Annotated in this window: 50 protein-coding genes (2 of these 50 cut by a window edge); 19 read left to right on the forward strand and 31 right to left on the reverse strand. The window is 43.4% G+C overall.

All coding sequences use genetic code 11. The features are described from left to right. The 3 genes from nhaA to INT03_RS11420 form a co-directional block, all read left to right on the forward strand. Positions 1-866, forward strand: partial view of a Na+/H+ antiporter NhaA gene (gene nhaA / locus INT03_RS11410; protein WP_193009041.1) — the 3' portion only. It extends 337 nt beyond the left edge of the window; only the last 866 of its 1,203 coding nucleotides appear in the window; its start codon lies off the left edge, out of view; its stop codon occupies positions 864-866. A 149-nt stretch (positions 867-1,015) separates the two neighbouring features. Then, positions 1,016-1,600, forward strand: a complete 585-nt coding sequence (locus INT03_RS11415; protein WP_193009042.1) for a DUF2799 domain-containing protein — start codon at positions 1,016-1,018, stop codon at positions 1,598-1,600. Positions 1,601-1,662: 62 nt separating this feature from the next. After that, positions 1,663-3,027 carry an oxygenase MpaB family protein gene (locus INT03_RS11420; protein WP_193009043.1) on the forward strand — a complete coding sequence of 455 codons (1,365 nt, stop codon included), beginning with the start codon at positions 1,663-1,665 and terminating at the stop codon, positions 3,025-3,027. Positions 3,028-3,089: 62 nt separating this feature from the next. On the opposite strand, the gene INT03_RS11425 is transcribed toward INT03_RS11420, so the two are convergent. After that, on the reverse strand, positions 3,090-3,824 hold the full coding sequence (locus INT03_RS11425) for an NUDIX hydrolase (protein ID WP_193009044.1): 735 nt from the start codon (positions 3,822-3,824) through the stop codon (positions 3,090-3,092). 591 nt (positions 3,825-4,415) lie between these two features. On the opposite strand from INT03_RS11425, the gene INT03_RS11430 reads away from it, so the two are divergent. Both INT03_RS11430 and INT03_RS11435 read left to right on the forward strand, forming a co-directional pair. Beyond that, positions 4,416-4,979: an NUDIX hydrolase gene (locus INT03_RS11430; RefSeq protein ID WP_045453478.1), complete on the forward strand. Its 564-nt coding sequence runs from the start codon at positions 4,416-4,418 to the stop codon at positions 4,977-4,979. A gap of 161 nt (positions 4,980-5,140) precedes the next feature. Beyond that, positions 5,141-6,469, forward strand: a complete 1,329-nt coding sequence (locus tag INT03_RS11435; RefSeq protein ID WP_193009045.1) for a serine hydrolase domain-containing protein — start codon at positions 5,141-5,143, stop codon at positions 6,467-6,469. A gap of 131 nt (positions 6,470-6,600) precedes the next feature. Here the strand turns inward: INT03_RS11435 and INT03_RS11440 are convergent, their stop codons facing one another. After that, a complete protein-coding gene (locus INT03_RS11440) occupies positions 6,601-9,678 on the reverse strand; it encodes an insulinase family protein (protein WP_193009046.1) in 3,078 nt (1,025 codons plus the stop codon). A gap of 437 nt (positions 9,679-10,115) precedes the next feature. On the opposite strand from INT03_RS11440, the gene INT03_RS11445 reads away from it, so the two are divergent. Next, complete coding sequence (locus INT03_RS11445; RefSeq protein ID WP_045453475.1) at positions 10,116-10,577, forward strand: universal stress protein; 462 nt, start codon at positions 10,116-10,118, stop codon at positions 10,575-10,577. 357 nt (positions 10,578-10,934) lie between these two features. Here INT03_RS11445 and INT03_RS11450 read toward each other — a convergent pair whose 3' ends face one another. Next, positions 10,935-11,870, reverse strand: coding sequence for a LysR substrate-binding domain-containing protein (locus INT03_RS11450; protein ID WP_193009047.1), 936 nt, complete (start codon positions 11,868-11,870; stop codon positions 10,935-10,937). 209 nt (positions 11,871-12,079) lie between these two features. Between INT03_RS11450 and INT03_RS11455 the strand changes: the two genes are divergently transcribed. Beyond that, positions 12,080-13,162: a YeiH family protein gene (locus INT03_RS11455; RefSeq protein ID WP_193009048.1), complete on the forward strand. Its 1,083-nt coding sequence runs from the start codon at positions 12,080-12,082 to the stop codon at positions 13,160-13,162. A gap of 176 nt (positions 13,163-13,338) precedes the next feature. On the opposite strand, the gene INT03_RS11460 is transcribed toward INT03_RS11455, so the two are convergent. The 7 genes from INT03_RS11460 to INT03_RS11490 form a co-directional block, all read right to left on the reverse strand. Next, on the reverse strand, positions 13,339-13,548 hold the full coding sequence (locus INT03_RS11460; RefSeq protein WP_045453470.1) for a cold-shock protein: 210 nt from the start codon (positions 13,546-13,548) through the stop codon (positions 13,339-13,341). A 244-nt stretch (positions 13,549-13,792) separates the two neighbouring features. Then, positions 13,793-14,215 (reverse strand): YbaN family protein, encoded by a 423-nt coding sequence (locus INT03_RS11465; RefSeq protein ID WP_193009049.1) that lies wholly within the window; start codon positions 14,213-14,215, stop codon positions 13,793-13,795. Positions 14,216-14,510: 295 nt separating this feature from the next. Further along, entirely contained in the window at positions 14,511-15,806 is a 1,296-nt protein-coding gene (locus INT03_RS11470) for a VWA domain-containing protein (protein WP_193009050.1), read from the reverse strand. Between the two features lie 122 nt (positions 15,807-15,928). Next, a complete protein-coding gene (locus tag INT03_RS11475; RefSeq protein WP_193009051.1) occupies positions 15,929-16,324 on the reverse strand; it encodes a protein-export chaperone SecB in 396 nt (131 codons plus the stop codon). 4 nt (positions 16,325-16,328) lie between these two features. Continuing rightward, positions 16,329-16,637, reverse strand: a complete 309-nt coding sequence (locus INT03_RS11480; protein ID WP_193009052.1) for a hypothetical protein — start codon at positions 16,635-16,637, stop codon at positions 16,329-16,331. A gap of 24 nt (positions 16,638-16,661) precedes the next feature. Next, a complete protein-coding gene (locus tag INT03_RS11485) occupies positions 16,662-17,186 on the reverse strand; it encodes a hypothetical protein (protein WP_193009053.1) in 525 nt (174 codons plus the stop codon). Positions 17,187-17,594: 408 nt separating this feature from the next. Then, a complete protein-coding gene (locus INT03_RS11490; RefSeq protein WP_193009054.1) occupies positions 17,595-20,528 on the reverse strand; it encodes a valine--tRNA ligase in 2,934 nt (977 codons plus the stop codon). Between the two features lie 317 nt (positions 20,529-20,845). On the opposite strand from INT03_RS11490, the gene INT03_RS11495 reads away from it, so the two are divergent. Next, the gene (locus tag INT03_RS11495) at positions 20,846-21,967 is read left to right on the forward strand and encodes a formate/nitrite transporter family protein (protein WP_193009055.1); all 1,122 of its coding nucleotides are present in this window, start codon (positions 20,846-20,848) and stop codon (positions 21,965-21,967) included. A gap of 94 nt (positions 21,968-22,061) precedes the next feature. Here INT03_RS11495 and INT03_RS11500 read toward each other — a convergent pair whose 3' ends face one another. From INT03_RS11500 to INT03_RS11530, 7 genes are all read right to left on the reverse strand, one after another. Next, positions 22,062-22,985, reverse strand: a complete 924-nt coding sequence (locus INT03_RS11500; protein WP_055124799.1) for a bile acid:sodium symporter family protein — start codon at positions 22,983-22,985, stop codon at positions 22,062-22,064. A gap of 347 nt (positions 22,986-23,332) precedes the next feature. Next, complete coding sequence (locus INT03_RS11505) at positions 23,333-23,560, reverse strand: hypothetical protein (RefSeq protein WP_060491844.1); 228 nt, start codon at positions 23,558-23,560, stop codon at positions 23,333-23,335. A gap of 127 nt (positions 23,561-23,687) precedes the next feature. Beyond that, complete coding sequence (locus INT03_RS11510; protein WP_193009056.1) at positions 23,688-24,158, reverse strand: YbjQ family protein; 471 nt, start codon at positions 24,156-24,158, stop codon at positions 23,688-23,690. 60 nt (positions 24,159-24,218) lie between these two features. Next, complete coding sequence (locus tag INT03_RS11515) at positions 24,219-24,668, reverse strand: YbjQ family protein (protein WP_193009057.1); 450 nt, start codon at positions 24,666-24,668, stop codon at positions 24,219-24,221. A gap of 85 nt (positions 24,669-24,753) precedes the next feature. Next, on the reverse strand, positions 24,754-25,311 hold the full coding sequence (locus tag INT03_RS11520) for a YecA family protein (RefSeq protein WP_055124803.1): 558 nt from the start codon (positions 25,309-25,311) through the stop codon (positions 24,754-24,756). A gap of 283 nt (positions 25,312-25,594) precedes the next feature. After that, entirely contained in the window at positions 25,595-25,831 is a 237-nt protein-coding gene (locus tag INT03_RS11525; RefSeq protein WP_045443968.1) for a PA3496 family putative envelope integrity protein, read from the reverse strand. A gap of 184 nt (positions 25,832-26,015) precedes the next feature. Then, on the reverse strand, positions 26,016-27,482 hold the full coding sequence (locus tag INT03_RS11530) for a hypothetical protein (protein ID WP_193009058.1): 1,467 nt from the start codon (positions 27,480-27,482) through the stop codon (positions 26,016-26,018). A 495-nt stretch (positions 27,483-27,977) separates the two neighbouring features. On the opposite strand from INT03_RS11530, the gene serB reads away from it, so the two are divergent. The 6 genes from serB (at position 27,978) to hemJ (ending at position 33,826) form a co-directional block, all read left to right on the forward strand. Beyond that, entirely contained in the window at positions 27,978-29,168 is a 1,191-nt protein-coding gene (gene serB / locus INT03_RS11535) for a phosphoserine phosphatase SerB (protein ID WP_193009059.1), read from the forward strand. A gap of 192 nt (positions 29,169-29,360) precedes the next feature. Next, positions 29,361-30,356 (forward strand): DUF368 domain-containing protein, encoded by a 996-nt coding sequence (locus INT03_RS11540; RefSeq protein ID WP_193009060.1) that lies wholly within the window; start codon positions 29,361-29,363, stop codon positions 30,354-30,356. Positions 30,357-30,594: 238 nt separating this feature from the next. Then, positions 30,595-30,996 carry an AciT family ciprofloxacin tolerance protein gene (gene aciT, locus INT03_RS11545; protein ID WP_226950287.1) on the forward strand — a complete coding sequence of 134 codons (402 nt, stop codon included), beginning with the start codon at positions 30,595-30,597 and terminating at the stop codon, positions 30,994-30,996. A 402-nt stretch (positions 30,997-31,398) separates the two neighbouring features. Beyond that, positions 31,399-31,908, forward strand: a complete 510-nt coding sequence (locus INT03_RS11550) for an SCP2 sterol-binding domain-containing protein (RefSeq protein WP_055124808.1) — start codon at positions 31,399-31,401, stop codon at positions 31,906-31,908. 332 nt (positions 31,909-32,240) lie between these two features. After that, on the forward strand, positions 32,241-33,302 hold the full coding sequence (gene bioB / locus INT03_RS11555; RefSeq protein WP_264298300.1) for a biotin synthase BioB: 1,062 nt from the start codon (positions 32,241-32,243) through the stop codon (positions 33,300-33,302). A gap of 89 nt (positions 33,303-33,391) precedes the next feature. Next, positions 33,392-33,826, forward strand: a complete 435-nt coding sequence (gene hemJ, locus INT03_RS11560) for a protoporphyrinogen oxidase HemJ (RefSeq protein ID WP_045453451.1) — start codon at positions 33,392-33,394, stop codon at positions 33,824-33,826. 115 nt (positions 33,827-33,941) lie between these two features. On the opposite strand, the gene INT03_RS11565 is transcribed toward hemJ, so the two are convergent. The 5 genes from INT03_RS11565 to INT03_RS11585 all read right to left on the reverse strand — a co-directional run bounded on the left by INT03_RS11565 (position 33,942) and on the right by INT03_RS11585 (position 40,700). Next, a complete protein-coding gene (locus tag INT03_RS11565) occupies positions 33,942-34,718 on the reverse strand; it encodes a hypothetical protein (protein WP_193009061.1) in 777 nt (258 codons plus the stop codon). A gap of 346 nt (positions 34,719-35,064) precedes the next feature. After that, positions 35,065-35,556: a hypothetical protein gene (locus INT03_RS11570; protein WP_193009062.1), complete on the reverse strand. Its 492-nt coding sequence runs from the start codon at positions 35,554-35,556 to the stop codon at positions 35,065-35,067. A 77-nt stretch (positions 35,557-35,633) separates the two neighbouring features. After that, a complete protein-coding gene (gene rph, locus INT03_RS11575; protein ID WP_045443953.1) occupies positions 35,634-36,350 on the reverse strand; it encodes a ribonuclease PH in 717 nt (238 codons plus the stop codon). A 241-nt stretch (positions 36,351-36,591) separates the two neighbouring features. Beyond that, positions 36,592-38,364, reverse strand: a complete 1,773-nt coding sequence (locus INT03_RS11580) for an AMP-binding protein (RefSeq protein ID WP_193009063.1) — start codon at positions 38,362-38,364, stop codon at positions 36,592-36,594. A gap of 608 nt (positions 38,365-38,972) precedes the next feature. After that, a complete protein-coding gene (locus INT03_RS11585) occupies positions 38,973-40,700 on the reverse strand; it encodes an AMP-binding protein (protein WP_193009064.1) in 1,728 nt (575 codons plus the stop codon). Positions 40,701-41,271: 571 nt separating this feature from the next. On the opposite strand from INT03_RS11585, the gene parC reads away from it, so the two are divergent. From parC to INT03_RS11600, 3 genes are all read left to right on the forward strand, one after another. Next, positions 41,272-43,578 carry a DNA topoisomerase IV subunit A gene (gene parC / locus INT03_RS11590; RefSeq protein WP_193009065.1) on the forward strand — a complete coding sequence of 769 codons (2,307 nt, stop codon included), beginning with the start codon at positions 41,272-41,274 and terminating at the stop codon, positions 43,576-43,578. Beyond that, the gene (locus tag INT03_RS11595; protein WP_193009066.1) at positions 43,578-44,045 is read left to right on the forward strand and encodes an AC76 family protein; all 468 of its coding nucleotides are present in this window, start codon (positions 43,578-43,580) and stop codon (positions 44,043-44,045) included. The genes parC and INT03_RS11595 overlap by 1 nt, the downstream gene beginning before the upstream one ends. Before the next feature lie 148 nt (positions 44,046-44,193). Then, positions 44,194-44,703, forward strand: a complete 510-nt coding sequence (locus tag INT03_RS11600) for a DUF805 domain-containing protein (protein ID WP_193009067.1) — start codon at positions 44,194-44,196, stop codon at positions 44,701-44,703. 167 nt (positions 44,704-44,870) lie between these two features. On the opposite strand, the gene INT03_RS11605 is transcribed toward INT03_RS11600, so the two are convergent. The 4 genes from INT03_RS11605 to INT03_RS11620 form a co-directional block, all read right to left on the reverse strand. After that, a complete protein-coding gene (locus tag INT03_RS11605) occupies positions 44,871-45,704 on the reverse strand; it encodes a hypothetical protein (RefSeq protein WP_193009068.1) in 834 nt (277 codons plus the stop codon). A gap of 179 nt (positions 45,705-45,883) precedes the next feature. Next, on the reverse strand, positions 45,884-46,036 hold the full coding sequence (locus INT03_RS11610; protein WP_193009069.1) for a hypothetical protein: 153 nt from the start codon (positions 46,034-46,036) through the stop codon (positions 45,884-45,886). 35 nt (positions 46,037-46,071) lie between these two features. After that, a complete protein-coding gene (locus tag INT03_RS11615) occupies positions 46,072-46,362 on the reverse strand; it encodes a hypothetical protein (RefSeq protein WP_193009070.1) in 291 nt (96 codons plus the stop codon). A 377-nt stretch (positions 46,363-46,739) separates the two neighbouring features. Further along, positions 46,740-47,255, reverse strand: a complete 516-nt coding sequence (locus INT03_RS11620; RefSeq protein WP_193009071.1) for a hypothetical protein — start codon at positions 47,253-47,255, stop codon at positions 46,740-46,742. A gap of 300 nt (positions 47,256-47,555) precedes the next feature. Between INT03_RS11620 and INT03_RS11625 the strand changes: the two genes are divergently transcribed. After that, complete coding sequence (locus INT03_RS11625) at positions 47,556-48,386, forward strand: Cof-type HAD-IIB family hydrolase (protein WP_226950286.1); 831 nt, start codon at positions 47,556-47,558, stop codon at positions 48,384-48,386. A gap of 75 nt (positions 48,387-48,461) precedes the next feature. Here the strand turns inward: INT03_RS11625 and INT03_RS11630 are convergent, their stop codons facing one another. Beyond that, positions 48,462-48,725: a hypothetical protein gene (locus INT03_RS11630; RefSeq protein WP_193009072.1), complete on the reverse strand. Its 264-nt coding sequence runs from the start codon at positions 48,723-48,725 to the stop codon at positions 48,462-48,464. A 404-nt stretch (positions 48,726-49,129) separates the two neighbouring features. Between INT03_RS11630 and INT03_RS11635 the strand changes: the two genes are divergently transcribed. Further along, the gene (locus INT03_RS11635) at positions 49,130-50,251 is read left to right on the forward strand and encodes an ABC transporter substrate-binding protein (RefSeq protein WP_045443939.1); all 1,122 of its coding nucleotides are present in this window, start codon (positions 49,130-49,132) and stop codon (positions 50,249-50,251) included. Positions 50,252-50,490: 239 nt separating this feature from the next. Here the strand turns inward: INT03_RS11635 and INT03_RS11640 are convergent, their stop codons facing one another. The 4 genes from INT03_RS11640 to gltB all read right to left on the reverse strand — a co-directional run. After that, the gene (locus INT03_RS11640) at positions 50,491-51,735 is read right to left on the reverse strand and encodes an FUSC family protein (RefSeq protein ID WP_193009073.1); all 1,245 of its coding nucleotides are present in this window, start codon (positions 51,733-51,735) and stop codon (positions 50,491-50,493) included. Positions 51,736-51,971: 236 nt separating this feature from the next. Then, on the reverse strand, positions 51,972-53,207 hold the full coding sequence (locus tag INT03_RS11645; RefSeq protein ID WP_193009074.1) for an FUSC family protein: 1,236 nt from the start codon (positions 53,205-53,207) through the stop codon (positions 51,972-51,974). Positions 53,208-53,369: 162 nt separating this feature from the next. Further along, positions 53,370-54,791, reverse strand: coding sequence for a glutamate synthase subunit beta (locus INT03_RS11650; protein WP_087814764.1), 1,422 nt, complete (start codon positions 54,789-54,791; stop codon positions 53,370-53,372). A gap of 180 nt (positions 54,792-54,971) precedes the next feature. Then, positions 54,972-57,671, reverse strand: partial view of a glutamate synthase large subunit gene (gltB, locus tag INT03_RS11655; protein WP_193009075.1) — the 3' portion only. Its footprint extends 1,764 nt past the window's final position; 2,700 of the gene's 4,464 nt are visible here — the last part of the coding sequence; its start codon lies beyond the right edge, outside the window; its stop codon occupies positions 54,972-54,974.

Below are 57,671 nucleotides of genomic sequence, written 5' to 3' on the forward strand. Positions count from 1 at the left end.
ATCTGCTCTTTAACTATAACGAGCCTGAGTTTTGGAAAGGATGGGCGATTCCAGCCGCGACTGATATTGCTTTTGCCCTAGGTATTTTGAGCTTGTTAGGCAACCGCGTTCCCAACTCCTTAAAAGTATTTTTAGTATCGATTGCGATTTTTGATGATATTGGCGCAATTTTAATCATTGCTTTATTTTATACCAGTGATTTGTCATTAGAGTCATTAGCAGTGGCAGGTTTATGCCTACCCTTTCTATACCTGCTTAATCGTCGCAACGTCACCAGCATCACGCCTTATCTGCTGATCGGTGTAATCATGTGGATTGCGGTACTCAAATCTGGCATCCATGCCACCTTGGCTGGGGTGGTTTTAGCCCTATTTATTCCTATGTTTGACCGTACTGATCCTGAGCATTCACCACTAGAAGAGCTAGAGCACGATCTACACAATACCGTTGCCTTCGGTATCTTGCCGTTGTTCGCGTTTGCCAACTCAGGTATATCCCTCAAAGGTGCAGGCTTCGCTGAGCTGTTCCATTCGGTACCACTTGGTATTGCAGCCGGTCTATTCATCGGTAAGCAAGTTGGTGTAATGGTCATGTGCTGGTTGATATTTAAGCTTGGCATCTCAACCATGCCAAGAGGCATGAACTATAAGCAGATTTACGGTGCAGCCTTACTCTGTGGTGTTGGTTTCACCATGAGTCTGTTCATCGGCGGCTTGGCATTTGCTGGTGACACAGCCTTATTCGATGAACGCCTAGGTATTATTATGGGTTCAATCGTCTCTGGTATTGCCGGTTATCTCATGCTTAAAGTCAGCCTAAAAGACAATGCAAGCGGCACATCAGTCGATCTGACTCGCCCTCATTAATAGGACAACAAGCCACTTAAAGGCGATTTAGCTTATCGGTGGCTTATTATTTGATAGTTCACCTGTTTTGACATCCGAACATGGTTGATTAAAAGTATTTTTCATCAGCCATGTTTGGGCTTGAATCAATAGCCATAGAAGAGGTAATCATGCGACAGTTTGCACCGCGGCCTTCGTTAATGTTAGCTCTCCTTGGTAGCATTGTTTTACTATCAAGCTGTGCCACGCTCTCTAAGCAGGAGTGCCTCGTTGGTGACTGGCAGGCTATTGGCTATAATGATGGCGTGGTAGGTTACCAATCAGACCGTCTCGCATCACATGCCAAAGCCTGTGCCAAGGCCAGTGTTGCCCCCAACTATCTAGCATGGGAGCGAGGTCGCCAGCTGGGGCTTAAGCAATACTGCACGACCAGTAATGCTTACAATGTTGGTCGACGCGGACGTCAGCTAAACAATGTCTGTCCAATAACCTTGGCGAATACCCTGCAAACTGCCAATCAAAAAGGCTTAGACTATTACACCTTAGACAGTCAGCTAGACAAAGATAAACGCCTAATAGCAGCCTACCAAGAAGAATTTGATCAGCTAGAAAGTGGGGCGATGCTAGACTTTGCTAATGAAAAAGAAGCGCGCGCGCGATTGCTGTCATTAGCCGACGAGCTGCGTAAAGCCAAGCGCCGTATGAATACCACGCAAAGACAATTAGAAGCTCTAAACCAGTCAAATAGATATTAATATTATTGGCTTTGTGAAATGATCTAATAGGAAAGCATTTGGTAAAAAGGCATTTGATAAATATGGATTCAATCAACATAACTGATAAACAGACGGCCGATACTTTGAGTCACCAACAGCCCTCAATAAAACCTTATCAGCGTCACGGACGGACGACCGCGATTGATGACCATAGCGACCTGCAAGTCTTAAAGCGCATTAGACGTTATTTGCTACCAAAAGATTTTGTTATCTCGCAAGATTTATTAAATGAAATAGTAACGGGCTACGATATTGGCGATTCACTGGCAGATGCGTTAGCCGCTGATGGCCTTCGTTTTGCAAAGCCCCTACAGCAAGTTATTATCAGCGACAACAGCAATAACTTCGACGCTGACCTCGCAAATAACCCTGCATTTAACGCTTTGACTGAACAATTTAGCCGTCATCCTGATTGGTTCAACCCCAAGCTCGCCCAAATCGGCGCGGTTGCCTATCGGCGCTATCCACTGATGTTGATTTGGCTATTACGTAATGTCGCCCTGATGGCAGGCTACAGCATTCCTGCCCTCTCCCTGCCGCTCATTCAGACAGGTGCATTGATGCATGATGCGCTGCCGCGCCTGATGCGTACTTACGCTTATATCCTAGCTGTCTCTGAACATCCACTATTACATAATTCGAATACGAGTGCACGCAATAACCGTCAGCCTATCGAGCAAGTATTGGCGATTGGTTCTGAAGGTTGGCGGCAATCGATCAAAGTGCGGCAAATTCATACTTTAGTACGGCAAAACTTGCTCAAAGGTAAAGGCAATGCTGCTAAAGGCGTCATACCAAATGCCGACCAACACCATAATCCAGATGGCAGCTGGAATACCGCCTATTGGGGTCTTCCTATCAACCAAACCGATATGATTGCTACTCATTTGCAGTTTTCATTGTTGATTATGCGCGGCTTACGGCTGCTTGGTGCACGCATCAGCACTGAAGAAGCGGAAGGCATCCTGCATCTATGGAATCTTGCCAGCTATTGGATGGGCGTTGACTTAGATCGCCTGCCAAAAGATGAAACCGCCTGTTGGGAATGGCTCTATACTTATTTATCAATTCAGCAACTTGATTTTAAAATGGGGCAACCATTAGCCAAGGCTCTGCATGATTTGCCACGTCAGCTGATGGGCGAAGACAATCGGCGGGGGCGTTTCGTTGAGATGGTTAATGCTAGCGTGACCCGTACCTTGGTCGGCGATGATATCGGCGATGGGCTGGATTTGCCAAAATCAAAAATCCGCTTTGGTGTCTTATCATCGGTGCCGATTCTCTTTGCGCTCGATACGGCACGCCAACACAATCAAACGATAGCCGAAAAATTAGAAGCTTTCCGCGCCAAACGCCAAGATAATATGAACTGGTGGCTAAAGAAAAATGACGAATATTATAAGTAAGCAATTATAAATAAAGCATAGTAAATAAACGAATAATGATTAAACGTCAGTCGCCTTACGGATTAATTGCGGGTATTTTGGATACGATAATACCACTCAAGCTGGCGATCAAAGCCTGTTTCTAACAGACTGGCAATGACTCGTCCTGTCAGACCCCAAACCGTTTCACCATCCACTTGCCAGCTAGGCGTGAGAATGGTCGCGATCTTATCTTGCATTGCATATTCTACCGCATACTCGACAGTAGGCTGAGTCAGCAAGGTTTCAAAATCTGCCCAAAAAATGCGCGAGATTTCGCCAAGCTCAGGTACTAATAATAAATCAGGCGCAATCAGCGCCACAATAGGACGCACACTCATACCACTTTTAGAGGTTTGAATGGGCAATTGACCAATTAGCTGGACTTTATTAGGTGGTAGTGCGGTCTCTTCACAGGCTTCACGCAAAGCGGTGACGACATTATTACCGTCGCCTGCGTCATGTTTACCACCGACGCAAGAGACCTCGCCAGCATGGCTGTTCATGTGCGCAGCGCGGCGTGTTAGTAGCAGTTTTGGATGGCGTTCATGGGTAATGGCAACCAATACCGAGGCATCGGCAATGGGTGTTTGATACAAGCTATCTAGAATGCGAGTGCTACGAGAAGTGCTAGCCTCATACAACGCAGGGCTGGTGACGGCATTTAAGGTCTCATGCTGCACCCGTTCCGCCAGCGTTCTAATAGTGGGATAACGAATAAAGTCCGGCACAGCGACTGAAAATTCATCAAAACGTAGCGACGGCGGGGGAAGTAACATGATTATTGCCCTATATTTTTATTAGAATTAAGCATCGGATGGTGGAGCTTATCTCTCGCAATGTGTACAACGCTTGCGCCAGTGTTATTGCTACGCGTATCACATCTACATGTTGCTTTCCATTCATTCATCGTCATGCTTGGCGACGTAAAGTGGCATTTTTTAATACCCCCTACTCTGATAAATGCGCGCGCTTTGCAGGTTGCCCTGATTTACAACAACACCAGTCGCGGCAGCCATTACTCTCGTTATTGGTAAAGCTATCATTCAATAGTTAGCGTGAGTCTAGCCTAGCGCAATCTTATCGTGACTGCATATACTTTATGTGACTGTCCTGCTTTGCCTGCTGATACATTCATTGATAGCAACCGTAGCCGTAAGCAGTTGCGCAAACCTGTGTGCTTGTTATTATCACTGCCAGTGTGATGAGAATTTGTGTTATCTTAGGATTAACAGCTATGATCACCTAACATCTGATAAGCTAAAGTCATACTATTTTATAAAATAAGAATCATAATTTTTCAAAGAACGACAATCCTTTTTCTCATTTCTATTTATCATGTAGATTTATCATTAAATAAGGCAGTTAATATGCGCTATTGTTTACAATGCGGTCATGAAGCGGAACGCAAAATACCAGCCACGGATAATATCCCACGCTTGGTATGCCCCAATTGCCACTATATTCACTATGAAAATCCAAAAGTGATTTGTGGCTCACTCGTTGTGCATAAGCATCGGGTACTGCTATGTCGCCGCGCGATCGAGCCACAGTATGGCTTATGGACACTGCCAGCTGGCTTTATGGAAAATGGCGAAACCATGGCAGAAGGGGCCGCTCGTGAAAGCTTTGAAGAAGCAGAAGCGGTCGTCATCAATCCGCATTTATATTGCTTATATGATATTCCTGATATCGGGCAAATTTATAGTATCTATATCACTGAGCTAAAAGACGGCGCTTATGGCATCGGCTCTGAAAGTCTCGATTGTGCGTTATTTACCGAAGAAGACATTCCATGGGACAAACTTGCCTTTGAAGCGGTACGTCGCACCCTAAAAAGCTACTTTGCTGACCGCAAGCAATACGATAACCATGAAAATTTCCCTATTCATCAGGATATCATCGGTAAAGACCAAGCGATCAAGCGCTACTAGCTCTAAGCATATAAAAAATAACCTTATAAAAAATCGACTGCTTTACAAAAGTGGTTGGTAAAAACCATTGATAAGTCTTATGCTAAGTTTTGAATATAGCCACTTATCAATGGTTTTTTATTGTCTGAAGTTAATCGTTTAAGCCGACTTGCGAGAATATTATGCTGACTTTATTGCAACGCTCTTTACCGCTACTACCACTGACCATCGCCATGACTCTAACCAGTATAAGTATCACCAGCCATGCGGAAGATGCACGGTTAACCGCCAAACAATCCGACCCACAAACGCTTGGCTGGATGCAAGGTTTTCCGCCGCCTGCCGATAAACTGATTACTCAACCTTCCTCTAATTTTTTTAGTTTTCCCAAGCTGCGCTGGACGGTCTGTCATATCCGTGAGTTGATGCCCACCACTGACGTCAGTCGCGGTATCGGTGCGCCTTCCAAGCTCAGCTATGCGTTAGATAAAAACATCGATGCCATCACCTTTATGCCTACTAACAGTAAGCGCCCGATAACTTGGAAGCAATCACTGGATGCCAATTATACTGACGGCATTATGGTCATGCATCATGGGAAGGTGGTATACGAGCGCCAAAATGGCTGCCTCAATGAGCTGGGCAATCATGCGGCGATGTCGATGACCAAATCAATGACTGGGCTGTTAGCAGAAATCCTCGTGACCGAAGGTAAGCTTGACGATAAAGCTTTGGTGGCGTCTATCATTCCAGAGCTCAAAAACAGTGGCTTTGGTGATGCAACCGTACGCCAAGTCATGGACATGACCACAGCGCTCGATTATAGCGAAGACTATGCTGATCCTAATGCCGATATCTGGAAGTATTCAGAAGCGGCAAGCCCATTACCAAAACCGAAAGACTATAAAGGACCCAATGGTTACTTTGAGTACCTGCAAACAGTTAAGAAGAACGGCGAACATGGGGAAGCATTCAACTACCGCACCATTAATAGCGACGCGCTAGGTTGGATTATTTCGCGTACGACTGGTAAAGCGGTGAATGAATTACTCTCGGAACGCATCTGGCAAAAAATCGGTGCTGAACAAAGCGCCTATATGACGGTCGATGCTAAAGGTACGCCGTTTGCTGGCGGCGGTCTTAGTGCAGGTTTGCATGATATGGCACGCATTGGTAGCTTGATGCTCAATAAAGGCGAAATTAATGGTGAGCGCTTATTCCCAGCTGCGGTCGTTGATAATATCGAAGCGGGTGGCGATAAAGAGGCTTTTGCGAAAGCCGATTATAAGCAGCTGACTAACGGCAGCTACACAAGCATGTGGTGGTTATTTAATAACCCCACGCCCATCTATGCAGCACGCGGCGTCCACGGTCAAACTGTCTATGTGGATCCAGCAGCTGATATGGTCATCGTTCGTTTTGCGTCATACCCAGACGCCAGTAATGGTAAAATTGACTCTACCTCGCTACCAGCTTATAAAGCGCTGGCAAATTACTTAATCAAAAAGTAAGCCTTTAAAAAACCAGTCTCTAAGAAATAGCGCTTTAAAAGACTCACCCAAAATAAAAACCGCCGCTTTCAATATAAATACTGAAAGCGGCGGTTTTTTTATAATAATTAAATCAGCAGACTTGAAGAAGATTAGCTTTTAATTTTACAAACGTTAAAGCCTAACTCTTTTACCGCTGCTTCTTTATCATAAGGTGCGAGTACTGCCCGCACGTGTTTTTGACCTTGTAGATATTGCTTAGCAACGCGCTGCAAGTCTGCCACGGTCACAGCCAATATTGAGGCACGCATTTTACGCTGCCACTCTACACCGCGATGATGCAAATCTGCAAAGCAGGCTTTAACCGCCTCCCCTGCTGGAGAGCCTGGCTTATCCATACCTGAGATAATACCTAAGATGGCTTCTTCTAACTGCTCGTCCGTTTGCGGCTCATTCAATAGCCACTCGATACTGGCATCGAAGTGCGCAAAAGTTTCAGCACACTGCGGGTCACGGTAGCTAAAGAACTTAAAGGCACAGGCATTGGCATCGTAGCCCGCACCGCCGCCATAAGCACCGCCGCGCTCACGAATAGCGCTATGCAGATAACCATTGCGTAGATAAGGCGCTAATACCATCAAGGCTGCCGTATCAGGATGATCAGCCGCTGGCACGGTATAAGCACTGGCATTATGATAGACGTTGGTTGGCACTAACCACGCCAAGTCTTCAACATCGAGCACCACATCACTTTCTAGCGCTTCGACCGCGTCTTTATCACCATTTAACGCCGTATCAAGTTGCAATTCGGCAAACTCGCTTGGAATATTGGCGTCGATACTTGCATCAGCATTTTTTAACTGCGCTGCAATTTTTGGCGCTTGACTGTCTTTCCAGCTATCAACGATTAAATTGCTTAAGCGTTCAGTTTGCTCCGCTTCACAGATGATGACGGCATGCTTAGGTAAACTGATTAAACGTTGATGTAAGTCCATCAAGCTGGTTGCAAGTTTATCCCACTGTGCATCATCGCTACTGGCATGGGTCAAGAAGTCTTTTAGCGCGTTCAATGCTGGCAGACCACTGCGTACATATTCTAACTGCGCTTGACGACTCATACCACGGCTGGCGGTTTGCATGGCATAAGAATGCCCTGAACCAGCAAGGTTTGATTGCCAACCTGCTTGACGCTGCTGCAAGATTTCTTTGATACGATCATGCTCACTAAAGATACTGTGTTCCATGACTTCTTTGAGCAACTCAATCGCTTCAGGTTTACGATTCAGCGCGCGCGTTGCCACCACAAAGTAGCTGCTAATCGCTTGGCTGTCATCGACATTGGTACGCTGGCTGATTCTAGCAGTCACCCCTGATGAATGCGCCGCTTGTTTGGCCTGCATTTCGTGAGCGCTGAGCGAATCTGTACCTAGCTCTGACAATAAGCTTAAATAAATAGGCAATAGCGGATGATTAATGACTTCATTAACGGGTAGCTCGCTTGTATCCTCATTACCAATCGCATCAGTCAACGGTACAATTATTTGATAATAATATAAGCCGTTAGTGCCCGCTTCATATTCAAATAACGTACTTTCTTTGCCGCTCAAATTAATCTGCTTTTGCGTGCCTTGTTTAAAGCTGATATCGGTCGGTACGTCTTCTAAACCCACTTTTGGCAATAGGCTTAAATCATCAGGCGCTGCTTGGCGCGCTGCCAAATCAAGCGCTTGTTGTTTTAAGATAGCTTTATCATCAGCGGTCAAATCCATCTCGATGGTATCAAGACGAGTCTGCTCAGCTGCCGCCAAACGGGCGGATTTTTCACTATCAGGCGTCATGGTCACACGCACACGATGCTGATTATCAAGCAAATGAGTCTTGATTAAATTCGGTAACCATTGCGCATCTTTTACTTGCTCACGTAGCCACTGCAAATGCTCATCAACTTCCCAGACATCGATAGGATTACCATCATGAATGGCAGTGCTAAAGCCTTCTAGCATGAGATTTAGACCATAGGGCATGCTATCGCCGCCGATATGGCGCTGATCGATCTCGATTTGATGCAGAATCGTCTCAATCGTTTCATCATCAATCGGTTTGCTCGCCACTTGTGTAAGCAAATCAATAATGCCCTGTTCTACCGCTTCGGCGTGTTCAGGGTTTGAACCGCGCAGACCGGTATAAAAGACCATTTCATAATGACTGTCATCCAGCCCTAGTAGCGGACTTGGTGCTTTACCAAGTGGATGGCTATCCAAATAAGCACGTAACGGTGAGCCAGCATGTTCAACCAACACGCCTTCTAATAAACGCAATGCTAAACGCTGCTTCGGATCAGTAATCGATGGTAATAACCATGCAATCACATGATGCGTTTGGTCAGGCCCTGCTTCGTCAGCCGTATAAGTATCAACCGCACTAATCGGTGCAGACAGGCGTTTTTCAGGACGTGAGACGTGTTTTTTACCTGCTTCAAACTGAATCAAGGCATCTTCATGGATTTTGGCTTGGGTTTCAGCGACTGGAATATTACCAAAGCTCATAATCACGCTGTTTGATGGATGATAATGACTCTGATGAAATTCAACCAGCTCAGTATGGGTCAAGTCAGGAATATCGGCAGGATCGCCGCCCGAATTATAGTGATACGTCGTCGTTGGGAATAAATGATGGGCGACCGTATGATACAACTGGTCAATCTCACCACTCATTGCGCCTTTCATTTCATTAAAAACGATGCCTTTAAATTGCGGCTTGTCATTTTCGTCTAACTCTACACGAATGCCTTCTTGGGCAAAATCCAGCGGATGAATATTTGGAAAAAACGAGGCATCCAAATAAACGGCAAGCAAGTTAAAATAGTCGTTTTTATTTTGCGTCGCATACGGATAAGCTGTCCAATCAGCTGCTGTCATCGCATTCATAAAGGTATTAAGCGAACGCTTAATCATTGAGAAAAACGGGTCACGGACGGGGAACTTTTCAGAGCCACATAAAGCCACGTGCTCTAAAATATGCGCCTCACCTTTTGAATCCATTGGCTGAGTACGAAAACCAACCAAAAAGGCATTTTCGTCACTCGGATGTGCCAAGTGGTAATGCATCGCGCCTGTTTTGACGTGTTGGCTTATTAATACGTCCATCGACAATGCATCGATATGGCGGTGCTCAATCAGCTCAAAGGCAGGATGCAAAGTTAGATCAGTAGTAGATAACGTGTCGGTCATAATTTTCCTTATGGATTGCTCTAATTTTATTTAGAATAATATGCGATTAATGACTAAATATAGCCAGTGGCGATAAAATAAAATCGGAGTAAACAATAGATAAATAGTGTATTTAATACTTATCGTAGGGTCTTTTTTATATGATAATTATATAAAAATATTGTGAGTTTTATTGTGATTAACTTATGAGTAATATTCAAATTTAATGGCATGTACCCGTGCATCATTTTAAATGATAGCAATGCGCTGGTATAAATTAAAAAGAATTTGCCTAACGGAATTAGATGGGGTTCGCACCTTCATAAGTCAAGATACTGTAGTAATAAAAATGACCAATATGGCAGAATGTCGGATTTTCACAAAGCGAACTCAAAGCTTACTTAACAGCAGCCATCAGTAATGCTATAGTTAAAATTATCTGTCACAAGGAGCCGCTCATGAGTTACGAACATATTTTATTGGTCACCGACTTAATGTCCGATGCTGATGTGGTCGCCCAAAAGGCCAAACGTATCGTCGAGAATCGTCCTAACGCTAAGTTATCGGTATTACATATCGTCAAAGATACCATGGTTGGCTTTGGCTATGAGCTGGTGCCAGCCTCCAGCTTATACGATGAGATTGACGATGAACGCTGTCAGGAAGCGCGTGCCAAACTGGCACAGTTTCTGGAGCGTAATGACCTACATGCGGTGAATTCTGAAGTGACCACTGCCATCTCTAACAGTGAAGGCATCGTCAACTATTGCCACAAGCATGACGTTGATTTGTTAGTCATCGGTCGTCATGAACGCCATGGTATCGCCGCTTGGCTCAGTGGCGCGACGGCAGATAATATCTTGCCTAACGTCCCATGCGATAGCTTGGTCGTAAGACTGGATAAACCCGTTAATAAGTAGTTTAAAAAAAGACTTAACGTTGTTTCCAAGTTAGTTAAAGCTATTAAAAAAACTATTAAAAAAACTATTAAAAAAGCTCATTAAAAAAGCTCATTAAAAAAAGCGCATTGTCTGACAGTGCGCTTTTTTATTACTAGGGCGTGTCTTCATTTCAAAAATGGTGATAAAAATGAGATAAATTGCCGTCAAACAAGGAAAATAGCGCAGATAATATCGGGATATTAACCAGCTATTTGACGATGTTTGGCAAGATTTAGCCATTTTTAGCCCATTTAGAGGACTATCGAGTGAATTGAAGACACGCCCTAATTAAAATAGTAGATATTCTCGCTAATACCTCTATATTTATCACTAAAATTAATCTTCTGTCAAAATATCAATAAAGCTTTGCCAAATCGGGCTTTGATGGCGGGCTTTATGCCACACTAGCCACCAAGTCCGTGACAAATCGATGCCCGCGACTTTCACCTGTACCAGCGCTCCTGCTGTCAGCTCTGCCTGAATGACATGCTGTGATAAACAGCCAAGACCAATATCTGCACTCACCATATGCTTAATAGCTTCCGACTGCTGAATCGCCATCACAATTTCCGCATCAGGCAAATGCTTGAGCAGCTGCTCGTCAATAATTTGCCGGGTACCTGACCCTGCCTCTCGTACCAATAGCGGCAGTTTTGCCAGTTGTGCAATGCTAAGCTCGTAGCAATTATCCGCATCGTTATACGCGGCCATGCCTGTCAACCATTTGCTATCGCGCTTGGTAAAGATCATCAAGGTATCTGTCCGCCACGCACGCTGCTCAATGACTTTCATATCTGTCGGGCGCGGCATACCCTCTACGAGCGCAATATCAATATTTAATTGTTCAACTTCGCTGACCACTTCTTGAGTATTGGCGATATACATATCGATATGGGCATCGGGTAGCGTCGCATATAGCTTGGCAAGCAGCGGTGGCAGTACATAATTACCGATGGTGGTACTGGCACCGATATGAATCTGCCCTGCCTGATGCTTATGATAATGCTCCAGTGTCAAAGCCTGCCCTAGGATAGCTTGTGCCTGTATATAAATAGGATGAGCATTGGGGTGCTGATTGAGCCTACGCCCGACCCGCTCAAACAATGGCATTTGCAGCCTTGCTTCTAATTCTGTCAGCGCACTACTGACCGCCGACTGCGATAAATGCAGCACTTCACTGGCACGACTGGTGCTACCCGTTTGATAGATACTGACAAACACCGATAATTGCTTGAGGGTAATCTTTGGTAATACCTGCATGGCTTTTTTCATAATTTCTCTGACGCCCTATCCTATTGATACAACCTAAAAATCACCTGTTATTTTAAAAGCCCCTCTTTTTAACCTAAAGACTTTCTATTGACCTAAAAAATCGATAGTTTATATCTTATTAATCTGTTTTTATTATAAATTAGTCTGTCTTATAATGTCTATTCATAAGCTTATGCTTATTTCGATTATAGATAATAGGACAGCCAGTCATGTACGCCTTGACCCAATCAATTAATAACTATTTTCCACGCAGCCGCCATCTAGCAGGGCTTATCGTCGTGCTGATTGGTAGCTTATTTTGCTTATGGCTCAATACTAGCGTAAACACATGGACAGATGGACGTATCGTTGGCTTGTCTTCTTTAACTTTAGCCATTCTCATTGGAATGATACTGGGTAATACGGTCTATCCTAACCTTGCTGAGCGCTTAAATGTTGGCGTGGCATTTGCCAAAGGTCAAATATTGCGCCTCGCCATCATGTTTTATGGCTTTAAGTTAACCCTAACCCAAGTATCAAGTGTCGGACTGTCTGCAGTGATGAGCGATGCGTTGGTATTGACATCGACCTTTTTACTCACCTATTGGATAGGTACCCGATGGTTAAAAGTCGATAAACAAACGACGCTATTGATTGGGTCAGGCGCAAGCATTTGCGGTGCCGCCGCGGTGATTGCCGCCGAGCCTGTGGTCAAGGCGGAAGCCCACAAAGTCACTATCGCTGTGGCGACAGTGGTGGTCTTTGGTACGGTTGCGATGCTGCTCTATCCGTTTTTATACCATCTTGGTTGGTTGCAACCTTGGCTAAATGCTCAGCAGTACGGGATTTATACGGGTTCCACCATTCATGAAGTGGCGCAAGTCGTCGTCGCTGGTAACGCAGTCAGTCCCGAAGTGGGTGACACAGCGGTTGTCACCAAGATGATACGCGTCATGATGCTTGCCCCTTTTTTACTTATTTTATCGTTTGCCCTAACCAAAGGTAGCAGCGACAATGGCAAAAAACCATCGTTTATAAATCGCGTCCAACAAGTCAAAGTTCCTTGGTTTGCCTTTATATTTATTGCCATCGTTTTACTACACACTTGGGTGCCGATGACCGCAAGCTTTGAGCGTAGTATGGTGATGCTAGACGATGTGCTGCTTACCATGGCGATGTTTGCGCTTGGTCTAACCACGCATTTGGGCGCTATTAAACAAGCTGGCGTTAAACCCCTTATCTTAGGGGCGATTATGTTTGCTTGGCTGATCGTTGGCGGTGGATTGATTAATATTGGTATCAGTTTTTTATAAAACGCTCATTTCTATGATGGCTTGCCCACTATAAATTTATGCAGAATCAACAAAGCCTACGACTATACTAGTCGTAGGCTTTTTTATAAGTAATCTACACCAAATTTTAGACGAAAAAAAACGAACCCGAAGGTTCGCTTTTTTTTCATCTTGCTCTAAGTGTCTATAAAGACAAATTAGATAGCAACGATGTTATGGGCTTGTGGGCCTTTTTGACCTTGAGTTACAGTGAACTCAACTTCTTGGCCTTCAGCCAAAGTTTTGAAACCTGAACCAGTGATTTCGCTGTAATGAGCAAAAACGTCTGCGCCAGTTTCTGGAGCGATAAAACCAAAGCCTTTAGCTTCGTTGAACCACTTAACTGTACCTTTTTGAACGTCTGACATAATATAATCCTACTTTTAAATTTATTAATGGCCTAGTGACCGATAACGCTTGCAAATAGCTACTGAACGATAAATATTAAAACGAAGGATTATAACTAATACTACGAGGTAATGATTTGGTGCAGAACTGCTCTTAAGCTTGGACGTATTATAGGGGGAACATCCTGATTTCGCAAGTCTTATCTTAGCTTTCATGTAACTAAAGCCCGTTTTTTATGATTTTTGACCTGAAAATCAACGTATTTTAGGCGTTTGGCAAACGGAACAAATAGACCGCTACCCCAGTACAGACCACGGCTACCAGCCATGCCATCCATATCATATCGGCGGGAATATTAAAAAATAACATCGCTGTTGAAATAGTCATCATTATTGTCGCTAACCACTTAGCATAGAGAGGCACCGCATGATTATTTTCCCAATCGCGGACAAATTTCCCAAAGTATTTATGATTAATCAACCAAAAATGAAAGCGTCGCGAACTACGTGCCCAGCAACCTGCCGCCAGTAATATAAAAGGTGCGGTCGGCATGACTGGCAGTAACACGCCGATAATCCCTAATACAAAAAATAGCCAGCCCAGTATGACAAACGTCCAACGCACCGTTGGGCTGTTATGCTGGTTGGTTTTGGGTCGATAATAAAAGGCTTTTTTGTGTTGGCTCATAAAAATACTGTCATTGAATGATATGGAGTGGCTAATATTCGATAAAGGTTAGACAGCTAGATTTTTAAACCAGATAATCATTTATAGAACTGCCTACCTATATAGGTAGCTAAGCATGCAATATCACTCAAAACGGTACAAGGCTATTTTTACGAGGTTTTTGCTATCAATAGGTATGTTTGGTTAGTGGTTGGGTAAGTGAGCTCACCACCTTTGACTGAATTTTTAGCAATAAAAAACCGCTCATAGCTGGATTATGAACGGTTTTATCGTTAAAGATACTATCCTGATTTAGTTATTTCGCTATCAATCCTATCTGGCGTGCCTCTTTTAGCCAGCTTGGAAACTCTTCTAGCATGTTTTCATACAAGGCTTCTTCGCTAATGTCATCCAAATCATCGAGTTCAAAAAAGTCGCAATTATCAATCACGCGCCCTTCCATGTCGTCTAGTTTTTTTAGGATGCCATAACCACGACCACCTAAGCCCACGAACTGCCAAAATATCGGTAGTTTCGCGGCTTCCGTCATGACTCTGGTGATACCGCGATTGTCATTCACCCCGCCATCACTGATAAATAAAACATAGACAGGTACATCCAACCCATCATTTTGATAAAACTCCGTCACGGCTTTCATGACTTCTGCTTCGTTATTCACGCGCGGGCCAAGTGCCCATTTGCGCCAGCCGCCATGAGCGTTGTCAATGAAACCGTCATAATTGCTCAGCCCAATCTCACCCAAATACTGCGGATCTCGGGCAAACGCCCAACAGTCTAGCGCTTGGTCGTCATCGAAGCTCACTGCCAATGGCAATAAGCGGTTGACCACTTCTTGCACACGGCCTTGTTTATACTGTCTGTTCATTGAGCCTGAGGCATCTAGCACCAATGCGACCTTTGCCGTTAACTGCTGCAATTGGCGTTTCTCAAGCGATATCGTGGCTTTTTTGGCCAAATTGACCAGTTTTGGGGCTTTGTCTAGCATGACCTTTTCTAGCGATGGTTTTGCTTGAACTGGTGTTTCGGTTGCCTCGGCTGCTTGCGAGCTGCCCTCTTCTACATCACCACCGAAATGCTGCACGATGGCGGCAAGTCCACCATTAAAGCCTTGCGCGACGTTAGATACTCGCCAAACGCCACTCTTACGATAAAGTTGCATCAGCATACTGGCTTGCTGCTGGGCAAAATCTGCAGCTTGATACTCTGCCTGTACCTTTTGCGATTGCTGCCAAATGCCAATCTCTAACGATTGAATTTGATTCAGCGGCGTGTCGGCTGATAACACAAAAAATAAGCTGTCTATATTGGTAGCCAGTTTGGATAAATTCACTTCAAACTCAACTTGGATGCCTTTACTCGCCGTTGGCTGCGACTCGTAATGGGTAAGCTTGATTTGCCCGCATGGTGAAGTCGGCTGATTATAAAATACCATGTAATCATCATTGATCAGCTTGCCTGCTGCGTCTAAGGCAAAGCAGCTGATGTCCATTTCTATTGGGCTTTGACGAGTGAATTTGAGCGTGATGGGTGCGGTATCGTCAATAGCAAGGTTGCTTAAAGGCGCGCGTTGTCCGACGGTGAGATTGTTCATGGTGTTCCTTACGGTAGCGTATTATTCCTTTGAAGATAATAGACTAATTACTGACGTTAAAAAACCGCTACAGTATTTGCTGTGGCGGTTTTTAGTTTGAAACAGAATAGAATTATTTACTACTATTTTCCATACCGTATAGTAGGCACCTCTACCAAAGGCAAATGGAAATTCAAATCAGAACGTACACATAAAGATGCAACATTCTCTCTGACATAAGGCATAAGTATTAAAGGAGCATTATTACGAGACCAATGATCTAACTTATCTCTTGGAAAACTACCTTCTAAAGCGAATATTCCAAAAATATCAATCTGTATATTGAATCCATCTTCTTGAGTAACATTACAAATAAAGTTGACTATAATAATATCATCGTCAGGTGCTGGTAATTTAGAACCGACTTTAAATTGAACATCAATTTCTATTTCTTCTTTGGTGGCTATATCTCTATTTAGAACTTCTAAGTAGAGTTTATTTACCTGTATTGATTTAAGTTGTATCGGATGATGTTTCATATTCTCACGCAGCTAAAAGATATTTTTTACTGTTACAAGTAGTATTAGTTACAGAATTATCAATAGTCTTCAGTATTACTTTTAGGCTATCAGTTGTTCTATATCTTTTCGCACAAATATGGCTTACCAATATAGTCTCCTCAATCACAGAAAATTCATCTGATTCCGAAGATGATATGTTAAATTTCCATAATTGGTTTAAAGTGCTTACAAAAGCTTTTTTTTCTACTCTTGAAAGCTTTTCCTTCATATCTTCTTTTGCAGTAGATTGAATTCTTTCAACTGTTTTTTCTAATGCTTGCTGAAGGTTCATATATATTCCCCTTAAATTTTAATATTAGAAACTATCTAATATATTGATATCTACGTCGTCTTTGATAATGATAGCTGGAAAAGAATTAGCAAACGCTACATTTCTTCCCAAATTTGGCACAGATAAATTAATTTTTACTAAATTAAACTTACAAGAAAGGTTACTTTCCAATTCTTCAATAAATACATCTAATTTTGCTCCATAGCTGCTCTCATCGTAACTACCTATAGGAAAAGCTTTATTAAAGCTCTCCTGAACTTGACCTTCAAAATTCAATATACTATCGACATTAGTTAATATTTCTACCTCAATGTTAACTAATGTACAATCCTTTTCTTGATCATAAGAACCCTGTTTTTTAGCAAAGTTTGTCCATGCATTGGCACAATATACTGCAGTACTTCTATCATGGAGATAATGCCAGAAGTATACTCCTCGTCCTGCTTTACCCACTTTTCCATCAGGGTCTACTTTAAATCCGTTAACGAGGATAGATTCTGCATGATACTTAGTCGTACCGTGGATGCCTTTTAGTGTAGATATATTCACAGTTGAAACGACCAGTAACATTTAAGGTTTAGAGTGTGTAATAACATTCAGCTACGCTAATCACAGTATCTTTAAGAGCATACTTTAATGAGATTGTATCCTTTGAACATATTTATCATAATAGTATTATCAATAGAGTTACATCGATATTTCCTAATATACATCTTGAATAATATGATATTTTATTCTTACGCATGGATTATACATTTTTTAAATAGTGACTTCATTACAAATAATGTTAACAGAAGTCTATTTTTTCGTTACATTCTATCGATTAAGCTTGTAAAAAACCTTTCTCACAGTTATCTGTTATGACTTGCAGTCCAATAATCTTTTTAAAGTAAACAATAAAAAACGCCATCACAAATGTGACAGCGTTTTTTATTACTATAGATATCTACTTTCAAATTACAACGCTTTCAACTGCTCCATCTGCGCCGTCATCGCCGTCAACTGCCCTTCTAACTCAGCCAGTTTTGCTTTCTCTGCTTCTACCACTTCCGCAGGTGCTTTACTGACAAAGCCTTCATTGCCTAGCTTGCGGGCGATACCTTCAGATTGACCTTTCAACTTATCATATGACTTACCCAAACGTGCCAGCTCAGCCGTTGGATCGATCAGACCTTTCATCGGTACGAGTACCCGTAGCTGACCGACCATACTTGATGACGACAATGGCACTTCATCACCTTCTTTGACGATCTCTAAGCTCTCGACTTTGGCAAGCGCTTTGAACTGGTTTTTGATACGTGATAGACGCGCATCTTCATCAGCAGATATATTTTGTAGTAGCACTGGCAGACGTACCGCGTTACCCAGTTTCATCTCACCACGGATGTTACGAACGCTAGCGATTAGCTCCTGTAACCACGCCATATCCGCCTCAACCTGCTCACTGATTTGTGCCTTATCCGTTTTTGGATAGTCAGCGACCACGATGCTGTCCGTGTTTTTGCGACCCAATAGCGGTGCAACCGTCTGCCAGATTTGCTCGGTCAGATACGGCATGATTGGATGGCTAAAGCGTAGCGCCGTCTCTAGCACGTGCAGCAGTACATAGCGGATTTGCGCTTTACGCTCATCCGATACCGAGTCATCATTCAGACTGGCTTTGGCAAGCTCAACGTACCAATCACAGTACTCATTCCAGATAAACTCATAGATATCTTGGCTGACCATATCGAGACGATACTGGGCGAAATGCTGATGGATATCGGCAATGGTAGAGTTCAGACGACTCATGATCCATTTTTCTGGTAATTCCCAAACGTCAGGGTTTGCCGCTTGGTCGATAGGCTTGGCATTGCCTTCGCCATCGACACAGTTCATAAGTACAAAACGGCTGGCGTTCCAGATTTTATTACAGAAGTTACGATAGCCTTCGACACGCTTTAGATCAAAGTTAATATCGCGACCGGTACTGGCAAGGGATGTAAAGGTAAAGCGCAGTGCATCCGTACCAAAAGCTGGGATGCCTTCTGGGAACTCTTTACGCGTTTGCTTTTCGATTTTGGCCGCGTCTTTTGGATTCATCATATTGCTGGTGCGTTTTTCTACCAGCGCTTCCAGATCAATACCGTCGATGAGGTCAATCGGATCTAAGACGTTACCTTTCGATTTTGACATTTTTTGACCATTGCCATCACGTACCAGACCATGCACATAGACGGTCTTAAACGGTACTTGCGGCGTGCCGTCTTCGTTTTTCACGAAGTGCATGGTCATCATGATCATGCGCGCCACCCAAAAGAAAATAATGTCAAAACCTGTCACCAACACGCTGGTCGGGTGGAAGGTGTCCATCACGCGTGGGTCGGCGTTGACGTCTGCCCAGTCAAGCGTACTGAACGTCCATAGACCAGAGCTGAACCACGTATCGAGTACGTCATCATCTTGGCGCAAGATCACGTCATCGCTGAGACTGTATTTACTACGCACTTCCGCTTCGTCACGGGCAACATAAACTTCACCAGTCTCATCGTCATACCATGCAGGGATACGATGTCCCCACCAGAGCTGACGGCTGATGCACCAGTCTTGTAGATCGGTCATCCACGACATATACATGTTTTTGTACTGTGCAGGGACAAACTCGATGCTGCCGTCTTCTACCGCATCAATCGCAGGCTTAGCCAATTCTTTAACCGCGACATACCACTGATCGGTCAACCACGGCTCAACGATCGTACCACCACGCTCAGCACGCGGCGCTTTGAGTGCGTAGTCCTCGATGTCTTCTAGCCAGCCTTGATCACCTGCTTGCTCAACAAGGAACTTACGTGCGGCAAAACGCTCAAGTCCTGCATACTCACTTGGCGTGGTTTCCAACTCTGGCTCACGTGTTTGCAGATCAGGATACACTTCCATCGCTGCTAAGATATTGGCGCGCTCATCAAGGATATTAATCAATGGTAAGCTATGACGACGACCCAATTCATAATCGTTGAAATCGTGCGCTGGGGTGATTTTTACACAGCCCGTACCGAAGTCTTTTTCGACATAATCATCAGCGACGATAGGCACGACACGACCCGTAATTGGCAAGGTAATGGTTTTGCCAACCAAATGCGCATAACGCTCATCGCTAGGATTGACTGCAACAGCGGTATCACCCAGCAAAGTCTCAGGACGCGTAGTCGCTACCACCAGATAGTTTTTACCATCTTGAGTGGTCAGATCTTTATCCGTGAAATAATAGCGGAAATGCCACAAGCTGCCTTTTTCGTCATGGTTTTCTACTTCTAAATCAGACAATGCAGTTTGGAACTTTGGATCCCAGTTGACCAAACGCTTACCACGATATACCAAACCATCATCGAATAGGCGTACGAACACTTCTTTTACCGCGTTAGACAGACCATCATCCATGGTAAAACGCTCACGCGACCAATCGACCGAGCTGCCCAAACGGCGAATTTGGCTGGTGATATTGCCGCCCGACTCTTCTTTCCATTCCCATACTTTATCGATGAAGTCTTCGCGCGTCATGTCACGACGTTTGATGCCTTGTGCTTCCAAACGACGTTCAACAACCATTTGGGTCGCGATACCTGCATGGTCCGTACCTGGTTGCCAAAGCGTATTATCACCATCCATACGGTGATAACGCGTGAGCGCATCCATAATGGCATTGTTAAAGCCATGACCCATGTGCAGCGAGCCAGTGACATTCGGTGGTGGCAAGGCGATAGAGAACGACTCTTCTTTATCAAAGGTCGGCTTAAAATAGCCGCTTTCTTCCCAGCCTTGATACATGCCTGCTTCGACTTCCGCAGGATTATAGGCATTCTCTAACTGGCTTAAGGCCGCTTGAATAGATGTGGTAAGGTTGTGGTTACTCATAATGGCATTATCTTTTATTGATTGAATGTGATTAAAGCGAATATAAAAATTATGAAAATAATGAATAGAGTGATTTTAACGCAGATGGCCAGATTTTGTTAGATGCTAAGGCAATTTATCAGACTTGCAGAGTGGCATTGCCCCATTAATAAGCGCAAAAGCCCATAAACGTCACCAATCGAATGAGATTCCAACAAAATAAGTGCTAGTGATGTTATAAAATATGGGTCATGCTATGAGGTATATTCTATAACATCACTAGCATATAAATGGCGTCTTTATCCTAAAATCATGATCTTATAAACAGCGAGCCGACCGTGTCCAAAGATACCGAGCACACCTATAACAATAGCAGCCACTCTCAAGCTGATGAAATAGACGCTAATGAAAGAGACGATAAGCGCTTGATTGATGATAAGCGCTTGATTGATGATAGCGTTTATCAACCATCTCTTACTGAAGATAAAGACATTAGCAAGACTGCGATTCCAGATGATACCGAGGCGACAGAAAGTTTAGAAGACGAAGATTTCTCTGAAGATATGAGCGAAGCAGATAAGGAAACCATCAAAAAAGTCGCCAATGATGACAACTTGAGTCAAGCAAAGAGCTATGCCAGTATCTTGGTTGAGCAAGTGATGGATGCCAAAGAAACCTTTGAGCGCTCACTTGGCTCGCTATTTACCAGTGCCTTTACCGCTGGGCTTGAGATTGGCATTAGCTTCTTTATGATTTTATCGGCTTTTGCGCTGTTGAGTGGTGTGCTACCAAGCCAATACGCAATCGTGCTCGCCTCCCTACTTTACCCAATTGGCTTTATCATCGTCGTCATTGGTCAGTCGCTATTATTCACCGAACAAACCTCATTATTAAGCCTACCTGTGCTTAACAAGATTGAACCGCTACACAAATTGCTACGCCTTTGGGGTATTGTCATCGCTGGCAACATCGTTGGCGGCTGTCTGTTTGCCGCATTGATGATAGGTTTGGGTTTAAATATGCAGCTGTTTAGCGTGAGCGACATCGACACTTATGCCGAACACATTTTAGGATTTAGGTGGTGGGTCATATTTGGTAGCGCCATCTTAGCAGGTTGGATGATGGGCGTCACTGCGTGGCTTGTGACCTCAGCACGCGACACCCTTAGCCGCATCGTTTTGGTAGCGCTTATTACTGGCAGTATTGGTTTTTTAGGACTGCACCACAGTATCGTGGGCAACATTGAGATTTTTTCTGCCTTGCTATACGGCAATACCGTCAGCTTGGGGCGTTATTTACTGTTTTTAGTAGTGATATTGGTGGGCAATACCGTCGGCGGCGTGGTGTTTGTGGCAGTACTCAAAAACCGTACGTTCTTATTTCAAATTGAAAAAGTGAAAGAACAAACGGCTAGTGAACAAGCGGAAGCTAGAAGCAGTATAAATACCCACCGACCTTGATTGGTATTGGTTAATGCTAAATGCTATAAATAGATAATTCGCCTATTACCCATAACAAGGTTCAATATTTAAACCTGTTATGGGTTTTCAGCATCTACAGCATACGCGCTGCCAACACGCTATTTTCTATTTCAGATTTTCTCAGCTTATCGTGTTGAGCGCTAAATATACGCACCAAAATCCCCGCGCTTAAGAACATCACCAAGGTATAAATGGCTGGCATCATCGACATGTCGTAGTTAGATAATAACGTCAATGCCATAAATATCGACAAGGTACTGTTTTGTAGACCGACTTCTAGCGTCACCGAGGTTCTTTGCGCCCAGTTGAGACCGAACCATTTACTACTATAATAACCGAGCGCCATGGTTGAGAGATTTAATAATACCGATACGGGACCCGTAGCGATAAAGGCGTCGACAATGATATCGCGTTGCACATAGCCCAAAAATAGCACTAAAAACGTTAAAAATATCACCCCAAATCGAGACACATAAACTTGTGAGCGATCGGCAACGGTTGGTGCATAGCGTTTAATCAGCATACCGACACTAATAGGCACTATCGTCAGCACCACCAAAGTCAGCATCGTTTTTACTACTGGTAACTCAAACTCACTACCGCTGCCCATAAAATAAATCAATGAAAAGCTCAGCACAATGGGAATGGTAAAGACGGTAATCACGCTCGCAATCGCGGTCATCGTCACCGACAGCGCCACATCGCCTTTGGCTAAATAGGTAAATAAGTTTGAGGTAGTGCCACCCGGACACAGTACGAGGAGCATAACCCCGACGGCATACTCTGGGCGTAATGGCATGATATTGGCTAACGCAAAGCCAATGATAGGTAACAGTATCAACTGATTGGTCAAGCCAATGCCGACTGCTTTTGGATATTTTAAAACCCGTTTAAAATCGTTGGTGACGAGGGTCAGCCCCATGCCCATCATGATTAAAAACAGACAAATAGGAATGATAACTGAATTGACTAACGTGACTATGGCAAGACCTTCCATAACTACATCCTTGTAGATAAGAGCTGTTTATAGGTTCATTTTATAGATGAATTTTATAGACCGAGTATGCTGATTAAATGACGCTTGATTAGCAATCCTTGCTAAGGCGTATCCTCATAATCAATAGCCGTTAAACACCGATAATCAATTAAAAAACAGCAAAAAATAAGACATGGTAAAAGCAAGTATATAGGGGTAAAGTCTGCCTTATCTATTTTATTCAACTACTCACCAGTCAGTATCCAAACGTAGGATATCCGCCATATAAAAGTATAGAAAAACTTTAAGGTATACCGTTATTTATATTTTTAGGCTGAGAACGAGCAGATTTGTCGCTAAGAAAGGAATCAATCACACCCGCCACCATCACCACCACTGTCACCACAAGAGTCATTGCTGCTATATCCGCTATGATTACTGTTGTTGATGTCATCTCCAGAAGATGAGCTGGAAGTACGCTTTGAAAGCTTTGTACGACTAGACCAGAGCATCACTTTAAACACACCATAAAACATCAGTAGCCCAAAAACAATCTGTAAAAGTAGCAGGAAGCCCCAGAAGAAAAGTTCAAGCATAATATAGTCGACTCTCTATAATTTCTTGTTAGACATTGATAGCAACGCAAGGATAACTAAGATAAGTGCTTATTTTGGGGATAAGAAAGAACATAAGATTAAGAATATATCTTAAATTGGCAGGACTTTAGTGACGGTCAGTACTGATAACTGCCGTACCATAGGCAATAGCTTCGACCATGCTGCCCAATTGATTGATATTGCTAACTTCTAGACGTAAGCCGTAGATATGGTTATAGCCTTTGGCTTGTGCTTCGGTACGCATACGTACAAGAGCCTCGCGGCGGGCACGGTCGAGTAAGGTCTCGTAAGTGGTCAAGTTTTTGCCAAAAATGCTCAACAGCCTAGCGATAATCATTTTGAAATAATCTTGGGCAATAACCACGCTACCAAGTACCAGCTCACCTTCAGTATTGGCAACAAGTTTCGGCACATAAAAGCGCTCACTTGAGACCATAATATGGCTTAATTCTTGCTCTGCAACGCTTAACTGCGCGAGATGTTGGCGCTCATGACGCGACCCAAAAAACCAGCCAGCAGCGAATAGTAAAATAAACGGTGCGTAATTGATAAGCATTTGGGTAAGGGAATTATTCATGGCACGTCTCTTGTCATAAACTTATCAGAAAAAAATATCGATGCTTTAAGATTTGGTTAGCTAACCAAAAGGGTTGAAACGTGGCAAGTCATCGGTCGCTGTCGGTGCAGAATTTTGTAGATTTGGCTGTTGACCAGACTGATGATGATGAGAGTCGCTTGGTGGGGTTTGATAGACTTGCTGCGGCATCGGTATGGCTTTAACCGCGGTACCATAGACAAACAGCTCAGAAGCGCCTTGGGCAATGCTAGAGGTCGAAAACCGCAGACCTACCACGGCATCAGCACCCAAGGCTTCTGCCTTGATGACCATACGATCGATCGCTTCTTGGCGTGACTCTTCTAACAGCTCGGTGTAGGCCGTCAGCTCACCACCAACGATATTTTTTAGCCCAGCAAACAAGTCTTTGCCGACGTGTTTTGAGCGTACTGTACTGCCGTACACCACATCTAAACGCTCGGTGATCTGATAGTTGGGCAAATGCTCAAGATTGGAGAGTTGCACAGTCATAATACGACCTTATCCGTGACGTTATATAGACAGCGTCAACTTGGATATAGACCAAACCACGCTGTCCGTATATTGATAAAAAAGGCTAATCGTTGGTATGGAACAACAAAAATAACTCAGTCAAATTGCCTTCGATGCTATTGGCCATTTGTGCCAGCTTGTCTTCATCTTTACGCATCTCTGCAAGCTCTGGATCTTCATCATCGATACCGCTTAGCAAAATCATTGGTAAGGTCAAGACAGCCACATCTTCAGCCGTTTCTTCATCTTCAAACCAATCGCTGGCTTCATCGCCATACATCGCATCGACAAAGCCAATTGACCAAGCAACGATATCTGATTCATCTGAAAAATCAACGGCCACTTCTTCATCACCCGCATCTTCACCAAACGGTAGCTCAATAGGTGTCTCGTTTTTTAGCTCAGCGATAATAGAATCGCGCCAGCGCTGGATACCGTCGATGACATTTTCTGGGATTTCGCTAACATGGCCTTCAAACAGTGCATCCAGCCAATTCGGTAATGGACGCCCAATGACTGTCGCTGTTAAAAAACCATGCGCGGCGACACTATCAAGCACAAATGGGCTCTCTTGATTGTCCAAATAGTCTAATAATTCATCGAAGCTTAATTGGTTACTCATGATGTAATTGTCCTTGAAAGATAGAGTGCGGCAGTCGCCATAAACGATCGGTTAAGTGCAGAATAGTGGATAATTTGAAGGTAAAAATGGTTTTGGCAAAGCACCCAAACCATCTTTATAAAATAAGAATCATTGCATAGAGCGGGTTGCGAGCAACCGTCAAAAAGTAACGATCGCGATATCATTAGCATTACACTGTCAGCTAATATGCCGTTATTAAAAGGCTTTAGTCGGCTTAAATGACTGAGCACTTTCACATTAGGCTATGACTTAAGTTTAAAAACTAAAGATCGTCATCATCCCAATCATCGCCATCTTCATCGAAATTGTCTATATCGTCTAGATCATCCTTTAGCTCTTTGGCCAAACGCTTTTCTTCTAGCAGATTATCGATCAGTCGACGCTTCTCAAGACTACTTAAGCGCGTACGCACGCTCGTCTCGGCCTCTTCCACCATCTTTGCATCATCATCGTCGACAAAATCATCATCAAAATCGTCGTCAATATCAGCGTCACTCATGACAAACTCCTATCATTTTTAGCAAGGGTATTAAGAATACATTAATATATATATGCCTTATAAAGTCTCTACTTCACGTTGTCAATGCTTTTTATTATTACTGCCCTATTTTTAGGCTGTTTAAAGATAACGACAGAGACAATATCTCAGACAATTGTATAGTAATAAGCGAATATAAGCAGCATTAAATAGCCGACTCATCTGCGCTTTCAATCATCAATACCGCATTGCGCACATCCGCTAAGCGTTGGATCATCGAATCGTTGCCACCATCGAACACCGCACATTCGCGCTCATAAACCGTGGTTGGGCGCATGATACTCTGTACCTGTACATGGTGGCTGATTTGCTTAAGACCTGCATTGGGTAACAAAATCAGCATTTGCTCTTTTTTGCCGACGCTGTGTAATAATTGCGTCATTGCTTGCGCCTGTGCATCATCGCTGACACCTGCTTTAGCAGGTAGCGCAAAGCGGCTTAGCTCAATGTGCTTGTCATGGATGATTTTGTTAAGCATCAAATACAGTTTGCCAAGCATCACACCTGCTAACGCCACTTTGGCATGGCTATTGTCCGCCTTTAACAACACGCTAGCACCCGTGTCATCGAAACGCGGCTCGTTCATCGCGCTGACACCCAACAACAATGGCTGCTTAAGTAACTCGGTCACCGCTTGATTCAATAGCTGCGTACATAATGCCAAATAAGGTAAACGCTGAGCCGGTGCCAGACGCTCAAGCATATTGAACTCGTCATGGAATACAATCTGCACTCTCACACTGTCAAATGAGCGGGTGGCAGACAACCGAGAGGCGCTACCAGATTTATGAGCGCGGCTTATCTCATCTTGGGCAGCACCATTTGCTGCATCATGCTCTGCTCGCTCTTCAGTCGTACTATCGATAGGCTGACTATTAGAGCCAGTGGTATCAGTCGCCCCTTGATTTTGTTGCGTTCTTAAATACTGGTTTACTTCACTATGTACATCCAATTTGTGTGCATTGGTTGGCTGACTGTCCGTTGCACCCTCTACAGAATGCTCCGATGCTTCTCTATCCGTATCCGTGGTACGGCGTTCAAACTCCCGATCATAACTGCGCTGATCGATTTGCATATACTGCTCACGATGCAAATCTTGAATATCGCGGCTAAGCGCGTTAATTTGCTCTTTGGTTGGACGAGCAAGATAACCATAAACCAGCCAAAGCAACAAATGCAGCAGCATCGTACCGATGACGAACGGCCATTGCATAGCGATAATCTCGCCTTTGCTAATATCTTTTAACGTCAACGACACACTGCCAATCACCGAATCGCCATTGGTGGCAATCTGACGAATGGTATCACCTTGCTGCATGGGCGCATTGCCAACAGGCACCAAGATGTCGTCGTTATTGTCTTTAATCAATATGCGCGTCACGTCTTGCTCGCTAGTATAGCGATTGGCAATGACACTCAAGCTGACACGGTCTTTATTTTCTAAAGACAACCTTGCTTCATCAATCAGCTGGGCGACCATCTGCTCGCCTTTTAACGCACGACTTTTGCTCAGCTGTTGATCGGTGCTGATGACCAATAACAACGTCTGCAAACAAAAACTAACCAGAAGAATAATGGCAAACAACCCTTGCCGCGGCGCTAAATACGTCATGATATGGTAAACTTTTTTGGATAAGAGAAATTAAAAAAAACAAGGCTATCCCTCATTTTTTGGCGAATTTAAAAAAACTATAATAGTGCGTATCTTAATAAGTATGTATTGAATTTAAGTACCATAACCCGACACGTCTGTTGTTGCCTAAAATAGCATTTACAACAAGGTTTGGTTACTTAAAAACTGCTGTCTCAAATACTAATACTCAGGATAATCTACTGCACATTTGGTAAGCGGCGACTGAGAGCATTGTTGTGGATATCATCATGAATACAGTCCGCTTATCTTATCTACTATATCACCATAATAAGTCTTATAGCGTTAGTTGATTTATAAATTTATCATAATAATCACATTCAATTTCAAATGATTTTTCAACGATTGCTGTCATCTTTAATCGACGGTGATACTTTGTGCGTCATCTATAGGCGCTGCCGAGTAAAGCTGCTATTATTCCCAATCTTATATGAGCATACAAGGGACCATTGAGCCATGCCACACAATACATCTTACTCGTTACCAAAAGACAGCAAAGCATGGCAACAAGCCGTTGACTCTATTGCGTCACTGTTACCAGATAACACGAACTTACAAGATTTTGATGCGCTACAGTCCCTACCAGTTTTTGCTCTTATTGTTGTGCTACCGACCAAAGTATCGACGCTTGATATTCACCAGTATGTGCAATCATGGGTCGATGAACAGCCAAGCTGGCATTTGGTCACCGTCGCTGAAGATACTGATGCCAGTTTTGTCAATATTACCGTTTCTGATACAGAGCCAACGGCAGCAAACGCACAGCGCTTGCCTTTTACTCAAGCACAAGTATTCCGCTATTTGTTGGTTCCAGTCACTGATACGCTGATGCATCCTGGCAAAAAGACCGCAGCAGCTCACATCATTGATGATCAGCTGACCACGCGCTTGCGTCATGACTTGACCGAAGCTTATAACGATAGTCATCAAGCGAGCAGTACTGAACGCTTGGATATTGTCGATTGCCATATTTTATCAGTCGGTCATATGCTACGTACCCACAAGCTTGCCTGCTTTGATATGGATTCCACCTTAATCAAGCAAGAAGTCATCGTTGAGTTGGCAAAGACAGCGGGTATCGGCGAAGAAGTCGAAGCCATTACGGAAGCGGCAATGCGCGGTGAGATGGATTTTGATGAATCTTTTGCCCAGCGTGTGGCGTTACTAAAAGGCATCTCGACCGATGTGTTAGATGATATCTGCAATCGTTTGACGCTATCAATGGGTGCTCGCATTACCATCAGTGCACTAAAGGCTTTGGGCTACCATACCGTACTGGTATCAGGCGGCTTTACCTACTTTGCGCGCCATATCGCTGAGCAATTGGGCATTGACGAAGTTCACGCCAACGCCTTAGATATCGACGAAGGGGAAGTCACTGGTCATGTACAGCTGCCCATCGTCAATGGCGCCAAAAAAGCGGCGATCGTTGAGCATACTGCGGAGCGCTTGGGTATCGAGATGTCACAAGTGGTCTGTATCGGTGACGGCGCCAATGATTTACCGATGATGGGTATTGCTGACCTAGGCGTCGCCTATCATGCTAAGCCCATTGTCCAAGCACGTGCTGATGCCGCCATCAATGTCACAGGGCTTGAAGGCATACTTTATGCCCTTGGTTATCCAGCACTTGCACCCACGGAGTAACGACTACACTCGCAACACCATACCATGGAGCTAGGTTAGTGTTTTTAACATTAATCTGGCTTTTACGTCTTATTACATTGCGACATTGCGACATTGCGACATTGCGACAGTCAATTTTCGCATCACTGTCCTAGCATACTTAGCGGCATCGCATTAACTTTCACTGTGTTTTTAAATAAAAAAGGATTGTCCATGACGGCATCACCATCACCGCGGCAAAATGAGCCGTCAGCGCCACAACCACTGGATAAGAGCAGCACTGCTGCATCCTCCGATAGTCCAAAGCAACTATTTGGGGTTTATATCAGAGGAATGGCCATGGGGGCAGCGGATATCGTACCGGGTGTCTCTGGCGGTACCATTGCGCTGATTGCCGGTATTTATGAGCGCTTGATTAACGCCCTGAGTAGCATCGGCCCCAATCTCTGGCAGATATTTCGACAGGAAGGCGGAATCAAAGGTTTGATTGCGGTGTGGCGACAAGTTGATGCCACTTTTTTGTTGTTTTTGTTATTGGGAATCGCCACCAGTTTTGCTACTTTAGCCGGTATTATCAAACACCTATTGGATAATCAACCGTTATTTATTTGGTCGTTCTTTTTTGGACTGGTTGTCGCAACGGTATTTATATTATTGAGTGAGATTCAGCGTTGGAATATAGGGCGGGCAGCACTATTCGTGACTGGTCTTGTTGCCGCTGTGGTCATTAGCAGCTTACCATTGCTCACGACCACACCAAGCTTGCCTTATTTGTTTTTTGCTGGCGCAGTCGCTATTTGTGCCATGATACTGCCCGGCATATCTGGGTCTTTTATCTTATTACTATTAGGTGCTTATGACGCAGTATTAGAAGCCGTACATAGCCTTAACTTTACGATAATCTTCACGGTCATTGCGGGCATGGCAACGGGATTATTATTATTTACTCGCGCACTTAAATGGCTATTGTCTCGCTACTATCAGGCAACTTTGGCCTTGCTCACAGGTTTTATCGCAGGCTCGCTTGTGAAAGTATGGCCATGGAAAGTAGATGCGTTAGGCGCGCTTGATAGTGATGCGATAAACAACGTGATGCCATGGCAATATCCTACTGGTCCACATTGGCTAACCACTGTAGGACTGATGCTGCTAGGCGCGATTTTAGTCTCACTATTGTCTTGGTGGGGCGCTCGTAGCAATCGCGCTTAACCCTACCTTAAATCTGCATCATTCTCTTTTTAAAACCCAAAAACCTACTATACACTCTTAATAATAAGCGCCCATCCTTGCGGCGCTTGTGCTTAAACCTTGCCATACAAAACCATCAAAATGTGCTAAAAAACCAAACGTCAACGGTTGTCGCAAAGTCGCTTGTCCCCTCTTTAGCTTTGTTCCCCAAACTTTCATAATGACCCTATTGGAATTCACCTTATGAATAGCGAGATGAATGATGTTACTGACTATATTTTCGGTTATTGGTATAGAAACGTGGAGCACGGCGGCACTGCTTGGTTATAGCTTGCTGGCAGGCTTGATTTTGGCGCTTGCCTTATCCTCACAGCGCTGGCTGCTCTGGTATCTATTTGGTGGTATGGCATATTGGCTAGCAGTTGAGGCGATTCAAAGCATTGTGGCGGGTCGTCCTATGCTATCAGAGCTGTCAGAATGGCACAGCTATATCATCGCCATGGGTATCAGTTGGTTGCCTTTAGCGGGCTGGGTGCTGTATCGGGCACTACGTTACGAGGATGTCAGTCAATCCGTTCAGCTGCAACGTCAATTGCAAGCGGCACGTTATATCGAGCACACGCCTGTTTATGATGACGACTACCAACCGCGCTTCCACTGATAGAGTCGCGTCTATATCAATGAGCGACGCTGTCAGGTTAGTTCATTCTCTGTTTACAGTACTTTTACTTACCTCTTATATAGCCTGTATTACATTATCTTTATTCGACTGTATCTCGTCCAAAAATTACGATTAACCTGCCGTCAAATTCGCTCAATCTAGCATAGGTAGTGTGAGCATTCATTTTCGTTCCCACTCTCTTTTCTACTGTCATTTTTATAAATATTAACAACTTGTTTTAATCAAGACGACGTCATTGGATGTTACAAGATACTTAACGCTCTCTACGTAACTCCTAAAGAATAGCAACCTCTCTATCGTTTATAATCTAGTTATATATTTGTCACAAAAATTGTTATAAAGTACGCATTATTTTGCGTCTCATTCTTTAGGAGTTCGATTATGTTTACTGTTCCTGTATTAGATATTAAATCTGATCCGTTAGATGTGCTATTGGCCGTGATTGGCTATCGTTTGTCCATGCTTGCTGATAGTGATAACGAAGATGTGAAAGCACTATTCGCTGATCGCAATGTGACGATTGAGCTTGCCAGCACTGAAGCGGATATCGCCCGTTATTTTGTCTTTGATAATGGTAGCTTCAGCCAATACAGTGGTCATGCTAAAAAAGCAGACCTCACCATCAATTTCAAGGATTCGATGACAGGTGTTAAGCTTTTGACCAAAGGCAATCTTCCTGCCTTTATGACTGCTGTACAAGAAGGCAACCTCAGCATCGAAGGCGATTACAGCCTAATGATGTGGTTCAATAAACTTGCTAAGCATATCGTGCCAGCTGTTCCAGAAGAATGTAAACCTTATATCCAAAAAGCCAAGCCTTATGCTTATAAAGCACAAAAACTTGCCAATCATTGGATTGGGGTTGCTAAGCATAAACTTGGTAAATCATAACGTAAATAGATCGACGTAAATAAAGAAAACAGATCACGATTATTTAGCGCTCAGTTACTTTACTCTTTCGCAGTGTTCTGATTTTCTAAAAAGGTTGCGGTATACTATATCGCAGCCTTTTTTATTATCTAAAATTTTATGGCTTTACACACAACTCTTTTAACCACTATTCTCTTAAAAATGATTGTTTCAAAAACTATTATAAAAGGAATTATATGATGGCAGGATTACTTAACATCTCAGAGCCTAATGCCAGTAGCCCCACTGACACATTCAATAATAAAAATAACAGCCACAGCGGCTTGAACAATGACTTTTTAAACAACTTAACAATGGATGCCAGCAAAGCCAGTCAACAAATGGCCCGTAAGCATAGCCGCGAAGAAATCGCCGAACTGTTTGATTTGCCTTTAATGGATTTGTTGTTGCAAGCGCAAACGATACATCGGGCGCACTTCACTGCCAATGAAGTACAAATCAGTACTTTGTTATCGATCAAAACAGGTAACTGCCCCGAAGATTGTGGCTATTGCTCACAGTCAGGTCACCACCGCGATACCACCAAACTACAAGCAGAGAAGCGCATAGAAGTCGATAAAGTCATTGCTGCGGCCAAACGTGCCAAAGCCAGTGGCTCGTCACGCTTTTGTATGGGTGCAGCATGGAAACATCCAAGTGCCAAAGACATGCCCTATGTGGTTGAGCTGATCAAAGAAGTCAAGGCCTTGGGACTTGAAACCTGTATGACCCTTGGTATGCTAGATACCAATCAAGCGACGCAACTGGCGGATGCTGGACTCGATTATTACAATCATAATCTAGATACCTCACGTCGTTATTATGAGCAAGTCGTCAGCACACGCAGCTATGACGAGCGCTTAGATACCATAGACAACGTGCGTAACTCAGGCATCAATGTCTGTAGCGGCAATATCGTCGGTATGGGTGAAAGCCGTGACGACCGTATCGATTGGGTACATGAGCTGCTAAAAATGCCCAAAGCGCCAGAGTCAATTCCGGTCAACTTGCTTGTGCCCATTAAAGGCACACCAATTGGCGACAAAGTATTGGCAGAAGGTCAACTGTCAGTGATTGAATGGATTCGTACTATTGCCGTAGCACGTATTTGCTGCCCGACCAGCTATGTGCGTTTGTCTGCTGGTCGTGAGAGCTTGTCCGACTCTGAGCAAGCCTTGGCCTTTATGGCAGGTGCCAACTCATTCTTTTATGGCGATAAACTGCTGACTACTGGCAATGCAAGCCAATCAGGCGATGACAGACTCATGCGTGAGCTTGGTCTAACAAAGCAATTTGCCGCGCCAAGAGCGCCCAAAGTATTGCCTGTGATGGATGCGATGAGTGGTCATCAATCGCAAGTAATGATGGCAGAGTAGCGTTTTTTATCGCTACCATTATTGGATAATCTGCGCTAAGCTTGCCGACATTATTGATGATAAAATATTAAATCGTAAGAGAGAATGTGATGGCAGATTATTTCAATTGGATTAAAGCGGCGCATATTATATCGATGGTCTGCTGGTTTGCTGCGATATTTTATTTGCCACGCTTGTTTGTCTATCATGCGATGAGTGACGACAGCATCAGCCATGAACGCTTTGCTATTATGGAGCGCAAGCTCTATCGCGGTATTATGACGCCATCGATGATAGCCACATGGGTCTTCGGTCTATGGATGTTGGGGCTAGGCTGGGAGGTGTATAAAACCCAAGGCTGGTTACACGTCAAGCTCTTATTAGTGGTGCTACTCTCTGGCTATCACGGTGCTTGTGGCTTTTATCGTAAAAAGCTAATGGATAATCCGCATTATAAGACGCATAAATTTTGGCGCTGGTTTAACGAAGTACCAGTGTTTGCATTGGTCATTATCGTCATCTTAGTAGTAGTAAAGCCCTTCTAAAATCCAGTAAATATGCTCATAACTGATTTTTAGATCTGAATACCTCTAAACTAAAAGCGTCCGTTACTTATTAAAGTAACGGACGCTTTTTTTAGGACATCATAAATATGACACCTTAAACACTAGGGCGCATGATTTGATAGACATTACTCAAATCATAAACACGGTAACGCGCAGGTTCGCGGCGGTTTTCGCCCGCATAGCTGAGGATCAGTGCTTGCTTTGCACGCTCATCAACCCAGCCGACAAACAGTCCACTATGCTCGACGCCATTATAGCCATGATTGATATAATAGAGCCAATCCCCAACTTCAATCTCGCCGCTATTGGCATACGGACCTTGACCATAAGTACCTTTATGAATGGTATCACGTGTCACTCCGGCGCGTTTAAACACGGCATTCAAATAGTCCCAGCAGCCACCTTGAATGATCGTACGCTCGTTCAGCGCCATCTTGCGGGCGGTGCTAACCACTTCACGGGCAGCCAAACTACTTTGCATCTCCGCACTGCTTAGTAACGGTAAATACTCGCTATCGACATTATCATAATTACCCGATAAAAAAGCGGGCATCACTGCTGGCGCTTGACGCGCTACTTCAGGATAACGATAGGATGTCTGAATCACTGGTGGAGTACTGGCAGAATTTGAGCGATAAGTTCCTGCACGTTGAATGGTAGAACGCGTACTGACTTTCGCAGAGGGCACGGCTGAGTACGATGGTGTATAGCGAGCACTAAAATCAGATTGCACAGATTTTTGGGCGATCAGCGCACTCATACTATCGGCATGGGCCTGACCTACTAGGCCAACGGTAAATAATAAAAGACTGCACGACGCGGTAACCGACGACGACATAGACAATGACAATGACACAGGCAAACGCGACATGACCAACTCCTTGTCAATAAAATATAAATGACAACATAAACCATAATAATAGGATGTTCTAATCTTACTTATAAACCATTTAGACATGACGCTGCAAGCATTATTCGGCTCAAATAGCCGATAAAAGGTATAAAAACACAGACTAATGGTTAGATAAGAGGAGCACGTAGAAAAACGATGGAGAGCTGGCGCTAATTAAAAAGGAAATAGAATAAGCAGTTTTAGATTAAATACTGCGTAGATAAAAAATTGCTGAGATAGAATACTGCTGAAATAAAATATTACTGAGAGAAAGTCACTTAGGATTTCATAGCTCAATCCAGTAGATGATTGGCTAAGAAATAAGTTAATCGTTACTCATTTTGATATTCACATGGCGCTTGCCCAATGCTTGACCCTGCAAAATAGCTTTGGCAGCGGTTGCCTCTTGGATACTATCAAAGCCGCTAATATGGTATTTGCGTATATCATCACAATCAACAATCTGTAACTGCTCACCAATAAGCATGATTTTATCACCGTCGGTCAACTGAATATGCTCACGCTTACCTTGATTGTCATGCACCAGCTCACCAGCACGCAGCCACAAGATGCCGCTGCTGATAACACCAGCCATGGCTTTTTTCTGTTGTTGACGTTTTCGATTAAAGATAAAACTACCAATAATCAGTAGCGCCAATGCCCCTATAGCCAAGCGCTCAGGCAGCAGACTCATTGCCAAAGCAACCGCCACTGCCCCAACCAATAATGCTGAGCCAAACCAAAACATGCCATCATCAGTCGTTTTGGGCTGATCTTGTAGCGTGATTTTGGCACCATCGTCGGTCAGCTTGAGCATGCATGACTACCTGTTACAGAGTAATAAGAAAGTAAAAGTTTAATTAAAATACGATGAGCAAGTAATCATCAATAGGACTACCAACCCAAGGCTGTTTTTTGCATGGCAATCAGCTCAGCGATGCCTTTTTCGGCAAGAATCAGCATATCGTCGGCTTGAGCACGAGTAAATGGCTTTTCTTCCGCTGTTCCTTGTAGCTCAATAAATTCGCCTTTTTGGGTCATAACCACATTCAAATCGGTATCACAGCTGGCATCTTCTTCGTAGTTTAAATCTAGATACGCTTTACCGTCTTTCATACCAACAGAGACCGCAGCGACCAAACCAATCAGTGGATCTGCCTTGAGTTTTTTGCTTTTTTGGATACTCTCTAATGCATCGATAAGCGCAATAGCAGCCCCCGTCACACTAGCAGTACGAGTACCGCCATCAGCTTGCAAAACATCACAATCAAGATAAATCGTATTTTCACCCAGCTTACTCAGGTCAATCATCGCTCGTAAGCTACGACCAATCAAACGCTGGATTTCTTGGGTACGACCTGATTGTTTACCACGTGCCGCTTCACGTTGGTTACGGGTATTGGTCGCGCGTGGCAACATGCCATACTCAGCAGTGATCCAACCTTTGCCTTTACCTTTGAGCCAACGCGGTACGCCAGATTCAACACTAGCGGTACACAATACTTTGGTATCACCAAAGCTGACTAACACTGACCCTTCGGCATGCTTAGTATAATGGCGCTCAAAGCTGATCGAGCGAAGTTGGTCAAGCTCACGATTGTCAATACGCATAAAAATCCCTAGTACAATGTTTTAAAGGCTGTGTCATAAAATGAGGTGTCTGTCATTATGTGGCTAACCATCATTTATCTAGCAAACTATTAACAAGCTAAAATAAATAATGATTGGATGCCATAGCAGACGTAAATATTGAGATATCCTAACGTGGCAGCGGCGCAATAGCAAGATTCGTTCGAGCTATTGCGCCGCTACTTGAGCCAGTCATTGGCTTAACAAAGAAATAGCACCAACTTTATTCTAACCCTTCCATCTTACGCAATTCTTTACGCAGGATTTTACCCACGTTTGATTTTGGTAATTCATCGACGAACTGTATGTGACGCGGACGCTTGTAACCAGTCAGTTGCTTTTTGCCAAAATCAAGCAACTCTTGCTCAGTCACATCGCCTTTTTTGACCACAAACAACTTGGGCTCTTCACCGCGGTCATCGTTTGGAATACCGATAGCGCCGCATTCTACCACAGCTGGATGCTCGCTCATGGCTTCTTCAATTTCGTTCGGATAAACGTTAAAACCAGAGACCAAAATCATGTCTTTTTTGCGATCAACGATTTTGATAAAGCCTTTTTCGTCCATAATACCGATATCGCCAGTTTTCAGAAAGCCATTGGCAGTAAACGTTTCAGCTGTTTCCTCTGGACGATTTTGATAACCTATCATCACCTGCGGCCCTTTGACACAAATCTCGCCGCGATCACCCAATGCGACTTCATTTTCATCATCATCGATTAGTATTATATCGGTGCTAGAGGCAGGGATACCAATTTTACCCGTGAATTCAGCAATGGTCATCGGGTTAAAAGCAGCCACTGGTGAAGTTTCTGACAAACCATAACCTTCCACGATAGGCAGACCAGTGATTTTATGCCACTCTTTTGCCACGCTTGGCAAGACAGACATACCGCCACCGATAGACGCTTTTAGGTTAGAGAAATCTAAGTCTGCAAAGCCGTCTTTGTGTACTAGACCGTTGAACAAAGTATTCACCGCAGGGATAAAGGCGGGTTTGTATTTGGCCATCTCTTTAATCAAACCATCCAAATCACGAGGGTTTGGGATAAGCAAGCCTGCATAACCTCGGTACATGCCATACATGCCGCAGACCATAAATGAGAATACATGATATAGCGGTAGTGCCGTCAGGATGACATCATTGGCATCAACATCATCATCAAATGCACTGTCCATCAATGCACTAATCTGTAGCATATTGGCAACTAAGTTACCGTGGGACAGCATTGCACCTTTGGCAACCCCTGTCGTACCGCCCGTATATTGCAATAATGCCACGTCGCTTAAATTCAAATCAGGGCGCTTATATTTGCTGGCTGATACTGCATTTAAAGCGTGCTTAAAACTCACGCTGTTTGGCAGACTATAAGCCGGAATCATTTTTTTGACATGGCGCGCAACGAGGTTAACGACGGCTCCTTTCACTGCTCCTAGCATATCGCCAATCTTACAAACGATGACATGCTCAACCTGACCTTTGTCTTCTGCCTCTTGATAGGTGTTCGCAAAGTTCTCTACGATGAATAGGGCTTTGGTGCCACTATCATGCAGCTGATGCGATAACTCTCGGCTGGTATATAAAGGGTTGACGTTGACCAACACCATACCTGCACGGATGATCCCCAAAGCAACCACTGGATATTGCAGGAGGTTGGGCATCATCACCCCAACTTTATCACCTGTTACCAAGCCTAATGACTGTAAATAACTGGCAATTTGGCGACTGTATAAATCCAATTCCTTAAAACTAATCGATGCACCCATACAAATATAAGCCGTTTTTTTCCCATAACGGCTAAAGTTACGCTCAAACACATCAAGTAAAGAGGTATTGTCATCAGGCATATCGATAGTCGCATCAATGCCATAACGCTCATAAGTTTTCAACCAGGGGCTGTCACTATCTATCGTCGGCATAGTAGGAAATACGCTGTCTTTATTATTCATTGCAGCGTTATCGTTTGTGATCTCTTTATTGATACTGTCGGTCATAATTTTCCCTAAATGTTACCGTTAAAAACGTAGAATAATCTAATGAAAACACCATTATTTTTTGTGATTGATCAATGACAGCAGAAGCTTGTGAATAAAAAACGTGGTAACAAAAAAGGTTTATCACTTACAAGCTTTGTCAATCAGAGCGCAACGTTAAGTCCTTAATAAATAGCACAATAACTCGGCATTGCCGAATTAAAAACCCCTTTATCCCTGATAGTTTTATCAGAGATATAGCGCAAAACTAACGTCATCTCGTCGATAAATAAACAAATATGTCGGTAAGCACTATAGCAGTTTTGCTAAAAATTCTCTATCTCTACCTGACTGGGTCATAGCGACAAAAAAAGCAATAAATACAAAAAATGATAAGGCAGCATACCAGCAACCTTACCATTTTTGGATCACGACACCCAGTATCACAACCACCACTATCACGACGACTTAGCATCCTGATAGTTTCTTTCAGATTTAGTTCGTAGCGTTAGTTTGTAGCGTTAATTTTTATCATTAGTATCGTGGTGACTTATCATGATGACTTTACGAGTGCCTAACAAACAGTAGCAGACACTCATAAAAATACTCTGCCGCTGAAAGCTAGCTGATTAACCGTGGTTCTTTTCTTCCAGCACGCGCAAATCTTTGTGCAAAATCTTACCGACATTTGACTTTGGTAGCTCATCGATGAACTCAACATAACGAGGACGCTTATAACCAGTTAAATTCTCTTTGCTATAAGCAAGCACTTCTTCTTTAGTCAAACTGTCATCACTACGCACGACATAAATCTTTGGCACTTCGCCGCTCTTTTCATCTTCGATACCAATGACGCCGCATTCCAAAATCTTTGGATGACCTGACATCACATCTTCGACTTCGTTTGGATAGACGTTAAAGCCAGATACCAAAATCATATTCTTTTTACGATCAACGATTTTAAAGTAGCCTTCTTCATCCATCACGCCGATATCACCCGTACGGAAATAACCGTCAGACGTCATGACTTCAGCAGTAGCATCATCACGTTTCCAGTAGCCTTTCATCACTTGTGGACCACGAACACAAATCTCACCACGCTCACCCAGTGCGACCTCATTGCCTTCTTCGTCCAAGATAGCCATGTCTGTCGCAGGCATCGGTAGACCAATATTGCCTGAGAATTCACCCGTACCTTCTGGGTTTGCTGACGCCACAGGTGAAGTCTCTGACAGACCATAGCCTTGTACGATCACATTACCAGTAATTTTTTGCCATTTGTCAGCGGTGTCTTTTAATACTGCCATGCCGCCACCCATCGACATCTCAAGCTTGCTATGATCTAAGGCTTTAAATGGATCGCTATTTGCTAAAGCATTAAACAGCGTATTGACCGCTGGGAAAAACGCTGGTGGATAATCTTTGTAAGCTTTGATTAAGCTTGCGCCATCACGTGGGTTTGGTACCAGTAACCCGATACAGCCGCGATATAAGCCAAACATGCCGCAAACGGTAAACGAGAAAATATGATATAGCGGCAAGGCAGTCATGATAACTGGCTGCTCATCCATACCTTCAAACTTATCAAAAGCATCGCCAAGATAGGTATCACATTGAATCAGGTTGGCGACTAAATTACCATGCGTGAGCATTGCACCTTTAGCGACACCGGTCGTACCACCGGTATATTGCAAAACGGCAATATCATCAAGGCAGATGTTATCTGGACGTTTGTAATTTTTGGCTGAGAAGCGATTCAGTGCTGTTTTGAAGCTGGTGCTGGTTTTAAGATTATAGTCAGGTACAAGCTTCTTCACGTGACGCACGACCATATTGACGATAAAGCCTTTTAATGGACTCATCAAATCACCCATCGAGGTCACGATGACATGGTCAACCAAGTCCTTACCAATGTCTTCATAGGTTTTGGCGAAGTTTTCTAAAATAAATAATGCTTTGGTATCAGAGTCTGTTAGTTGATGCTCAAGCTCTTTTGAGGTGTAAAGCGGGTTAACGTTAACCAAGGTCATGCCAGCACGCAGCACACCCAATACGGCAACCGGTAGCTGCAAAATATTTGGCATCATGACGCCGACTTTATCGCCTTTTTTTAACCCAAGTGATTGCAAGTAGGCAGCAATTTGTTTGCTATAACGATCTAAATCTTCGTAGGAGAGTTTTGCATCCATACAGACAAACGCTGTCTTGCCAGCGTGCTTCGTAAAATTCTGCTCAAATATATCGATTAAAGAAGTATTAGCAGCTGGCATCTCAATGTCGTATTGAATACCAAGCTTTTCATAAGTTTTGATCCATACTTTATCGTTACGACGAATTAGGTTACTGTGATTTTCCATAATCTTTTCTCTCCTAGTAATAGTACGCTACCGTCAACCCATGCGAATCACAGTGTGATAAAAATATAAAAACTCAGCGCGCAGGCTTGTCATCGTAATAGCAGGCTTGGCTGTGAGGCAATCATATGGTGATGAGCAAACAATATAGCGGTAAATAGCCCTCTGTTCATTAACATACACACTTTATACAGACTACTCAATATAAAAGATTGCTACTTGAGTTCGCAAACTGTCTTGACGGTCAATAATGTCATAGTTATCAAAACCTTAATAGCGATAAGCGATAATTTTTCAGCGATTTATTAGCGAACATTTATTCATTAATACTCTTTATAGTGTTTTATCGTTAACTATTTTTTACCTTTACTATCAAGGGCAGTAGCAAGCTCTGTTAAGGTCACAAAGTTACGCTGTGTACTCTCTTTATCATTACCCGGCACGTCACGACCTGTCGTCTATTCTGACTTATGCCTTTTTAATTTTGCCAATATCCTTTACGATAGCGCTATCCTATTTGTACGCTTGCACCAATTATCTATACCTATTAAAACTGATAAGTGAACCCTATTTTATGTCCGATGTTATTGATCATACGATTGACCTTATTATTCCTAATGAACCGATGGATACTCGCTCAGTCGCAGAGTTCACTGAGCAGGCCTATCTCAACTATGCGATGTACGTCATCATGGATCGGGCGTTACCAAATATCGCCGATGGCCTAAAACCTGTCCAGCGTCGCATTGTTTACGCCATGAGTGAGCTGGGGCTAAAATCAACGGCAAAAGCGAAAAAATCTGCGCGTACCGTCGGTGACGTCTTGGGTAAATACCATCCGCATGGGGACAGCGCTTGTTATGAAGCCATGGTGCTCATGGCGCAGCCGTTCAGCTATCGCTATCCGCTCATTACAGGTCAAGGTAATTGGGGTAGCCCAGATGATCCTAAATCTTTTGCCGCCATGCGTTATACCGAAGCCAAAATGTCGGCTTATGCCAATACCTTGCTTGCAGAACTCGGACAAGGCACGGTCGATTGGCAAGATAACTTTGATGGCACGATGCAAGAGCCAACTACCCTACCTGCCCGCCTACCTAACATACTATTAAACGGCACAACAGGTATCGCAGTCGGTATGGCAACAGACATTCCGCCACATAATCTCAACGAAGTGGTACGCGCGGCTATTCGTTTGCTAAAAAATCCCGAGCTATCAGTTAAACAATTAACCCAATCGATACCCGCACCTGATCTGCCAACCCCTGCTGAAATCATTACCAGTAAAAAAGACTTGCAAGCGATGTATGAGACTGGACGCGGCAGCTATAAAATGCGCGCGACGTTCCATGTTGACCCCAAAGAAAAGAATCTTGTCATCATTGACGCGCTGCCTTACCAAGTCTCCGGTAATAAAATCCAAGAGCAAATCGCTAAGCTCATGACGGACAAAAAACTGCCTTGGATTACCGATATCCATGATGAGTCAGATCACGAAAACGCTTGCCGTATCGTACTTGAGCTAAAATCAACACGGGTCGATGTGGCTCGCGTCATGAGCCATCTGTTTGCCAGTACGGATCTAGAAAGCAATTATCGCGTCAATATGAATATGATTGGCCTAAACGGTAAGCCGCAAGTCAAAAACCTAAAAGAAATCCTTGATGAATGGCTAATCTGTCGCCGCTCTGTGGTCACGCGCCGTCTGCAATATCGCCTCGATAAAATCGACAAGCGCTTACACATCCTCGCAGGCTTACTGATTGCTTATCTTAATATTGATGAAGTCATTCGCATCATTCGCGAAGAGGACGATCCAAAGTTATCGTTAATGCAAGATTATGACCTGACTGACATCCAAGCCAATGCCATCTTGGATATTCGTCTGCGTCAGCTCGCTAAACTAGAAGAGATTGAGCTACGCCGCGAGCAAGATGAACTGGCTGCCGAACGCGCGATCATTCAAGAGTATTTGGACAATCCAGACAGTCTGACCAATCTGATGATTGACGAGCTGACAGCCGATATGAAAGAACATGGCAATGAGCGCGTGTCACCATTGGCAGAGCGCGAAGAAGCACAAGCATTAAAAGAATCTGACCTTGTACCGAGCGAACCGATCACTGCCATCCTATCAAAGGCAGGTTGGATTCGTGCTGCCAAAGGTCATGACGTCGATGCTGCTGGCATGAGCTATCGCTCAGGTGACAGCTATCAAGCGCACGTCCGTGGCAAATCCAATGAGAAAATATATGTGCTCGATAGCACTGGACGCAGCTATAGTATTGATGCGCATAACTTAGCGTCTGCGCGTGGTCAAGGCGACCCGCTGACCAGTGTGCTAAAACCGCCAGCAGGTGCTAGCTTTGAGCAGCTATTAACTGGTGCTGACAATCAGCGCATCATCCTCGCTAGCTCCGCAGGTTATGGCTTTATCAACACCATCGGCAATCTTGATAGCAATCAAAAAGCGGGTAAAAACATCATTAACCTAGCGGCTGATAGTCGATTGCTCCCTGTTGCGCGTATCGATGCGCCAGTAGAAACGACTGCCAATGCTGATGGTGACAATACCCATGCAAAGGTAGCGCCTGACCATATCGCTGTCGTGACCAATGCTGGATATTTACTGATATTTTCCCTCGATGATTTACCTGAACAGGCACGCGGTAAAGGTAATAAGCTAATTAAATTGAAAGAGAATGAGGAAGTGCTCGCCATTACGCCTCTCAGTCAGCAAGACAGCCTAATTATTACCGCTGGCAAACGCCATGTGACGCTAAAACCAAATGATTTGGCTAATTATACGGGCAGTCGTGGTAATCGAGGTGGACAATTGCCAAGAGGCTTTCAGAATGTGACGAGTGTTGAGGTTGGGTGATGGTAAATTATTTTTGGGAAATGATCAAACTAGAAACTTTAGTTAATGGAGTAGCACTCCTTATAGTAGTATGGGCTTTCTCTAAAGTAAAAGGCTACTTTAGTAAAGCACCTTTAGTGTTCAAAAACTTTCAAATATGGTCCCGTAAGAAAAAACTTATCAAGATCAAGAACCATCGTCATGATGAACGCTACTACTTGAATGAACTGCAACTGTCTCAAAACTGGTTCATTACTTTCTTACTGGTGATGATAGTAAATTTTTTATTCCTTTTAAATAATAATATCCTAGACTTTTCAATCTGGTTATTTCTATTACTTATGTTCCCAACATTTATTGTAGAGATAATATGGCTAAATAAATCGAGTTATGTTGAAGACTTAGCAACATACCAAAAAGGAAATTTAGAATGGAGAAAGCGTAGACAACGTAAAAATAATCGTAGAAAAAATAGTTATAAAATTTAAGCATCAAATTAGAGAAACTAGCCTAGTGCGGAATTTTTCTCCCGATAATATTAGGCGTAAGGTGCGTTCCATACACCTATAAGACTGGTAATATTCGAAAAACCACTGTAAATACCATCTCATTAACAACTAGATTCTAAGGGTAGAAATGCATGAGCAAGTATCAAGTGATTATAATCAAGAATCACTTTATTCAATTCATGGAAGAATAGGTCGCATTCGCTTCTTAGTATACAGCCTATTGCTTAATATCATGCTCATACCTCTAGTTTTAATTGCTGGTGGATTATTTGAGGCTATCTCGTACTTATTTGGTAGCGACAGCCTAATTGCTAATACTTTAATTTTTTTGATTGGTATTTTAACGTTTTTAGTATATTTCTATATCTTACTCACACCTAGCAAACGCAGGCTTAATGACTTGAATAAATCGGGGTGGGTATCTCTTTTGTGGTTCATTCCAATGATTAATATAATATTGTGGCTATGCCTTGTATTTGTTAAAGGAGATATTGGCATAAATAATTATGGCGCACCTTCCAGACCTCCTTCATTATTAATTAAAATTATAGCAGCGTTAATGCCTATTACAATAATCTTCATGGTTATATGTATTGCATTAGTTTTATCAGTTTTTAAGCATGCATATCAGTTGTGATTTAATCAAAGCTAACTCACTCAGTAAACATAAGGCAAATGCCACCCACTGAAAAACCGCCTATACACAATGTATAAACGGCTTCTTGGCGCTAATAAAAACAAATAACTATTCTGTGCATTAATAACACCATACCTGCCTTATTTCCCTACTAAATCTCTTAAAATTTAGTAACCATCTGCCAAAGCTTCTTTAAGAACTAGAAAACCTATAGCTTGGATAGGAAGAGTAACTATGTCTACTGCCACACTCACTGGCAACAAAGCAATGCCAAACTTATTAGTATTATCCCTAGTTTTCCAATTTTCATTCAATTGAATAGTCATAGGTTGCTTTAGCTTATGGTTTATCTGATCAATATTTTGTACCGCAGAAGCTACTGTGATCTTAATGAACACTGAACGCTGACAGGCTAGACTTTGTTGTTCAGCGATGACTGATGTCTGACACTTAAAACCAAGATTTTCCAACTGTGGCTGCTCATTATTCTTTACTTCATTTGTCGGCTTTGCATACACTAGATTGATACGGGTTGATATATTTTTAACTTGACTGGATCCATCTCTATCTCTGTCTATATCAAGAATTAACTCATTTGAATCAGCTTGGGTTTTTTTCTGAATATCACGAGTTCCGTATTCTCTCTGTGTATCGGAGTCAGAGTAATAGGATGATGGATTAGTATCGATATATAGTGAGCCTAAATCTACTTGAGAGAAAATTCTGCTGAATATATCAGATGAGGTGTGAGAACTGACCGAAGGTTGCACTAAAAAGCTGTAGTTTTTACCTGCTAAGATCATAGCACCCTCGTATTCTTTTATTGGTTTATTAGGATATCCAATGGCAATAACTTCCTCAGATAAAATATTTTTTTTATGAATATGATATCCTCCATAATAATCAGATTTAGTGTAGCTTACAAGACTCGCGGTCGCGCATCCATTTAATACGATTGATGATCCTAAAAGCGTTACTAGCAATAAAGATAGTTTTTTCATAAATACAATCCGTTTAAGTTATTCAAATAGCAAATGTCTCAGATGATAATACACAACATATGTAGAATTACAACGCTCAACCTTTACGATCTATAAATATAAGATATTGAAAACAACTAAAAAGCCGCCTACACAAGGTATAGACGGCTTCTTTACGTTAATCAGAATAGAGAACTTATCTAAGGATTATTGGATTCAGCATCTTTAAAAATCGCTGTCAAAAAGCTTTTAATCTGAGCACTTGTCATTAGATAGGGATTATAATCAGAACCTGCTGAGAAGCTTTTGAGGGCATACTCTTCATCTTCAGCGCTTGATGTTAGATGTTTCACTAAAAACCCATTCCATTGACGCGACTCTATTTCCTCTATATTAACAATATTGGGAAAAATAGTTGAATGCTCGTCAAGTATTTTTTTAAGGCAATATTGATAGCGGGCCTTGTCCCTTGAAAACTTTGAACGAAATAACCTTCACTAATGACTAAAGCTGAAGCTATATTGTTTTCTTCAAAATACCTTCGCCAATACTCAAGCGCGCGAGTCAGCTCGATTCCCGAATCTAGGTCGACATTTTTGGCGATATATATCATGTTGATAAGAATATGCTCGCCATTTATTTTTTTGCTTTCTGGAGTATGGCTTGTCGCTATAGTCATGAGAAACCTTATTTATAAAAACCTGATCTAATTTAAGATAAAGTATAATCAATAAAATTTTTTTTCTTAGTGGTTTTTTGTCATCTAGCATCATTGTATTTCTAGAAATAACCATTGGAATTTTAATGAAATAGGACGCCTATACTTCTCAGAGTACAATTGTACTATAAAAATTGGTACAATGACTGCGATATCATTAGTCTAATAGTTAACAAGCCTAATCTATATATTCCTATAGCACGGTCTCAACCCTAACATACGACTGACCCACGATTACTGATGGCTCAGACGTTGCAAACATCACTTACTCTTACTCAAAAGCCGTCTATACACGCGGTATAGACGGCTTTTTTACGCTCATTAAAACGACCAAGGCATCAATACCGACCCATCTCAACCGTTGTCTCAGCAAGCACACTATCGCCTTGCCATGCCTGCACATCTACCGTATACAGATGGTTTTTGCCACCTGAACAAGGTGGTTTATACGCCCCTCCCGCTTCCCCTGCACGGCTACGATATTCCGCGACCATCTCAATCCCGACTGGCACTTCATAAGTATGCCCAAACACCCGTGGAATCTCAGCACTCGTAGCACCTTCTGGTAGGTTAAACTCTACAATGCCATGTCCACCATGTTGCATACGTTTATTGCTCACATCGTTATAAACGAAAACCAAGCTCTCCGCGCCCATCGGTATGTTTGAAACCGTCATGCTCGGCGTGGCTGGACTTTTGCCACCATAGTTTAGACACTGCTGCCCTTCAGGTATTTTTTTGCCATTCCAAGCAGCATCGTTAAACTTGACATCCATTGCAAAGGCATTGGCAGATAGTGCCAATGTTGCCAGTGCCGTCAAAGCGGTGACTGATTTTAAGGTAAAAATTTTCATACTGGCTCCTTTAGGTAGCGGATACACTGATAAAAATCGTTCATCATTTTGTTAACTGATATTGATCGTTAATCCTAACCTTATAATAAATAGCCACTCTTAAGTTAATTATATCGTTTAGAGTTTTTGTTAATCTTTCAAATAAGCGCAAATCAATCGCAATGCCAGCAAAGCGAATACCGCAGCAGTAGCCAAATTTGCATCATCGCAGGTTACTTTATAGGTATTTATCTCTTCGGGTGTGTTGTAGTAGTATCTAAATCATTGGTATTGAAACGACTAAAAAACAATAGGATCATCATGTTTATCGAAGACAAAATCGCCAAAGAAAGTATGACTATCAACACTCCAACACCCAAGATCATCTTTTTTGACATCGATGATACCTTGAGCCGCAATGGCATCATCGCCGAACACAACAAAGCAACACTTGAGGAGCTTGCAGATACTGATATTAAGCTGGTGATTTCAACGGGACGCTCCAAAGCCATATTGCCGGTAGATATTTTAGCCTTGCTCGAAGCTGATGTCTTAGATGCGATTATTTGTATGAATGGACAGTATAGTTTTGATAAAAAGGGTCGGATTAGCCACTATCCGTTGTCCGCTGAGCAAACGGATACCATCGTGCGTCTGTGCCAACAGAGCGAGTTGATTCATAAGTTTGACTCTGCCACCCATATCGCTTGGTCAGGTGAAAATGAGCGCTTGCGCGAGTTTAATGCCATCACTCCAAACTCTATCGTTGACCCTGAATATCATAAAGGAAATACCGTCTATCAATGCTCAGTATTTTTTAACAATCAACAAGAGAAAATGCAGGACGTCAATTTTGCCCAGTACGATTTAAAGCTCGTCCATTGGCATCATATCGGCGCAGATATCTTACCGATAGAGGCATCCAAGGCGCGAGGCATTAAAGACGTCTGTCAATACTATAGGGTAGATGCCAGTGAGTGTATGGCGTTTGGTGATGGAATGAATGATTTAGAGATGTTTGACTTGGTTGGCTATGCAGTAGCAATGGGCGATGCAAAGCAAGAATTGATTGCGCGTGCAGACTTTGTCACGGGTACGATTGAGGAGCGCGGTATTCAATCGGTGCTTGAGCAGTTTCATATTGCGTCTTAGTAATCAGACTTTGCAAATTGCTATTTATCTAGGACGTGTTCTCACTTTTAAAATAAGGACACGTCCTAGCAAAATCTAACCACGCTTCGTCATTAAACTATAAATCCAACTACCGATTTTATAAAATCCAACAACAATCAAAATAAGCACCACCGCTGCCAGCACATAGGCCAACCAAACAGGCACATTACTCAACCAGCCAATCGTAAATGCCAAACCCATGTACGTCTCAACCGGCCAATTAACGATAGGTGTCGGCGAGCCAGCGTTAAACATGGTCATAAAGGCAATTATGCCAAGCACAGCAGTAATCAGTCCAGCGCGTTTACGATTATTCATCTTTTGCCTCTTTTAATTCGAACCATTTAATTAACATTCAATTGTTTTTATTTTATCGGTAATCTTTGCATCTTATAAAAACCACGTCGTAAACTCATGGCTTAAGGGTAAAGCAGCTCTCATCATAGCATGATTATTTACGCTTATTATCTTACTCAAAGACAGCAGTAAATCTCATATTTGTGATTTTATAGATTCTTCAGCCAGTTATCAGCGCCACTTTTAACAATATTATGAAGAACGAACTTCTTTCTTGCCCTTTAAATTCTTAACAATCATAGCCATAATAGTTTCACAACTGGCTCGATACCTTATATTCAGCACTTAGTATTTAGCCCTTAGCTTCCATTATCTATTATTTAACTTTTTACTCATTTGCATCATTCTTATTTAGGAGAGATATTTTGACTCATTTATCATCGCCCCACAACATTGCTCGTAGCGCTCGTATACTACCAAAAGCACTATTAGCCGTGGCTGTTGGGCTAGCACTTGCTAGCTGTAGCAAGTCAGACAATACGGCGGCTGATGGTACAGCGGCGAGTGCTGAAACGCTCAATCTGTATAACTGGTCAGAGTATATGCCGCAAGAGATTCTCGATGGCTTTACTGAAGAGACAGGTATTCGGGTCAATTACACCACCTTTGATTCTAACGAAGCTATGTACGCCAAGCTTAAATTGCTCGATGACTCTAGCCAATATGACTTAGCCATCCCATCAACATATTATGTCGAAAAAATGGCCAAAGAAGGCTTGCTGCAAGAGCTCGATAAATCTAAATTAAGCAACTTTAAGAATCTTGATACGTCTTTTACCAATACCAAGGTTGATCCAGAGAACAAATATTCGATTCCTTATATGTGGGGCAGCACCGGTCTTGCCATTAATGGTGACAAGGTCGATCCTGCAACCGTAAATAGCTGGAACGATTTATGGCGTCCTGAGTATAAAGGGCAAGTGATGCTGATGAACGATATGCGCGAAGTGTTTGGCATGGCGCTATTGACCCTTGGGCATTCAGGTAATAGTAAAAATCCTGACGAAATCAAAGCCGCTTATGAGAAGCTCACGACCTTGATGCCAAATGTGAAGACCTTTAACTCGGATGCCTCGCGCATGCCTTATATGGAAGGCGAAACCACGGTTGGTATGAGTTGGAATGGCGAGGCAATTATCGCCAATAACGAAGGCTTGACCAGCTTGGTTTATAAATATCCAACTGAAGGCGCTATCTTGTGGATGGATAACTTTGTCATTCCAAAAAACGCCAAACAGGTCGATGCAGCCCACAAGTTTATTGATTACTTACTGCGTCCTGAGAACTCTAAAATCGTCAGCGAAGAGATTGGTTATGCGTCGCCTAATATGGCTGCGCGTGAGATGATGCCAGAAGAGGTGAGAAACAATCCAACCATTTATCCGAGCAAAGACGTACTGGCAAAAGCGGAGTTCCAAGAAGATGTGGGCGATGAAGCATTGCAAGTATATCAGCAGTATTGGGATAAGCTAAAAACTGGTCGTTAATCACTGTTTTTTATAGCTGTTTTTTATAGCTATTTTTAATAACTTTTTTAACAACTGTTACCGCAAAAAAACGCTGACTTAATAAAGTCAGCGTTTTTTATTTATTCTTTATTGTCTTTTATTTAGCTTTTATAGTCGGTTCAATATAATTTGGATACAAGGAAGGCGAACGAAAGTACTACCAATAGTAGACTAAGCGAGCCTAACACCGTATCTGATTTATATAGGATTGACTATATTTATAAGTGCAAATCAGTTTCACTACCTTTATGCTCGATACGGCGCTGCTCGCGGCGTTGATAGCGCAGACCAGAGGCGGCAAACCATTGCGGCTTAGTCGTTTGCAATAAATCACTGAGCCGCTGCAATTGTACTTGTAAGGTTTGCGTGAGCCAAAAATAGCCTTGCCATTCAAAGCCTAAGTTTTCTACGCTTGGATATTCTGATACAGCGATGCGCGTAATGGGGCGAAATACTTGATCATTTGGACTACGTAATACCGCCGCCATATGCTGCATCGCTTGCGTCAATTCGTGCTGATAATGAATAAGCAAAATATGGTTTTCATCGTCAATTTCAATATTAGCCAAACGCGGTGCGGCACTTAACAGCAAATCAATGGTACCAATGATATTACGATGGGTACGCTGAATAGTCTCTAGTGTTTCCTTTTCAATACCCGATTCACTTGCTGTCGCTGCGATATGCGGACGCACGGCAAGCAAACGCTTATTGATTTTTTGTAGCGCTTTCACCAAGGACTTATTGACCGGTGTATCTGGTATAGCACTGTTCGATGGATAAATAATACTGGCCGAACTGGTCGCCTTACTATATTTAAACGGCTTGGGCACTAAGACATCCGCATCAATATGATTGCCAACCCCTGCATACAAATTGCTGCACGTCTCAAGATTACTGGCCAACAAAAACCGCCACATCAACGTCGATTTAAGCGGTAAAATTAACGTTGCGGCCACCGCTACTCCTGCACCAAGCAAAATATTGAACGCGCGATATAAGCCATCTTGGGCAATATTGCTGTGGTCAGGACTCGACACAATCATCAGCATGGTAATACCTGTCAGCAGACCGATATAGCCCAATTGCTTGACCGCCACATAACCGATGATGCCACTGATAATGCCAATCAGCCCATAATACAACCACAGCCACCCACCGATATCTTTAATCAGCCATAAGAAGCTAAGCCCAACTACTACCCCAAGCAAAGTACCCAATATCCGCTCTTTAGCCTTGGTATAAATCGCCCCTTGATATTGTAACAAACCCAAAATCACAAACACGGTAATGGTCGTCCACTCACCATGCGGCAAGTGCGTAAACTCATTTAGCAAGAGCGCAATAAGTACAGCCAGACCCAAACGTATGGCATGCAAAACATCTGCATGCTGATAACGGGCATAAGGCTCTACAAACGGGGCGGTAAATCGTTGCCAAAAAGTCGGTTTCACGCAGGGCATCTCTTATAAGTGAAGGAAGAAAAAATCGGTTAAATTGTAGCTACTGGCTTAACTATTGATAAATCGATGATAAAGTCATGACCAAAAAATAACGCCTTTTACCTATTAAAAGATAAAAGACGCTGAAGGTCAAAACATGCTAGCACATAACGACAAAAAAACATCCTAACAACATCGCATTTGGCTATTGGTAATGCTGAAAGGTGCTGACAAATACTTGCCAGCATCTCCTATATTTACAAGTGTAAATCGGACTCGCCCCCCTGCTCTTTCATTCTACGCTGCTCACGCCTTTGATAGCGCAGACCAGAAGCGGCATACCACTGCGGTTTGGTCGTTTGTAGCAGATCACTTAACTGTTGCAGTTGTGCTTGCAACGTTTGCGTCAACCAAAAATATCCCTGCCACTCAAACGTTGCATACTGTACGCTAGGATATTCTGATAGCGCAATACGCGTAATAGGTCGAAAAGTCTGATCGCTTGGACTGCGTAGCACTGCCGCGATATGCTGCATGGCTTGGGTGAGCTCGTGTTGATAGTGAATCAGTAGCATATGATTATCATCGTCGATATCGATATTCGCCAAACGCGGTGCTGCACTGAGTAACAAATCGATGGTACCGATGATATTGCGATGGGTACGCTGAATCGTTTCTATCGTCTCTTTATGAATGCCGGACTCGCTTGCTGTTGCAGCGATATGTGGACGTACTGCGAGTAGTCGCTTGTTTATTTGCTGCAGCGATTTTATCAACGCTTTATTAACAGGCATATCTGCAGTAGTGCTACTTTGAGGATAAAACAGGCTAGCTGAGCTTGTCGCTCTAGTATAGACAAGCGACTTGGGAGCCACTATTTCAGCATCGATATGATGTCCGACACCGGCATAAAGCGTACTACAGGCTTCTAAATTATTTGCTAATAAAAATCGCCACATCAACGTCGACTTTAGAGGTAAGACCACTGTCACCATGACCGCAATACCTGTACCGATTAAGATATTGAGTGCGCGATAGACACCATCTTGCGCCATATTAACTTGATTCAAGTTAGAGACGATCATCAGCATAGTAATGCCAGTGAGTAACCCAGTATACCCTAGCCGCCTGACCGAAAAATAACCAATAATTCCACTAACAATACCAATAAGCAGGTACTCTATCCCTAACCAAGCACCCGTCCCTTTATTGATCCATAAGATTGCAAATGCCACGACAATACCCGAAACCGTGCCTAGTACTCGCTCTTTGGCTTTGGTATAAATAGCGCCCTGATACTGTAGCAATCCCAAAATAATAAAGACGGTGATCGTCGTCCATTCCCCATGTGGAAAATGGCTTATTTGATTGGCTAACAGCGCAAGTACAATGGCTGCACCGATACGTATGGCGTGCAAGATATCAGCGTGCTGATAGCGCGCATAAGGTTCAATGAATGGTGCAGTAAATCGTTGCCAAATTTTTGGTTTCACGCACAGGTACTCTTATTAATTGAAGAATATATAGTCAATGAAAAGTAATATCGAACCATCATGTACTGCTGATATCAAAAAAAACGTCTTTTACCTGTTAAAAGGCAAAAGACGTTTGAGATCGAAATAGAGTGGTCAATAATTGGATGTCAACCAAAACCATTATACCTCTAAGAAGTCCAAAATACCTTCAGCGGCTTCACGACCTTCCCAAATCGCAGTCACGACCAAATCAGAACCACGCACCATATCACCACCAGCAAATATCTTGGGGTTTTTGGTTTGGAATTTAAAGGTTTGCTTTTCCGCTGCCAGCACGCGACCAGAGCTGTCCATTGCCACTTGCTGAGACTCAAACCAGTCAGCAGGGCTAGGACGGAAGCCAAAAGCCATAATTACGGCATCACATGGGATAATTTCTTCTGAATTAGGAATCGGCTCAGGACGCTGACGACCACGGTTGTCTGGCGCACCCAAGTGAGTCGTAACGACTTTCACGCCATTCACTTTACCATTCAAGCCAATGATTTCTGTCGGTTGACGATTGAATAGAAACTCAACGCCTTCCTCGCGAGCATTGACCACTTCGCGGCGCGAACCTGGCATGTTCTCTTCGTCACGGCGATAGGCACAAACTACCTGCTCAGCGCCTTGGCGAATACTGGTACGGTTACAATCCATCGCAGTATCGCCACCACCTAGCACCACCACTCTTTTACCCTTAAAGTCGATATATTCTTCAGGATTTTTTTCCCAGTCGTTGCAGCGATTGACATTGGCAATCAGGTAATCTAGCGCATCATGAACACCGGAAAGCTCTTCACCAGCAAAGCCGCCACGCATATAAGTGTAAGTACCCATGCCCATAAATACCGCATCATACTCACTTAACAGTTCATTAATACTAATATCAGTACCGATTTCTGTCTCAAGACGAAATTCCATGCCCATGCCTTCAAAGATGACACGGCGGTTACGCATAACGTCCTTTTCCATTTTAAATTCTGGAATACCAAAAGTCAGTAAGCCACCAATTTCAGGACGCTTATCAAACACAACTGGTTTTACGCCGTTTCTAACGAGTATATCCGCACAGCCCAAACCTGCTGGCCCTGCACCGATGATCGCGACTTTTTTATCTGTCCAAACCACATCAGACATATCCGGACGCCAGCCAAGTGCAAAGGCGGTATCGTTGATGTACTTTTCGACATTACCAATGGTCACAGCGCCAAAGCCATCATTTAAGGTACAAGCGCCTTCACATAAGCGATCTTGTGGACAGACGCGACCGCAGACCTCAGGCAACGTATTGGTGCGGTGACACAATTCAGCCGCTTGAAATATCTGCCCTTCGGTAGCCAATTTGAGCCAGTTAGGAATGTAGTTATGTACAGGGCACTTCCATTCACAATAAGGGTTACCACACTCCAGACAGCGGTGCGACTGCTGCGCAACGGCTTCACTCTCAAACGGTTTATAAATTTCAACAAACTCCGTTGAGCGCGTGGCGATGTCTTTTTTGGTCGGCTCAAGCCGTGGTACATCTAAAAACTGAAAACTATTTTCTAAGCGTTTTGCCATGGTATTGTCTCTTTAATATGAGGCTTTTTATATCAAGCTTTTTTAAAGTGGGCGGTGACAGTCAACGATGTCTCATTTATCACAAAATTAAGAGCTTTATATCGTGACCGTCACTTACCTGCTGAAAACCTCTGAGTTAAAAGGCTTTTAAAAGCGGAACATTGGATAATCCAAGCAAAGCTATTGTGGGTCAGCCATGGTGGTTTTGAGAAGGCTCGCAATGTTTGCCGCTTTAGGCTTCACCAAATAAAACTTACGAACATAGTGCTCAAAGTCAGCCAATATCGTCTGACCCCACGCGCTGCCTGTTTTATTAACATGCGCTTCAATCACTTGCTGCAAATGGATACGATGCTCTTCGGTTTGCTCACTTGAGATACGGTTAAGATCGATCAACTCATGGTTACAACGGTCAAAGAAATCGCCTTCCATATCGAGCACATAAGCAAAACCACCTGTCATACCTGCTCCAAAGTTGAGACCCGTACGCCCAAGAATAGTGACAATACCGCCTGTCATATATTCACAGCAATGATCGCCTGTGCCTTCGATGACTGCGTGCGCGCCAGAGTTACGCACCCCAAAGCGCTCGCCAGCAGTACCAGCTGCATATAGTTTGCCGCCCGTTGCGCCATATAAGCAGGTATTACCAATGATGGCGGTCTCTTGCGCCGTAAAGCTTGAATCTTTTGGTGGATAAATAACAATCTCACCGCCAGCCATGCCTTTGCCGACATAATCATTGGCATCGCCTTCTAGCTCAATATTTAGACCACCTGCATTCCAGACGCCTAAACTCTGCCCAGCAGTACCAGTCAGATGCAGCTTAATTGGCATATCACTCATGCCAAGGTTGCCCCATACTTGCGCAATCTCACCAGAGATACGCGCGCCGATAGAACGATCACAGTTACCGACATAATAGCTATAATCGCCGCCATTACCTTGACGAATATTGAGCAACATATCACTAATCATCTGTTCAGCGAGTAAGCCTTTATCAAATGGCTCATTACGCTCAACCTGACAGGTTTGGGCTTTACCACTACTGGCTGGATGGCTAAATAATAATGGCGTTAAATCCAGATGACGCTGTTTATCCGTGTTGCCTTCTAATACTTCAAGCAAGTCAGTACGTCCAACCAACTCTTCCATACTACGCACACCAAGGGCGGCAAGCCATTCACGCGTTTCAGTTGCTACAAATTTAAAGAAGTTAATCAACATCTCCGCTTCGCCAATGAAATGCTCATCACGTAGCTTGGCTTTTTGCGTCGCAACCCCAGTCGGGCAATTATTAAGATGGCAAATGCGTAGGTATTTACAACCAACGGCAATCATCGGCGTGGTACCAAAGCCAAAGCTTTCTGCCCCAAGGATAGCGGCTTTTACCACATCAAGTCCTGTCTTTAGGCCACCATCAGTTTGAATACGAACTTTATGACGCAAGCCATTTACTCGTAGTGATTGGTGGGTCTCAGCAAGTCCTAGCTCCCATGGTGACCCTGCATGATGGATAGACGATAGCGGAGAGGCTGCTGTGCCACCATCATAACCTGAGATGGTAATCAAATCGGCATAGGCTTTTGCCACGCCAGTCGCGATAGTACCAACGCCTGGACGTGAGACTAACTTGACCGATACTAGCGCATCTGGATTGACTTGCTTTAAATCAAAAATGAGCTGCGCCAAATCTTCGATAGAATAGATATCATGATGCGGCGGTGGTGAAATCAACGTCACACCCGGTACAGAATAACGTAAGCGCGCAATCAGAGCATTGACCTTACCACCCGGCAACTGACCTCCCTCACCCGGCTTGGCACCCTGTGCAACCTTGATTTGCATCACTTCGGCTGAACGCAAATACGCTGGGGTGACGCCAAAACGACCCGAGGCAATTTGTTTGATCTTTGAGTTGCGCAGCGTGCCATAACGTACTGGATCTTCGCCCCCCTCACCAGAGTTTGAACGTCCACCGATGGTATTCATCGCCATGGCAATCGCTTCATGGGCTTCGGGTGACAACGCCCCTAACGACATGCCCGCCGAGTCAAAGCGCGTCAGAATAGCTGAGATATCCTCTACGTCATTCACATCGATAGAGTTATCTGTTTTTAATTGCAATAAATCACGCAAGGTCGCCACAGGACGGCTATTCACTAAGTTGGCATAATTACGATAATTATCATAATCACCCGTACGAACCGCGGTATGCAGGCTATTAATCACGTCTGGGTTAAAGGCATGATATTCTTTGTTGAAGACAAACTTCAGTAAGCCACCTTGATCGAGTGGCGCGCGGCGCTTGAAAGCATTCGCCGCTAGCTGTGCTTGATCGGCAGCTAAGTCAGCAAAGGTCGCACCTTTAATACGACTCTGTACGCCTTTGAAACACAGGCTCACCACCTCTTCAGAGAGACCCACTGCTTCAAATAACTGCGCGCCGCGATAAGAGACAATGGTCGAGATGCCCATTTTTGATAAGATTTTTAGCAAGCCTTTATCCAAGCCTTTACGGAAATTAACCCGCGCTTGAATCGGATCACCAAGCAGCTCACCAGTCGCTACTAAGTCATCAATAACATCATAAGCCAAATAAGGATAAACGCAGGTCGCACCAAAACCAATCAAGACTGCCACTTGATGCGAGTCGCGCGCCAAACCAGTCTCAATGATTAAATTAGCATCAGTACGAATACCTTGACCAATCAAATAATGATGCACCGCACCAGTCACCATGATGGCATTGGCTGGTACTTTATCGGCATCGATGTCTTTATCAGACAACACAATCAAAGTGTGACCAGCTCGGATGCTGTTAGCTACTTGCTCGCAGATAGCCATGATGGCTTCTGATAACTCAAGGGTGCGATCATA

It is taken from the genome of Psychrobacter sp. PG1 (assembly GCF_014897815.1).
In the GTDB taxonomy this organism is placed as follows: domain Bacteria; phylum Pseudomonadota; class Gammaproteobacteria; order Pseudomonadales; family Moraxellaceae; genus Psychrobacter.

Bases quoted from the DNA above. Each gene is read 5' to 3' on its own strand.
- INT03_RS11415 (WP_193009042.1), top strand. From the start codon at position 1,016: ATGCGACAGTTTGCACCGCGGCCTTCGTTAATGTTAGCTCTCCTTGGT.
- INT03_RS11420 (WP_193009043.1), top strand. From the start codon at position 1,663: ATGGATTCAATCAACATAACTGATAAACAGACGGCCGATACTTTGAGT.
- INT03_RS11425 (WP_193009044.1), bottom strand. From the start codon at position 3,824: ATGTTACTTCCCCCGCCGTCGCTACGTTTTGATGAATTTTCAGTCGCT.
- INT03_RS11430 (WP_045453478.1), top strand. From the start codon at position 4,416: ATGCGCTATTGTTTACAATGCGGTCATGAAGCGGAACGCAAAATACCA.
- INT03_RS11435 (WP_193009045.1), top strand. From the start codon at position 5,141: ATGCTGACTTTATTGCAACGCTCTTTACCGCTACTACCACTGACCATC.
- INT03_RS11440 (WP_193009046.1), bottom strand. From the start codon at position 9,678: ATGACCGACACGTTATCTACTACTGATCTAACTTTGCATCCTGCCTTT.
- INT03_RS11445 (WP_045453475.1), top strand. From the start codon at position 10,116: ATGAGTTACGAACATATTTTATTGGTCACCGACTTAATGTCCGATGCT.
- INT03_RS11450 (WP_193009047.1), bottom strand. From the start codon at position 11,870: ATGAAAAAAGCCATGCAGGTATTACCAAAGATTACCCTCAAGCAATTA.
- INT03_RS11455 (WP_193009048.1), top strand. From the start codon at position 12,080: ATGTACGCCTTGACCCAATCAATTAATAACTATTTTCCACGCAGCCGC.
- INT03_RS11460 (WP_045453470.1), bottom strand. From the start codon at position 13,548: ATGTCAGACGTTCAAAAAGGTACAGTTAAGTGGTTCAACGAAGCTAAA.
- INT03_RS11465 (WP_193009049.1), bottom strand. From the start codon at position 14,215: ATGAGCCAACACAAAAAAGCCTTTTATTATCGACCCAAAACCAACCAG.
- INT03_RS11470 (WP_193009050.1), bottom strand. From the start codon at position 15,806: ATGAACAATCTCACCGTCGGACAACGCGCGCCTTTAAGCAACCTTGCT.
- INT03_RS11475 (WP_193009051.1), bottom strand. From the start codon at position 16,324: ATGAAACATCATCCGATACAACTTAAATCAATACAGGTAAATAAACTC.
- INT03_RS11480 (WP_193009052.1), bottom strand. From the start codon at position 16,637: ATGAACCTTCAGCAAGCATTAGAAAAAACAGTTGAAAGAATTCAATCT.
- INT03_RS11490 (WP_193009054.1), bottom strand. From the start codon at position 20,528: ATGAGTAACCACAACCTTACCACATCTATTCAAGCGGCCTTAAGCCAG.
- INT03_RS11500 (WP_055124799.1), bottom strand. From the start codon at position 22,985: ATGGAAGGTCTTGCCATAGTCACGTTAGTCAATTCAGTTATCATTCCT.
- INT03_RS11505 (WP_060491844.1), bottom strand. From the start codon at position 23,560: ATGCTTGAACTTTTCTTCTGGGGCTTCCTGCTACTTTTACAGATTGTT.
- INT03_RS11510 (WP_193009056.1), bottom strand. From the start codon at position 24,158: ATGAATAATTCCCTTACCCAAATGCTTATCAATTACGCACCGTTTATT.
- INT03_RS11515 (WP_193009057.1), bottom strand. From the start codon at position 24,668: ATGACTGTGCAACTCTCCAATCTTGAGCATTTGCCCAACTATCAGATC.
- INT03_RS11520 (WP_055124803.1), bottom strand. From the start codon at position 25,311: ATGAGTAACCAATTAAGCTTCGATGAATTATTAGACTATTTGGACAAT.
- INT03_RS11525 (WP_045443968.1), bottom strand. From the start codon at position 25,831: ATGAGTGACGCTGATATTGACGACGATTTTGATGATGATTTTGTCGAC.
- INT03_RS11530 (WP_193009058.1), bottom strand. From the start codon at position 27,482: ATGACGTATTTAGCGCCGCGGCAAGGGTTGTTTGCCATTATTCTTCTG.
- serB (WP_193009059.1), top strand. From the start codon at position 27,978: ATGCCACACAATACATCTTACTCGTTACCAAAAGACAGCAAAGCATGG.
- INT03_RS11540 (WP_193009060.1), top strand. From the start codon at position 29,361: ATGACGGCATCACCATCACCGCGGCAAAATGAGCCGTCAGCGCCACAA.
- aciT (WP_226950287.1), top strand. From the start codon at position 30,595: ATGATGTTACTGACTATATTTTCGGTTATTGGTATAGAAACGTGGAGC.
- INT03_RS11550 (WP_055124808.1), top strand. From the start codon at position 31,399: ATGTTTACTGTTCCTGTATTAGATATTAAATCTGATCCGTTAGATGTG.
- bioB (WP_264298300.1), top strand. From the start codon at position 32,241: ATGGATGCCAGCAAAGCCAGTCAACAAATGGCCCGTAAGCATAGCCGC.
- hemJ (WP_045453451.1), top strand. From the start codon at position 33,392: ATGGCAGATTATTTCAATTGGATTAAAGCGGCGCATATTATATCGATG.
- INT03_RS11565 (WP_193009061.1), bottom strand. From the start codon at position 34,718: ATGTCGCGTTTGCCTGTGTCATTGTCATTGTCTATGTCGTCGTCGGTT.
- INT03_RS11570 (WP_193009062.1), bottom strand. From the start codon at position 35,556: ATGCTCAAGCTGACCGACGATGGTGCCAAAATCACGCTACAAGATCAG.
- rph (WP_045443953.1), bottom strand. From the start codon at position 36,350: ATGCGTATTGACAATCGTGAGCTTGACCAACTTCGCTCGATCAGCTTT.
- INT03_RS11580 (WP_193009063.1), bottom strand. From the start codon at position 38,364: ATGACCGACAGTATCAATAAAGAGATCACAAACGATAACGCTGCAATG.
- INT03_RS11585 (WP_193009064.1), bottom strand. From the start codon at position 40,700: ATGGAAAATCACAGTAACCTAATTCGTCGTAACGATAAAGTATGGATC.
- parC (WP_193009065.1), top strand. From the start codon at position 41,272: ATGTCCGATGTTATTGATCATACGATTGACCTTATTATTCCTAATGAA.
- INT03_RS11595 (WP_193009066.1), top strand. From the start codon at position 43,578: ATGGTAAATTATTTTTGGGAAATGATCAAACTAGAAACTTTAGTTAAT.
- INT03_RS11600 (WP_193009067.1), top strand. From the start codon at position 44,194: ATGCATGAGCAAGTATCAAGTGATTATAATCAAGAATCACTTTATTCA.
- INT03_RS11605 (WP_193009068.1), bottom strand. From the start codon at position 45,704: ATGAAAAAACTATCTTTATTGCTAGTAACGCTTTTAGGATCATCAATC.
- INT03_RS11615 (WP_193009070.1), bottom strand. From the start codon at position 46,362: ATGACTATAGCGACAAGCCATACTCCAGAAAGCAAAAAAATAAATGGC.
- INT03_RS11620 (WP_193009071.1), bottom strand. From the start codon at position 47,255: ATGAAAATTTTTACCTTAAAATCAGTCACCGCTTTGACGGCACTGGCA.
- INT03_RS11625 (WP_226950286.1), top strand. From the start codon at position 47,556: ATGTTTATCGAAGACAAAATCGCCAAAGAAAGTATGACTATCAACACT.
- INT03_RS11630 (WP_193009072.1), bottom strand. From the start codon at position 48,725: ATGAATAATCGTAAACGCGCTGGACTGATTACTGCTGTGCTTGGCATA.
- INT03_RS11640 (WP_193009073.1), bottom strand. From the start codon at position 51,735: ATGCCCTGCGTGAAACCGACTTTTTGGCAACGATTTACCGCCCCGTTT.
- INT03_RS11650 (WP_087814764.1), bottom strand. From the start codon at position 54,791: ATGGCAAAACGCTTAGAAAATAGTTTTCAGTTTTTAGATGTACCACGG.